At 70.8% G+C, this 57671-nt stretch carries 43 protein-coding genes, 2 tRNA genes and 3 pseudogenes; 29 read left to right on the forward strand and 19 right to left on the reverse strand.

Translation table 11 applies throughout. The features are described 5' to 3' along the window. Positions 1–369 precede the first annotated feature (369 nt). A pseudogene (locus IEY75_RS21565) lies at positions 370–1342 on the forward strand (IS30 family transposase). 235 nt (positions 1343–1577) lie between these two features. Here IEY75_RS21565 and IEY75_RS18720 read toward each other — a convergent pair. The 6 genes and pseudogenes from IEY75_RS18720 to IEY75_RS18745 all read right to left on the reverse strand — a co-directional run bounded on the left by IEY75_RS18720 (position 1578) and on the right by IEY75_RS18745 (position 11893). Further along, positions 1578–1997, reverse strand: coding sequence for a hypothetical protein (locus IEY75_RS18720; protein ID WP_189115698.1), 420 nt, complete (start codon positions 1995–1997; stop codon positions 1578–1580). A gap of 61 nt (positions 1998–2058) precedes the next feature. Beyond that, positions 2059–6246, reverse strand: coding sequence for a golvesin C-terminal-like domain-containing protein (locus tag IEY75_RS18725; RefSeq protein ID WP_229789890.1), 4188 nt, complete (start codon positions 6244–6246; stop codon positions 2059–2061). A gap of 1089 nt (positions 6247–7335) precedes the next feature. Further along, entirely contained in the window at positions 7336–7638 is a 303-nt protein-coding gene (locus tag IEY75_RS18730; protein ID WP_189115700.1) for a hypothetical protein, read from the reverse strand. A gap of 693 nt (positions 7639–8331) precedes the next feature. Further along, positions 8332–8661: pseudogene (locus IEY75_RS18735) on the reverse strand (transposase); the annotation flags it as partial. Positions 8662–8690: 29 nt separating this feature from the next. Beyond that, the gene (locus IEY75_RS18740; RefSeq protein WP_189115701.1) at positions 8691–11396 is read right to left on the reverse strand and encodes a transglycosylase domain-containing protein; all 2706 of its coding nucleotides are present in this window, start codon (positions 11394–11396) and stop codon (positions 8691–8693) included. Beyond that, on the reverse strand, positions 11393–11893 hold the full coding sequence (locus IEY75_RS18745) for a DUF5318 family protein (protein WP_189115702.1): 501 nt from the start codon (positions 11891–11893) through the stop codon (positions 11393–11395). The genes IEY75_RS18740 and IEY75_RS18745 overlap by 4 nt, the downstream gene beginning before the upstream one ends. A gap of 232 nt (positions 11894–12125) precedes the next feature. Here IEY75_RS18745 and IEY75_RS18750 point away from each other — a divergent pair, with 232 nt between their 5' ends. Together IEY75_RS18750 and IEY75_RS18755 are read left to right on the forward strand one after the other, a co-directional pair. After that, positions 12126–12683 carry a PadR family transcriptional regulator gene (locus tag IEY75_RS18750; RefSeq protein ID WP_373290302.1) on the forward strand — a complete coding sequence of 186 codons (558 nt, stop codon included), beginning with the start codon at positions 12126–12128 and terminating at the stop codon, positions 12681–12683. A gap of 47 nt (positions 12684–12730) precedes the next feature. Further along, entirely contained in the window at positions 12731–13810 is a 1080-nt protein-coding gene (locus tag IEY75_RS18755; RefSeq protein ID WP_189115704.1) for an inositol-3-phosphate synthase, read from the forward strand. Positions 13811–14003: 193 nt separating this feature from the next. Here the strand turns inward: IEY75_RS18755 and IEY75_RS18760 are convergent, their stop codons facing one another. Then, positions 14004–14615 carry a DUF4360 domain-containing protein gene (locus IEY75_RS18760; RefSeq protein ID WP_189115705.1) on the reverse strand — a complete coding sequence of 204 codons (612 nt, stop codon included), beginning with the start codon at positions 14613–14615 and terminating at the stop codon, positions 14004–14006. Between the two features lie 143 nt (positions 14616–14758). On the opposite strand from IEY75_RS18760, the gene IEY75_RS18765 reads away from it, so the two are divergent. The 4 genes from IEY75_RS18765 to IEY75_RS18780 all read left to right on the forward strand — a co-directional run bounded on the left by IEY75_RS18765 (position 14759) and on the right by IEY75_RS18780 (position 18854). Beyond that, the gene (locus IEY75_RS18765; protein ID WP_189115706.1) at positions 14759–15727 is read left to right on the forward strand and encodes a threonine ammonia-lyase; all 969 of its coding nucleotides are present in this window, start codon (positions 14759–14761) and stop codon (positions 15725–15727) included. 146 nt (positions 15728–15873) lie between these two features. Further along, positions 15874–16935 carry a WD40/YVTN/BNR-like repeat-containing protein gene (locus tag IEY75_RS18770; protein ID WP_189115707.1) on the forward strand — a complete coding sequence of 354 codons (1062 nt, stop codon included), beginning with the start codon at positions 15874–15876 and terminating at the stop codon, positions 16933–16935. A gap of 84 nt (positions 16936–17019) precedes the next feature. Continuing rightward, positions 17020–18150, forward strand: coding sequence for a beta propeller repeat protein (locus IEY75_RS18775; protein ID WP_229789891.1), 1131 nt, complete (start codon positions 17020–17022; stop codon positions 18148–18150). A gap of 248 nt (positions 18151–18398) precedes the next feature. Continuing rightward, positions 18399–18854 carry a lamin tail domain-containing protein gene (locus IEY75_RS18780; protein WP_229789892.1) on the forward strand — a complete coding sequence of 152 codons (456 nt, stop codon included), beginning with the start codon at positions 18399–18401 and terminating at the stop codon, positions 18852–18854. A 9-nt stretch (positions 18855–18863) separates the two neighbouring features. On the opposite strand, the gene IEY75_RS18785 is transcribed toward IEY75_RS18780, so the two are convergent. Next, complete coding sequence (locus IEY75_RS18785; RefSeq protein ID WP_189115708.1) at positions 18864–20321, reverse strand: CCA tRNA nucleotidyltransferase; 1458 nt, start codon at positions 20319–20321, stop codon at positions 18864–18866. A gap of 71 nt (positions 20322–20392) precedes the next feature. Between IEY75_RS18785 and murJ the strand changes: the two genes are divergently transcribed. From murJ to IEY75_RS18820, 7 genes are all read left to right on the forward strand, one after another. Beyond that, positions 20393–22075 (forward strand): murein biosynthesis integral membrane protein MurJ, encoded by a 1683-nt coding sequence (gene murJ / locus IEY75_RS18790; protein ID WP_229789893.1) that lies wholly within the window; start codon positions 20393–20395, stop codon positions 22073–22075. Between the two features lie 143 nt (positions 22076–22218). Next, positions 22219–23736, forward strand: coding sequence for a protein kinase family protein (locus IEY75_RS18795; RefSeq protein ID WP_189115710.1), 1518 nt, complete (start codon positions 22219–22221; stop codon positions 23734–23736). Beyond that, a complete protein-coding gene (sigM, locus tag IEY75_RS18800; protein ID WP_189115711.1) occupies positions 23733–24329 on the forward strand; it encodes an RNA polymerase sigma factor SigM in 597 nt (198 codons plus the stop codon). The genes IEY75_RS18795 and sigM overlap by 4 nt, the downstream gene beginning before the upstream one ends. Positions 24330–24407: 78 nt before the next feature. Next, the gene (locus IEY75_RS18805) at positions 24408–25289 is read left to right on the forward strand and encodes an RsmA family anti-sigma factor (protein ID WP_505848265.1); all 882 of its coding nucleotides are present in this window, start codon (positions 24408–24410) and stop codon (positions 25287–25289) included. Positions 25290–25445: 156 nt separating this feature from the next. Continuing rightward, complete coding sequence (gene trxB, locus IEY75_RS18810) at positions 25446–26375, forward strand: thioredoxin-disulfide reductase (RefSeq protein WP_189115713.1); 930 nt, start codon at positions 25446–25448, stop codon at positions 26373–26375. 54 nt (positions 26376–26429) lie between these two features. Beyond that, on the forward strand, positions 26430–26753 hold the full coding sequence (trxA, locus tag IEY75_RS18815; protein ID WP_189115714.1) for a thioredoxin: 324 nt from the start codon (positions 26430–26432) through the stop codon (positions 26751–26753). A gap of 156 nt (positions 26754–26909) precedes the next feature. Next, positions 26910–28052: an N-acetylmuramoyl-L-alanine amidase gene (locus tag IEY75_RS18820; RefSeq protein ID WP_189115715.1), complete on the forward strand. Its 1143-nt coding sequence runs from the start codon at positions 26910–26912 to the stop codon at positions 28050–28052. Between the two features lie 73 nt (positions 28053–28125). Here IEY75_RS18820 and IEY75_RS18825 read toward each other — a convergent pair whose 3' ends face one another. After that, positions 28126–28797: a GNAT family N-acetyltransferase gene (locus IEY75_RS18825; RefSeq protein ID WP_189115716.1), complete on the reverse strand. Its 672-nt coding sequence runs from the start codon at positions 28795–28797 to the stop codon at positions 28126–28128. Between the two features lie 558 nt (positions 28798–29355). On the opposite strand from IEY75_RS18825, the gene IEY75_RS18830 reads away from it, so the two are divergent. Both IEY75_RS18830 and IEY75_RS18835 read left to right on the forward strand, forming a co-directional pair. Next, positions 29356–30672, forward strand: coding sequence for an aminotransferase-like domain-containing protein (locus IEY75_RS18830; RefSeq protein WP_189115717.1), 1317 nt, complete (start codon positions 29356–29358; stop codon positions 30670–30672). 7 nt (positions 30673–30679) lie between these two features. Further along, complete coding sequence (locus tag IEY75_RS18835) at positions 30680–31633, forward strand: D-alanine--D-alanine ligase family protein (RefSeq protein WP_189115718.1); 954 nt, start codon at positions 30680–30682, stop codon at positions 31631–31633. Between the two features lie 2406 nt (positions 31634–34039). Here IEY75_RS18835 and IEY75_RS21095 read toward each other — a convergent pair. The 8 genes from IEY75_RS21095 to rpmH form a co-directional block, all read right to left on the reverse strand. After that, entirely contained in the window at positions 34040–34963 is a 924-nt protein-coding gene (locus tag IEY75_RS21095; RefSeq protein ID WP_229789899.1) for a ParB/RepB/Spo0J family partition protein, read from the reverse strand. Between the two features lie 528 nt (positions 34964–35491). Further along, positions 35492–36601 carry a ParA family protein gene (locus tag IEY75_RS18845; protein WP_308425720.1) on the reverse strand — a complete coding sequence of 370 codons (1110 nt, stop codon included), beginning with the start codon at positions 36599–36601 and terminating at the stop codon, positions 35492–35494. 175 nt (positions 36602–36776) lie between these two features. Beyond that, a complete protein-coding gene (gene rsmG / locus IEY75_RS18850) occupies positions 36777–37562 on the reverse strand; it encodes a 16S rRNA (guanine(527)-N(7))-methyltransferase RsmG (RefSeq protein ID WP_229789901.1) in 786 nt (261 codons plus the stop codon). Between the two features lie 68 nt (positions 37563–37630). Then, on the reverse strand, positions 37631–38353 hold the full coding sequence (locus IEY75_RS18855) for a Jag family protein (protein ID WP_189115720.1): 723 nt from the start codon (positions 38351–38353) through the stop codon (positions 37631–37633). Between the two features lie 164 nt (positions 38354–38517). Further along, entirely contained in the window at positions 38518–39429 is a 912-nt protein-coding gene (gene yidC, locus IEY75_RS18860; RefSeq protein WP_189115721.1) for a membrane protein insertase YidC, read from the reverse strand. Further along, positions 39426–39674: a membrane protein insertion efficiency factor YidD gene (yidD, locus tag IEY75_RS18865; protein WP_189115742.1), complete on the reverse strand. Its 249-nt coding sequence runs from the start codon at positions 39672–39674 to the stop codon at positions 39426–39428. The genes yidC and yidD overlap by 4 nt, the downstream gene beginning before the upstream one ends. Positions 39675–39700: 26 nt before the next feature. Further along, positions 39701–40093, reverse strand: a complete 393-nt coding sequence (gene rnpA, locus IEY75_RS18870; RefSeq protein WP_189115722.1) for a ribonuclease P protein component — start codon at positions 40091–40093, stop codon at positions 39701–39703. 26 nt (positions 40094–40119) lie between these two features. Next, complete coding sequence (gene rpmH / locus IEY75_RS18875) at positions 40120–40257, reverse strand: 50S ribosomal protein L34 (protein WP_189115723.1); 138 nt, start codon at positions 40255–40257, stop codon at positions 40120–40122. A 577-nt stretch (positions 40258–40834) separates the two neighbouring features. On the opposite strand from rpmH, the gene dnaA reads away from it, so the two are divergent. The 6 genes from dnaA to IEY75_RS18905 all read left to right on the forward strand — a co-directional run bounded on the left by dnaA (position 40835) and on the right by IEY75_RS18905 (position 48569). Next, complete coding sequence (gene dnaA, locus IEY75_RS18880) at positions 40835–42982, forward strand: chromosomal replication initiator protein DnaA (protein ID WP_189115724.1); 2148 nt, start codon at positions 40835–40837, stop codon at positions 42980–42982. A 962-nt stretch (positions 42983–43944) separates the two neighbouring features. Next, positions 43945–45078: a DNA polymerase III subunit beta gene (gene dnaN, locus IEY75_RS18885; RefSeq protein WP_189115725.1), complete on the forward strand. Its 1134-nt coding sequence runs from the start codon at positions 43945–43947 to the stop codon at positions 45076–45078. Between the two features lie 106 nt (positions 45079–45184). Continuing rightward, entirely contained in the window at positions 45185–46054 is an 870-nt protein-coding gene (gnd, locus tag IEY75_RS18890) for a phosphogluconate dehydrogenase (NAD(+)-dependent, decarboxylating) (protein WP_189115726.1), read from the forward strand. Beyond that, positions 46055–47200, forward strand: a complete 1146-nt coding sequence (recF, locus tag IEY75_RS18895) for a DNA replication/repair protein RecF (protein ID WP_189115727.1) — start codon at positions 46055–46057, stop codon at positions 47198–47200. A gap of 61 nt (positions 47201–47261) precedes the next feature. Beyond that, the gene (locus tag IEY75_RS18900; protein ID WP_189115743.1) at positions 47262–47819 is read left to right on the forward strand and encodes a DciA family protein; all 558 of its coding nucleotides are present in this window, start codon (positions 47262–47264) and stop codon (positions 47817–47819) included. Between the two features lie 147 nt (positions 47820–47966). After that, positions 47967–48569: a DUF4360 domain-containing protein gene (locus tag IEY75_RS18905; RefSeq protein WP_189115728.1), complete on the forward strand. Its 603-nt coding sequence runs from the start codon at positions 47967–47969 to the stop codon at positions 48567–48569. Between the two features lie 37 nt (positions 48570–48606). Here IEY75_RS18905 and IEY75_RS18910 read toward each other — a convergent pair whose 3' ends face one another. Continuing rightward, complete coding sequence (locus IEY75_RS18910) at positions 48607–49164, reverse strand: hypothetical protein (RefSeq protein WP_189115729.1); 558 nt, start codon at positions 49162–49164, stop codon at positions 48607–48609. A 459-nt stretch (positions 49165–49623) separates the two neighbouring features. On the opposite strand from IEY75_RS18910, the gene gyrB reads away from it, so the two are divergent. The 7 genes from gyrB (at position 49624) to IEY75_RS18940 (ending at position 56543) form a co-directional block, all read left to right on the forward strand. Next, positions 49624–51564: a DNA topoisomerase (ATP-hydrolyzing) subunit B gene (gene gyrB, locus IEY75_RS18915; protein WP_189115730.1), complete on the forward strand. Its 1941-nt coding sequence runs from the start codon at positions 49624–49626 to the stop codon at positions 51562–51564. A gap of 120 nt (positions 51565–51684) precedes the next feature. Next, the gene (gene gyrA / locus IEY75_RS18920) at positions 51685–54198 is read left to right on the forward strand and encodes a DNA gyrase subunit A (protein WP_373290300.1); all 2514 of its coding nucleotides are present in this window, start codon (positions 51685–51687) and stop codon (positions 54196–54198) included. Between the two features lie 498 nt (positions 54199–54696). Beyond that, a complete protein-coding gene (locus tag IEY75_RS21570; RefSeq protein WP_444544009.1) occupies positions 54697–55479 on the forward strand; it encodes a DUF3566 domain-containing protein in 783 nt (260 codons plus the stop codon). Positions 55480–55642: 163 nt separating this feature from the next. Next, a tRNA-Ile gene (locus IEY75_RS18930) sits at positions 55643–55716 on the forward strand. Positions 55717–55763: 47 nt separating this feature from the next. Continuing rightward, positions 55764–55892, forward strand: coding sequence for a DLW-39 family protein (locus IEY75_RS21100; RefSeq protein WP_229789895.1), 129 nt, complete (start codon positions 55764–55766; stop codon positions 55890–55892). Between the two features lie 25 nt (positions 55893–55917). Next, positions 55918–55990: transfer RNA gene (locus IEY75_RS18935), tRNA-Ala, on the forward strand. A gap of 280 nt (positions 55991–56270) precedes the next feature. After that, the gene (locus tag IEY75_RS18940; RefSeq protein WP_189115731.1) at positions 56271–56543 is read left to right on the forward strand and encodes a hypothetical protein; all 273 of its coding nucleotides are present in this window, start codon (positions 56271–56273) and stop codon (positions 56541–56543) included. An 18-nt stretch (positions 56544–56561) separates the two neighbouring features. On the opposite strand, the pseudogene IEY75_RS21515 reads toward IEY75_RS18940, so the two are convergent. After that, positions 56562–57590 (reverse strand): annotated as a pseudogene (locus tag IEY75_RS21515) (recombinase family protein); the annotation flags it as partial. Positions 57591–57671 lie beyond the last annotated feature (81 nt).

A 57671-nucleotide genomic window follows, 5' to 3' on the forward strand; every position in this document is an offset into this window, starting at 1 on the left:
AGACCGATCTTGTCGCAAAGACCTGTCTATCGATGGCTCCACGTCCGTTTCGAGCACCGTCCGGAATGACCCGTTCGCCCGTGTCGTACCGAATCAGCAATGAATACTTGCTGAGATCACTTCAGTGAGCACCGAACGGGATGGCTTGCCTCCACCCTGAGATCACGTTGATGGAATTCCAAGCCCACCGGCGGTCGCCACAGATTCTATTGCGGTTGCCATACCCGATCGACCTATCCAGCCACGAGCCATCCACCACCAGCATTCTGCGTTCATTACCTGAATTTGAGCGGACAACACCTTGGGCTCGGTCGGTCGTAGCATTTCATCTTGGTGGTTTGGTGGGACAGGATGCCCGCCGTGCGTGTGATGTTGACGTTGGTCGATCGTGAAGAGATCTCCCGTGGTTTGGCCGAGGGTCTGGAGTTGAAGCAGATCGCGAAGGTGATCGGTCGTGACCCGTCGGTGGTGTCGCGGGAGGTGGCCCGCCATGGTGGCCGGCAGTCGTACCGGGCGGCGGCCGCCGACGAGGAGGCTCGGGCGGGTCGGCGGCGGCCGAAGCTGCTGGCGGTGGACCGGTCGCTGCGGTTGCGGGCGGTGGTGTCGGATCTGCTGCGGCGGGGTTGGTCGCCCGCGTCGATCGCGGGCCGGCTGCCGGTCGATTGCCCGGACGATCATGCTTGTCGGGTGTCTCATGAGGCGATCTACCAGTGGGTGTACGCGCAGCCGGTGTCGACCCCTGGCCCGGGAGTTGATCAGCTTGCGGACCGGGCGTGCCGCCCGCCGTGGGGGTCGACGCCCGGATCCGGCCCCGCGGATCAGCGAGCCCCGCTACATCGACCAACGCCCCGCCGAGGTTGAAGGCCGGGCCGTACCGGGGCATTGGGAAGGTGACCTGGTCATCGGCAAGGCCGGCAAGACCGCCGTGGCTACCCTGGTCGAGCGAACCTCGCGGATGCTGATCCTCGTGCCGCTGACCGGCCGAGATTCGTTGACCGTCGGCGACGCGGTCATCGCCGCCGTCAAAGACCTACCCGCCCAGGCCCGCAAGACGCTGACCTGGGACTGCGGGTCAGAGATGGCCCGCCACAAGCAGATCACAGCCACCGCGATGCCGGTCTACTTCGCCCGACCACACTCCCCCTGGCAGCGCGGCAGCAACGAGAACCTCAACCGGATCGTCCGCGAATACTTCCCCAAAGGCATCGACATCACCTCCAACCCCGACTACCTCGCCACAGTCGCCGCAGAAATCAACGACCGGCCACGTAAAATCCTCGGCTGGAAGAAACCCTCCGAAGTATTCACCGAGCTGATCAGCTCAGATGCTTCCACCGACTGAACCTGCCCAGTCTTCGCTTTGCCTGAGTCGCTCTCAGTCGCCCAGAGACGGCATCAGCGGCCCTGACGGGCCAGTGTTTCACGTCACACTCGGCGGGCATGACAGCCTGTCAGTCGTCTATTTCCGATCATGACCAGAGGCACGCCCACCCCGAGGCTTGAATCGATTTAGGGCACGGGAGTCACACACCCATATCTGGCAGCTCTGTCAGCGCCCGATCGAACAATTCCGATCGCTAGGGCTTACGCATGACGGGCCGGCGGTAACCTGAGAAGAGCGCTCGGACAATGGCCCCGAGCGCCAGGAATGTTGGTAGAGCGAGGTAGAAAAGGACCTCAGGTAACGCCTCGGCCACGATGACGAAGATGGCGCAAACCATCAGCACCGTGCCCGGCACGGCGAGACTGGCCCACCACCGTCGCCAAGGCAGCGCCGGCGCCACTGTGAGCACCGCGTAGGGCACGCCGATGGTGGACAGCCAGCCCAAGTTCTCGAACAGCGGAACTCCGAGTACGGCGGCCAGGGTGATCAGTGGCGCCGCCAAGACCAAGGCGACTTGCCACGGCCGCGGTGGCCAGACGGCAACCGCAGCCACGACCAGCACCGGCACCACAGCCAACACGTAAATGAAAATAAAATTCAACAGGGCAATCACCCACCGCTCATCATCGACCAATCTACCCGGGGGGCGACCTAAGGTCGCCCCCCGGGTAGATTTAGCTGCTCCACGGATCGTCCGTGGGCAGCTTCTTGTCAAGACAGAAATGCCCGCTGGGGTTTTCGTTAGCATTTTGCGTTGGGTCGGCGGCCGAGAGGTCCCAAGGATTGCCGGACCGATCGGTGGCTGCTCCGCAGGGACCGAACGGGTTCGGCTTCAAGGGAAAGTCGTTGTTCGGTTCCGGGGCGGCGCTAAACTTTTGAAAGTCGCCTAGCAGCACCGGAGCCGGCGAGGCGGTCGCCGTACCGTCAATGGTCACCGCCGCTCCGTTGACGTAGAAGTACTGGTCTGGCATGTGGCTGGCCCGCAGCAACGGACGACCAGACACCTTCTTGATAGTTCCGTCAGCGCAGAAGTTGAGGCTAAGCTCCTGCCAGATCGGCGGCGCGAAGTTGAACGCTGAATCCATAACCGGATTTCTACCTGGGTCGAGGAAGGTGTTTTTGAAGTCCCGCATCGCATCGACCAGCACCTGGGGCGCCTTGGGGTTAGCGTCCAACTGGTTCACCCAGGTGTTGTACCGATCAGCGGGTACGCCGTCTTGGGCGCCGAGGAAGGGCCGGTAACCGATCGACCCGCCCGCTGTGTACAACGTCGCCACACAGGAGGCGTTGGTAGCCGACGGAATGCCGTCGGCGTCAACGGGCGTGGGCTTCTTGCCCATAAAGGCGTAAGCCCGTCCGGGCAGCACTCCGGAAGATATCGGGTCCCAGGTCGTGGTTTGACCGTAATGCGTGTTCAGGTCACGAGTAGTGAAAGTAAGGTTCGGCGGTGCCAGCCCATAGTCGGCCGAGGCTGCCGAGATCAGGTTGCGCCAAAACTCAGGCAGGTGGGTGTTTCCCGTGCGGTTCGAATACTCGACCCATTCGCTGCCATCGACAATTTTATTATTGGCGTCAACGACATAAGACGCTGTCGCGCTAGTCTTAATTTTGTACCGACCGTCGTCATCGAACCATGCGGGCCGAGTCGTTGTGGGCGGACGATCGGTGTACTTCTGAGCAAAACCTATCCAGGTACCGATACTCGTGCCATCAGGATGGACGGTGGGATTCGTCCCAGCTGCGGTCACCTGCGACCGCCACGTGGCTGAGGCGTTCTTGAGAGCGGCGCCGACGCAGTTCGTGGTCTGGGTGGCGCTGCATGCGGCGGCGTTCATGATACCGGTGGACTTGCTCAGTCCCCAGTCGTAGAGCTCCTGGCGACTCGATAGGAAACCGGCAAGCCAAGATGAAGGCGCGGCCGTGTCGATATCTTCGTCCTCATCGAACTGCGCAACCGCCTCGACCGATTGTTCCTTATACGTGCCTGTAATGGGTAGAAAAGCAACCGCGTCGAAGGCGATGTCCTTTTCTCCTGTGCCATCACTAGTGATCGAGGAAAGCTGCACCTCTGGGTAGCCGTTAAACATGAAGGCACCGATTGAGAGCCAGCGGTTGCCGCCGCTGGGCTGGACTACGATGCGCCTGCGGTCACCCTGCGCGGTCTTAACGACATAAGTCGCCTGCCGGGTTTGCGCGCCATGGTCGGGTAGAGCGATAAGCACGCGCATTGGTCCATTATGGATGGTATTCAGCTTCCAGGATGCGTTAACGCTCACTGGACCACCGGTCCGCGTGTGAGTGAACCAGAAGTGACCACCAAAGCCGCCGCCGATCTGGTGGGTGTCCACCTTGCCGGGGTAGTTGCTCTGCTCGTTGGCGGGATAGGTGAGCGTAAACGTGCCCGCATTGGTCCACGACCGCGGACAGTTAGGTCTGATCGACGGTGTGCCGTCCGGAACGTCATCGATAATTCGCGCTCCGGTCACCGGCCCGTTCCCGCACATAGGCGAGTATGAGGTGGCATCGTCTTGGTAAGGGTAACCTGGTTCGAACCGCAACAATTCATTGCCGCAGCTATAATTACAGTCCGCTTTCCACGTGGTTGGCGCATGGTACCAGCACTTCAGGTCATACTGCCCAGCAGCATTCTTGTGCGCGCATGGGCCGGCCCGCTCACCGACCACGTCCGGCGCGTTTGGTTTGTACTCTTTCCCGGGGATACAGTTGTTGGTGCTATCGCAAAACTGGTTCACCGGCGGTTTGACCGCGGCTCGGTTCGCCGGACCGCTAACGAGGTCGCCGTTCCACCAAGCCGGACGGTAACCGGAGACCAATGTGTTCGGTGCCTCTAGCGTTTCGACCGGATGGCCGGCCCACCCCAACACTTTCTCTGGGTACGGCCAGTCCTGTGGGTGAGCCGCGTCAGCGTAGCTGACGTCCAGGAACGGCGTCCGGTTGGCCGGGTAGCGCGGATTCGCAGGGTTATTGAGCCAGCCCACACCCCAGGCGCCGTCATTCGAGCCGGCCGCAGACTGGGGGTAGAAACCGGAGTTGTAGGCCCAGATTGCGAAAAACCAGTTCTCGATCTTCGACGCGTCGCCATTGTTGACGGACAAGCCCGCGCCGCGGGTCTGGTTCCATTTGTCCTGCAGGATGCGGAGGCCAGCCGCGATATTGGCGGCGAAGTCGAGCGCTACCGCCCGCTGGTGCTGGTACGGCATCGCTGTCTCGCCCGGCCGTTCCTTACCGGCCAGTCGCATGCCGTCGGTGACCTGCGAGACGCCGTAGCCGCAGTCCGCGTCGGCCCAGTTGATAGTCCAGTCGTTGGCGGTGTTGCCATCGTAGTAGTTGATGCCATAATAGTTACCAACAATCGGGTTGGCCGTCACCCCCGGCAGCGCGTGACGGGCCGCCTGCCATAAGTTGGATTCCTGCGCAAGGATGCCGAGGAACACTTGCGCAGGCACGTTGCCACCGCCGGTGAGTGCGTGTGGTGGGAAGAGCGCCTGCGGGGTGTATGCGGGCATCCCCAGATCCTTCCAGTTCGCCGGACGAGAGGTAGTCAGCACTCCGCGCACCGCCTGGTCGACCGCCCACTCAACCTGCCGAGGCTTCGGCTGCATCGCCTGGTTGCGCGGGTCATTGCGCGGCACTGAGCAGTACCGTTCGGATTCCACCAACTCGGTGGGTGAGCCGGCTGCCGCCGCAGAGCGACTCGAGGTCCGGTGCGGGATTGCGCCGGAACCGCCAGCCGCCGGATCGATGCCGTCGTTTGTCTCTGGAGTTGATGGAATGGCGGAGAAGACCACTTCTTCGTCGCTGAATACCAGATGGCCAGTGATCGCCACCGGAGTGTCCACACCCGCCCGACCCGCCGCCAGGCCCAGAGTCCGGCTCTGGGGGGTTTGAATAGCCAAAGCGCCGGTGACGGACGTTCGGGAAGAGATACCGGCCTTGACCACCCGTAGGCCGGACGGCAAGGAACCTGAGATGGTTGCGTCACCCAGGATATTCACTGGCCCCTTGACCGACGGAGCCAAGCCGAGGCCAGTAAGCGGGCCCCGGGCTACCACCTTCGGCGCCTCGGTACGCCGGCCCGCGGCGACCTGCGCCTGGGGCAGCACCCGCACCTGCGCGGCGGTGACACCACTACGTTCGAGATAGGCTACTGAGCCGTCGCGCCCGACCGTGAGTCCGTAAGCCACTCCAGCCGTCGGGGCTAGAACCCTACGAGTGCCGTCCTGTGCCACCTTCACCAGTGCCCCTGAATCAGCGGCCACGATGCCGGTGGGAGTGGGAACGGCCGAGGTCAACTCGCCGGGCACCTCGATTGGGGCCGCTACCCGGTGGGTCCGGGTGTCGATAGCCAGGATTCGAGTTGCGTCGTACTTGTCGCCGCCCTCCTGCGTCACCAGGGCCGTCGAGCCGGAACCGCAGGACGGCGAGAAGTAGGCGAGGCTGCTGCGTACCGGCAGCTTGGACACCCTGCCTGTGCGCAGGTCCACCGTGGCGGTGAATGCCCCGCGCTCGTTCAGGTCGGCGCGGTTGGTGAAAGTCCGGGGAGCATAAACTACGGTTAAGGTTCGCGCGTCGCCGGCCAGACAAGCGTTGCCGATCCATGCGTCGGCTTCGAAGCCGGGCTCGGACAGCGTGGTGGCGGTGCGCCACGCGTATCCTTCGTCAGAGTCGGCTACTAGGACGTGCAGTCCGGCCGCGTCGCCGCTGGTGGTCCATGCCCGGTCGGAGGACCGCTCCCAGCCCTTACCCTGTAGTCGGTCCCGCTGGTCACGTGGGACTGCAGGGACACCGGTAAGGGGTAGTTTGGGGCGGGCGGCCGTACCCGGCCCGGTCTTGTCATCCACGCCTACGCGGTCGCTCGCCTGACTCATAGTCGTATCGAGTGCGGGTGCCGGTTGCGGCTCGCGGAACGGTAACGCTGAACCTTCTGCGCTACCGGCCGCTGCGCCGGACACGACCGCGGCCATAGCCGTGACTGCGACAAAAGTTCGCCGGAGTAAGAGATATCTCATTATCAGATCCGTCCTCGAAACTGTTCTCCGAATACGACCAACTGCCACACGCGTTCAGATGATCGGCCGTACCCGCGAATTCCGCATTCGAGAGGGTCTCTTCTCGAATGCGGAATTCAGGCATACGTCTGGTCGGTGGACCAAAAATTAATTAGCTTTGACATGAGGTAAGGTTGAACCGCCGCTATTAAATCGGTAATTCGTTCCATCATGTCAGCTTCAAATTGATGCAGAGCGGGCTCTGTAAATTCGTGACGCCTTGACACACTAGTATCCGGGCAACAGAACGAGTTTCAATTTCAACCTTGTATTTGAACTGCAATGTTGGTGGTCACTTAGAATGCTAGTTCATCAAACGGATTTGGACACATTGGCGTTCGGTGAGGCCATGGCGCCGTGACACTAATATGTCCGACCCAGACATCACCGCATGCGTTCAGATCAAGAGTTTCGCCAGGGCGGCCCTCCGTGCCACTGGACCATGCAGCTCTACCGCCGAAATATACTACAAAATTTCCATCTTGTTGGTAGACTGCCTTCCCGTTCGCACCGATCGTCCCCGTGTTCCAATACGCTTGCTCCGCACTTCCTCCGTACGAGTGGTAGAGGACGAGATTGCCATCACTTTGCATCACCAACCTACGCCGATATACGTGGTCGTGTGCGGGTTGATCTTCTCTGTATACATAGTCATTTGCCTTTAGCGAGTTTCCTTTCGGCATTGATACTTTATATATGTTGCCCGATACCGCCCGTGCAGTCTCTGTATAGACAAAAGGCGCCAAGCAAATTGCGAATATTGAAACAACTAACGAATAGGCGCGCCTCGTCGAACAAACTTTCATACGTTGCTCCACTTCAATCTGCGCATAAATCGGTTCAGGCTAAAGCACTGCACATATTTGCGACACCTCGATACCGTTACCAAACGCAATTTTCCACAAGGCGCATGAAGCCCACATTTAGATCCACACTCGGGCCATATCCATCCAGACTGACAGATGCACCCGGCTTTCCAGCTGTGTTGGAAGACCAAACTGCATGGACACCGACGTAAATAACAAAATTGCCGTCGTTCTGATACGTCGCCCGAGCGCCTGCTCCGCGAGTTCCTGACTCCCAGCACACCTTTTTCTCAGTGCTACCGTGGTATTTATATGCGTAAAGAACAAGGTTGCCGTCAGATTGCATCGTAAAATATTTTTGCCCGAAATCGGGCTTCACCCAATAGAGGCTATGTCTCACGTAGAGCGACTCACCCCGCGGCATCTCGAATGCCCAGTCATTACTTGCTACGTCTGATTTCGTAGCCGCGGTTACCGGAGTCGTAAAAAGTCCAACTCCTATAATACTTAGTGCCCCCATGAAAGCTGTCGCGTTCCACCTCGCCATTGATTCCAACTCCATATCAATAATTGCCAAACAAAATATACCCCTACCACTATTGTCTTCGTCATCAATGACTAGGCCAAAGTAGTAATTTTAATGCGTATATGTGCGTTATGCATCGCACATATATGCCTCCGGACAGACTACTGGCCATGGACGTTTGCATCATCGAGGTGTCAGATATCTGACAATCAGATAATGATGTCAGTTAATAAAGTTATAAACTATCAAATAATAAAATTGTTATATATGCCATGATTAGGCTAACAGTATGCCGCAAGGTACTAAAAGTTCCTATCCCGATCTCTGGTTGGTCCAGTTGATCAAGCGGCGCCAGCAGATGAGGTGCAGGCGAGGCTAACGAACCCGTCGTGGAAGTCGAGGCGTCGTTCCAACGCACGGCGAGTCTGCGGAACTGGTGCAGCAGCGCGAAGGACTGTTTGACGACGTAGCGCAGCTTGCCCAGAGCCTTGATCCCGGTGGTCTTACGTCTCGGGATGATCGGCTCGGTGCCCCACTGGCGGCAGGCTAGGGAGTGTCTCGAAGTGCGCGTAGCCATTCGATGATCGCGGTGACGTGCACCATCGCCTGGTAGCGGACGGCCAACTTGTCATACCGGGTGGCCACGCCCCGGTGGCGTTTGAGGCGGTTGATGCCGCACTCCACGGCGTGACGCTGCCGGTAGATGACCGGGTCAAACGAGGGCGGCCGGCCACCGCGGGAGCCTCTGGCCCGGCGATGGGCATCCTGGTCACTCTTACTCGGGATACACGCCTTGATCCCCCGCCGGCGCAGATAGCCACGATTCGCCTGGCAGGTGTAGGCCCAGTCAGCCAGCACCCGGTCCGGGCGGCAACGCGACGCGACACTAGCCGCTATAAACTTGTTTAGCCGACAGTACCACCGGTGTCCGGAATTGCCCCGCCGGTGTCGCCATCGGTGCCACCATCAGAATTCCCGCCGCCCGTGCCGTCGTCGGGGCGGGTCGGAATGCCTGGCCGAGTTGGAAACGGAAAATTCCCGCCGCTGGGGAAATCGTCATCGCCATCGTTGTTGTTGCCGCCGTTGCCGCAGAACGGCGGGAACACGCACGGGCTCGGGTAGTTGCCGTCGCCCTTCTTGTCCGGGTTGCCGACGTTGGCCGGGGGCAGGAACTCCCGCCGCTCCTTGCCCTGCATGGCGGCGTTCATGAACTGCTTCCAGATCTTCGCTGGGGTGCCCGCGCCGAAGACGTTGCCGCCGAACCGGTCCTTGATGGCGGTGCGCTTCTTCTCGTCGCTGCCGACCCACACCGCTGCGGCGACCTGCGGCGTATAGCCGACCATCCAGGCGTCGCCGTTCTGGTCGGACTGGTTCTCGTTCAGTTCCCAGGTGCCGGTCTTGCCGGCCGACGGGTAGTTGAACAGCGTGTTGCCATCGCGGCGCGGCACTCCCTGGAGAATGCTCGTGACGTCGTCGGCGACCCCTTGGTCGATGCGCTGCTCAGGCGTCGCCCGCGCGCCGCCGACGGTCTCGAACTTCCCGGTCTGGGGGTTCTTCCGCTCGACTTTCTGGACGAAGTACGCCTTGTTGTAGACACCGCGGGCGGCGAAGGTGGCCATGCCGTTGGCGTGGTCCAGCACCGTGATCGGGTACTTGCCGAAGCCGATGTGGTTGTCGAACATCGACCGTCCTTTGTACTGGGACGGCTCCATGTTTGCAATCTCTTGAACCCGGAATCCATCCTCTTCCTGCGATGCCATGGCCCGGATGCCGGCCTTCTTGGCCATGTCGACGACCTTGTCCGGGCCGATCCGCTCGGCCACCCCGTAGAACGGGACGTTGTACGACTCGGTGGTCGAGAAGCGCAGGGTGCAGGAGTCGCCGCAGGAGGCGGCGCGGCCGGCGTTGTTGATGACCCGGCCGTCGGTGTCGCGGCGGTCGCGGCCCTTCCAGCGGGAGTCGGCGCGGTAGCCCGCCTCTAGCGCGGCGGCCAGTGTGTAGACCTTGAAGCTGGAGCCTGGCACCTGGGCTCCAAACAGCTTGCCGTCCCGGGTGTTCAGCTTGCCGTCCGCTGTATATAGCGGTTGGTTGTCGCGGGTGTTCAGGCCGGCGTAGTCGGTGGCGGCGGTGTTGTCGTTCGGGCCGCCGTAGTACGCCAGCACCTGGCCCGTCTCCGGGCTGACCGCGGCCATCGCCGCGCGCAGGTTCTTCGGCTCGTTGCGCAGGATGTCGCCCGGCTTGCTGCCCCAGCCGGCGGCCGCCTCGGCGGCGGCCTGCATCTTCGGGTTCAGCGTGGTGGTGATGCGGAAGCCCCCGCTGGCGAGCGCGTCGCGGCACTGGCCGAACGTGCAGAGCGCCTTGCCGGTCTTCGGGTCCTTCATCTGGGACAGCTCGCGGGTGATGTACGGCAGGATGATGCCCGCCGGCTTGCTCAGCCCGCACTCGACGCCGCAGGCCCGGCTGTCGATCTTCTTGGTGACCGGGTACTTGGCGACCGCCGTGCTGTACTCCTCCGGCGAGATCCAGTTGTTCTCCCGCATCCCGGCCAGCACGTACCGCCACCGGTCCTGCGCGGCCTCGGGGTTGAGGCCCGGGTCGAAGCCCTTGTGCGTCTCCGAGGGCACCGGCTGCTTGATCACCCCGGCGAGCACGGCCGACTCGGCGATGCTGAGCTTGCCGACGCTCTTGCCGAAGTACGCCTGGGCGGCGGTCTCGATGCTGTACGCGCCGCGCCCGAAGTAGATGGTGTTGAGGTAGAACTCCATGATCTCCGGCTTGCTGAACTTGTCGTTCAGCTTCGAGGCCAGGATCGCCTCCTTGACCTTGCGGGCGTACCCGTCGGCCTGGAGGTCCATCGCGTTGCGCGCGTACTGCTGGGTGATCGTCGAGGCGCCCTGCTGGTCGCCGCCGGTGATGTTGTTCCAGGCGGCCCGGCCGATGCCGACGTAGTCGATGCCGGCGTGGCTGAAGAACTTGCGGTCCTCGGCCGAGGCCACCGCCCGCTGCACCTGCGGGGGGATCTGGTCGATCTTGGTGTAGACGCGGTTCTCCGAACCGATCTTGGCGATCTCGCTGCCGTCGCCGTAGTGCAGCGTCGAGGTCAGGGCCAGTTTGTTGAAGTCGCTGGGCAGCGCGACGGTCGTGGAGTAGTACGTCAGGCCCACGACGCTGGCGCCGAGCAGCACGCCCAGGATCGAGACCGCGCCGACGATGATGTTGATCCGCCGTCGCTTCCGGGCGCGCGGATCGTTGGACGATCCTCCGAGCTGCTCGATGAACCGGCTGATCGACCCGGTGTGCGGGCCGCCCGGCCCGCCGGGGCCGCCGTACCCGCCGCCGACCGGCCGGCGGCCGCCGCCGACGCTGACCCGTGCGGTCGCCCGGCCCGACGCCGCACCGGGCGGGGCGGCCTGGGACGCGCCGGGCACGCGCGCGGAGGCGCGCGCGCCGCCGACCGTGGCCCGGCCGGCCGGCGCGACCGGCACCGAGGCCGCCATGGTCGACGTACTGACCGAGGCGCGCGCGGAAGCGCGGCCGCCCGTACCGAGCCAGTCGTCGCCGCCGGACGACGGGTCGCCCAGGTCGGCGTTCACGTCACCGTAGGAGTTCATTCGTCACACCCTGCTGTAGCAATGACGCCGTCACGCCCCACCTTGCTGGTGGTAGTACGGACGCGTCGGTCAGGCCGTTCACCACGACGGCGGCCGATGTCGGCCGATGTCGGCACCCCCTCGTCCCCGGTGTCCGGGTTCTTCCCGCGGGGGTAGTGCTCACGTAGATGATTCCAGCCGCAGCCCCGGCAGACCTCGACCACGTAGACCAGAAACTCGTCGACGGTCGCGGCCAGCTCGGCCAACTCGGCGAGGCGGCGTGCCTGCCCGGCCGACTGCCGGAGCGCCTCACCGTACGCGAAGTGGACCAGCGTCAGGTGCGCGCGCCGACAGACCGGGCAGCGCTGGTCGGTCGGTTCCCCGTGGAACCGCGCGGCGCTGCGCAGATAGGGCGATGCGTCGCAGATCTCCCCCGTCGCCACCAGCCCGCGGCCGTGGTCGCGCAGCACCGCCCGCTTCCTCAGCGAGTAGTCGACGACCTGGTGCTGCGCGGACATGGCTGAAGGGTACGCGGAACACCCCAGCTAGGCGACCTTCGCCGAGGACGGCCGAGGCGAGAATCACCTTCGCCGATGTTCGGCACCCCCGGTTGCGGCCCGCGGAGCCAGGATCTAACGTGACGATGTATCGGCGCGATACATCGCGTGATACGTCGCGCAATACATTCGGTGATCGGGGAGGGGCGCAGTGCTGGAACTCGCCATCCTCGGCCTGCTCTGCGAGACGCCGATGCACGGGTACGAGCTGCGCAAGGAGCTGACCACCAAGCTCGGCGCGTTCCGGGCGGCGATCAGCTACGGCACGCTGTACCCGACCCTGCGGCGGCTGCGCCTGGCCGGCCTCATCAGCGAGCTGGCCGACGACGACAGCGCCGCGGGCGCGCCCCCGCTCACCAGCCGCCGCGGCCGGGTCGTCTACAAGATCACCGCCGAGGGCAAGGAGCGGCTCACCGCCCTGCTCGCCTGCACCGGCCCGGAGACGTACGACGACGAGGGCTTCGGGGTGCACTTCGCCTTCTTCGCCCGCACCGACCGGGCCACCCGGCTGCGCATCCTGGAGGGCCGGCGGCGCCGGATCGAGGAGCGCCGCGAGGGCCTGCGCGACGTCCTCGGCCGCGCCGCCGAGCGCCTGGACACCTACACGCTCGCCCTCCAGCGGCACGGGCTGGACGCCTGCGAGCGCGAGGTGCGCTGGCTGGAGGAGCTGATCGCGCACGAGCGGTCCGGCCTGCCCCAGCCCACCGACCACACCCCGCCCGGGGACAGCCGGAGCGGTCGCCAACCATGAGAGCCGGCGGCCGCCGTCCGCGGCCGCCAACGAGAAGGAGGCACACGATGGGCTCCGTCCGCGTCGCCATCGTCGGAGTCGGGAACTGCGCGTCTTCCCTGGTGCAGGGAGTGCAGTACTACCGCGACGCCGACCCGCACCAGCGCGTCCCGGGTCTGATGCACGTCCAGTTCGGCGACTACCACGTCCGGGACGTGGAGTTCGTCGCCGCCTTCGACGTGGACGCCAAGAAGGTCGGCCGCGACGTGGCCGAGGCGATCGTCGCCAGCGAGAACAACACGATCAAGCTGTGCGACGTACCGCCGACCGGCGTCACCGTGCAGCGCGGCCCGACCCACGACGGCCTGGGCCTGTACTACCGCGAGATCATCGAGGAGTCCGACGAGCAGCCGGTCGACGTGGTCGCCGCGCTGCGCGAGGCACGCGCCGACGTGGTCGTCGCCTACCTGCCGGTCGGCTCCGAGGACGCGGCGAAGTTCTACGCCCAGGCGGCCATCGACGCGGGCTGCGCGTTCGTCAACGCCCTGCCGGTGTTCATCGCCTCCGACCCGGTCTGGGCGCAGAAGTTCACCGACGCCGGGCTGCCGATCGTCGGCGACGACATCAAGTCCCAGGTCGGGGCGACGATCGTGCACCGGGCGCTGGCGAAGCTGTTCGAGGACCGGGGGGTGGAGCTGCTGCGCACGTACCAGCTCAACTTCGGCGGGAACATGGACTTCATGAACATGCTGGAGCGCAACCGCCTGCTGTCGAAGAAGATCTCCAAGACGCAGTCGGTGACCTCGCAGATCCCGCACGAGATGACCAAGGGCGACGTCCACATCGGGCCGAGCGACCACGTGCCGTGGCTGGACGACCGCAAGTGGGCGTACATCCGGCTGGAGGGCCGCTCGTTCGGCGACGTGCCGCTGAACGCCGAGCTGAAGCTGGAGGTGTGGGACTCGCCGAACTCGGCGGGCGTCATCATCGACGCGGTCCGCGCCGCGAAGATCGCCCTGGACCGCAAGGTCGGCGGGCCGATCCTGTCGGCGTCGAGCTACTTCATGAAGTCGCCGCCGGAGCAGTACGCCGACCACGACGCCCACCAGGCGGTCGAGGCGTTCATCCAGGGCGACGTCACCCACTGAGGCGGGAACGCGAAGCGGGCGGTCCCCCACAGGACCGCCCGCTTCAGGGACGGGTTCGGGTACCGACTCCACCGACGGACGCGCTCACCCGCGTCCCACCCGCCCCGGTGCGCCCGGGCGCACATCTTGAGTGCGCTACGCGCACTCGACCCACTCCCGGCGCGCTACGCGCACGTGACCCGATGCAGGCGCGCTACGCGCACGTGACCCACTGCAGGCCCAGCGCGACGCTCGGGGTCTCCGGCGCCTCGCTGTACGTGGAGACGCTGACGAGCTGGGTGTTCTTGCCCATGAAGTGGCGCAGCGCGTTGTCCACGAGGAACGGCTTCACCGGGGCGGCGCCGCAGCCGCGGACCGGCTCGACGATCGCCAGCGACGTCGTGGCGACCTCCTTGTGCGGCCCGTCGAGGCTGTCCGAGTCGAGCAGGCCGGCCTCGCCGTCGGTGCGGTAGTGGAAGGTGTTGCTGGAGTAGGTGCCCTTCTCGACCTGGTAGTCGACCGTCTGGGTGCCCGCGCCGAGCTGGTAGCCGTAGCCGGCCGCCGGGGTGATCGCCAGGCTCAGGGCGCACTGGGAGACGGCCGCCTTCGGCAGGTTCAGGCCCGCCTTGGCCTGGTGGCCGCGGTACCGGATCTCCAGCTTGCCGTCCTTCTCCGCGGCGGTGACGGTGTCCGGGGCGCAGCCGCTGCCGCTGGCGGCGGTGACGGCGACGGAGCCGGAGACCGCGGCGGCGGCGGGCGCGGCGGACAGTGTGGCGGCGATCAGGCCGGCGACACCGGCGGCGAGACCGAGGGTACGGACAGACATGGCAACTCTCCTGGATGGCGAGGGGACTGGAACGGAGGGAAGGCTAACCTTACTAAGAGGTCGACCGACGCGAATGTGACCGACACCGCATGGGCCGCGCGGGCCGCGGGCCGCCGGTGGTGCCCCGGTGCCACGCTGGTCCCATGCGACTGATCGAGATCGACGACGTCCGGGACGCGGCCCAGGTGATCGAGGGCGAGGTGGTCCGCACCCCGCTGCTGCGCGCCGACGAATCCCTCTGGCTCAAGCCCGAGAACCTCCAGCCGACCGGCGCGTTCAAGCTGCGCGGCGCCACGTACGCGCTCAGCCGGCTCTCCGCACAGGCCCGCCGCGCGGGCGTCGTGACCCACTCCTCCGGCAACCACGCCTACGCGCTCGCGCACGCCGCCGCCCGGTACGGCACGCCGATGGTCGCGGTGATGCCGGAGGTCACCACCGCCGTCAAGCGCGAGGCCGTACGCGCCCGCGGCGCGCAGATCGTCCTGGTCCCCGCCGCCGAGCGGGAGTCGCGGACGGCCGCGCTGGCCGCCGCGCGCGGCCTGACGGTCGTCCCGCCCTACGACCACCCCGACGTCATCGCCGGCCAGGGGACCGTCGGCCTGGAGATCGTCGCGGACCTGCCCGACGTGGACGTCGTGCTGGTGCCCGTCGGCGGCGGCGGGCTGTCGGCCGGGGTCGCCACCGCCGTCGCCGCGCTGCGCCCGTCGGCGAAGGTGATCGGCGTGGAGCCCGCGCTCGCCGCCGACGCCGCCGAGAGCCTGCGTACCGGCACGCTGTGCGAGTGGCCGGTCGCGCAGCGCGCCCGCACCAGCGCCGAGGGCCTGCGCGGCTCCCTCTCGGCGCTGACGCTCGCGCACCTGCGCGCCCGGCTCGACCGCATCGTCACAGTCACCGAGGACGAGATCGCCGCGGCCGTACCGTGGCTGGCCGCGCGCGGCCGGGTGGTCGCCGAGCCCAGCGGCGCCGTGGCCACCGCGGCGTACCTCCACCACCGGTCGGCGCTGCCCCCGGGCCGGACCGTCGCCGTCGTCTCGGGGGGCAACGTGGATCCGGCGGCGTTCGCCGCGGCGCTGCGGGGTGGCGAAATCAGGGATGGTGCGCAGCGCGACTAATCGGATCGCCCGCCGCAATCCGCGCGCGAACACGGCAACGACCAGGCGCGGATGCGGAGGGTGACGGGCGCCGAGGAGGCCGGCGGCGTCGGCACCGGAGAAGTGGGCGGTGCGGCGGGTCGGCGGCGTCGGTAGGTTCCGTCGACATGAGACGTGCCCTCGCCACCCTCGCCACCGCCCTGACCCCCGCGCTCGCCCTGGCCGCCGCGGCAGCGCCGGCCCAGGCCGCCGCCGGCCTGGACTGGAAGCCCTCGACCACCGGCGTCGAGAGCCCGCTGTTCGGCCTGTCGGCGGTCAGCGACCGGGTCGCCTGGGCCGGCGGCTCCGGCGGCGTCCTGCTGCGGACCGCCGACGGCGGCGGCGCCTGGCAGAACGTCAGCCCGCCGAACAGCGCCGACGCCGACTTCCGCGACATCGAGGCGATCTCCGACCGGGAGGCGGTGGCGCTGTCCGCCGGCGCCGGCGGGCTCGGGCGCGTGTACCGGACCGACGACGGCGGCGCCACCTGGACGGAGACGTTCCGCAGCGTCGAGGAGAAGTCCTTCTACAACTGCGTCGCCTTCTTCGACGCCCAGCGCGGCATCGCGATGTCCGACCCCGTCGGCGGGAAGTTCCGCATCATCACGACCGCCGACGGGGGCCGGAGCTGGTCCGTGGTACCGGACGCCGGGATGCCGGCCTCCCCCGAGGGCGAGTACGGCTTCTCCGGGTCCGGCTCGTGCCTGGTCACGCCGCCCGGCGCCCCGACCGGCACCGCGGTCTTCGCCAGCGGCGGCAGCGTCACGTCGCGGTACTTCCATACGACCGACTACGGCGTGACCTGGACCGCCGCCCCGACCGGCTTCCCGGCCGCCGAGTACGGCGGCGTGCACAGCCTCGCCTTCCGCGGCGGCAGGGGCGTCGCCGTGGGCGGCGACAGCCAGGCCGCGCCCGGCGCCTCCGGCGGCGCGGCGGTCAGCGGGGACAACGGCTTCACCTGGGCGATGGCCGCCGCCCGGCCGGCGGACTTCCGCGGCGCGGCCGCGTGGGTGTCGGACAGCACGGTCGTGGCGGTCGGCCCCACGGGCAGCGACGCCAGCACCGACGGCGGCAACACCTGGGCGCCGTTCTCCAACGCGGCCCTGACCAACGTCGCCTGCGCCGCCTCGGGCGGCTGCTTCGCGGTCGGCCCCAAGGGCGCCGCGGCGACCCTGGTCGGCACCCGCTGACTCCGCCCGTTCCCGAGCGGCCCGCGGTTTCCCGCGGGCCGCTCGCCCGTGTACGCCATCGACGAACGACGGTAGGTTTCCGCCATGCGACGTGCCCTCACCTTCGCCACTGTCCTCTCCCTCGCCACTGTCCTGACCCTCGCCACCCCGCCGGCCCTCGCCGCCGCGCCCGCGCTCGCCGCGCCGCTCGCCGACGCGACCGCCCCCGGCTCCGCGGTGCCGGCCGCGACCCGCCAGGCCGGCGCGGCGCCGGCCTGGAACCCGCGGCCGACCGGCGTGGACAGTCGCCTGCGCGGGCTGGCGCCCGTGGACGACGCGGTCGCCTGGGCGGCCGGCAGCAAGGGCGCGGTCCTGCGGACCACCGACGGCGGCGCCCACTGGGTGCTCCTCCCCATCCCCGGCGCCGAGGCGATGGACTTCCGCGACGTGGTGGCCTGGGACGCCCAGCGGGCGCTCGTGCTGTCCGTCGGCGACGGCGGGTCCTCCCGGATCTACCGCACCCGCGACGGCGGCCGCACCTGGACCGAGGGCTTCCGCAACGCCGACCCCAAGGCGTTCTACGACTGCATGTCCTTCTTCGACACCCGCCACGGCCTGGCGCTCTCCGACGCCGTCGACGGGCGGTTCCGGATCATCGCCACCGACAACGGCGGCGATAGCTGGCAGGTCCTGCCCACCGACGGGATGCCGGCGGCCCAGGACGGCGAGAGCGCCTTCGCGGCCAGCGGCACCTGCCTGGTCGCCCAGCGGGGCGGGCAGGCGGCGTGGTTCGCCACCACGGGCAAGCCGTTCTCCCGGGTGTTCCGCACCGCCGACCGGGGCCTGACCTGGTCGGTGACCGACAGCCCGGTACCGGGCGGCGGCACGAGCGGGATCTACACGCTGGCGATGCGCGACTGGTGGCGCGGGGTGGCGCTGGGCGGCGACTACACCCGGCCGACCGAGGCGCCGCAGCACGCCGCGCTCACCGGCGACTCCGGCCGCGGCTGGCAGCCGGCCGGCCGGGCGCCGGGCGAGTACCGCTCCGGCGCCGCCTGGGTCGGCCGCTCCGAGACGGTCCTGGCCGTCGGCCCGACGGGAAGCGACGTCAGCGCCGACGGCGGCCGGACCTGGACCCGCTTCGACACCGGCAGCTACGACGCGGTGGAGTGCACCGCCGCGGGCGCGTGCTGGGCCACCGGCGAGCAGGGCCGCGCCGCGACCCTGGCCCGCTGACCCGGGGGCCTGGCGAGCAGGGCCGCGCCGCGACCCTGGCTCGCTCACCCGGGGACCTGGCCCGCTGACCCGGGGCCGACAGGCTGCCCCGGGGCCGATGGCCGGGAGCGGCCCGGGGCGCAGGACCCCGGATGACGGCCAACCGGCCACCATCCGGGGCTTTCGCCCGGCCGGGCCGGCGGGTCGCGGGACCATCGGCGGTGTCGCCCGTTGTACCGGGCGCAACCGCACGAGACGAGGTGGCCCCGATGCCCGCAGTGACCCGCGCGCTCGTCGCGCTCCTGGCCGGCGCCGCCGGCTCCCTGGTGGCGGCGCCGGCCGGCGCCGCCACCCCGCCGATCATGATCACGAAGATCTACTACGACCCGCCCGGCGCGGACACCCCGCGCACCAACGCGCGGCTCAACCGGGAGTACATCCAGCTCAGGAGCAACCGGTCGGTGCCGACGAACCTGTACCGCTGGTGGCTCAGGGACGCCCAGGGGCACCGGTACACGTTCGCCGGCCCGTCGGTCCTGGGCGCCGGCCGGACGGTGGTCCTGCGCACCGGCACGGGCACCAACACGAGCACGACCCGGTACTGGGGCCTGGGCAACTACGTCTGGAACAACACCGGGACCGACTCCGCGCGGCTGTACAACCCGGTGAACGCGCTCGTCGACTCCTGCTCGTACCGCGGCGGCGGGACGTACGCCGCCTGCTGACCGGCCCCGCTAGCCGTCCCGGCCGGCGGCCCAGGCGCGCAGCGCCTCCTCGGCCTCGTCCCGGGTCAGCGGCCCGCGCTCCAGCCGCAGCTCCTTCAAATACCGCCACGCCTGCCCGACCACCGGCCCCGGCGGCACCCCGAGCAGCTCCATGATCGCGTTGCCGTCGAGGTCGGGCCGGACCCGGGCCAGGTCCTCCTCGGCGGCGATCCGGGCGATCCGCTCCTCCAGCGCGTCGTAGTCGGCGGCCAGCGCCGCCGCCTTGCGCCGGTTCCGGGTGGTGCAGTCCGACCGGGTGAGCAGGTGCAGCCGGGAGAGCAGCGGGCCGGCGTCGGTGACGTACCGGCGCACCGCCGAGTCGGTCCACTCGCCCCGGCCGTACCCGTAGAAGCGCAGGTGCAGCGCCACCAGCCCGGTCACGTCGGCGATGACGTCCTTGGGGTACCGCATCGCCTTCATCCGCAGCCGGGTCATCCGGGCGCCGACCACCTCGTGGTGGTGGAAGCTGACCCGCCCGTCCCCGGCGACGGCCTTGGTCGCCGGCTTGCCGACGTCGTGCATGAGCGCGGCCATCCGCAGGACGAAGTCCGGCCCGGTCCCGGCCTCCAGCCGGACCGCGTTGGCCACCACGGTGAGGGTGTGCTCGTAGACGTCCTTGTGCTGGGCGTGCTCGTCGATCTCCAGCTTCAGCCCGGACAGCTCCGGCAGGAAGCGGTCGGCCAGGCCGGTGTCGGCCAGCAGCCGCAGGCCGGTCACCGGGTCGGCGCCGCGCATCAGCTTGGTGAACTCGTCGCGGATCCGCTCGGCGGTGATCCGGTCCAGGTCGGCGGCCATCGCCGCCATCGCCGCGCGCACGGCCGGGTCGACCGCGAACCGGAGCTGTGCCGCGAACCGGGCCGCGCGCAGCATCCGCAGCGGGTCGTCGCCGAACGACGACTCCGGGGTACCGGGCGTGCGCAGCACGCGGGCGGCGAGGTCGGCCAGGCCGCCGTGCGGGTCGGTGAACTCCCGGCCGGGCACGCTGACGGCCATCGCGTTGACCGTGAAGTCCCGGCGGGCCAGGTCGTCGCGGAGGTTGTCGCCGTAGGCCACCACCGGGTTGCGGGTCACCCCGTCGTACGCCTCCGCGCGGTACGTGGTGATCTCCAGTCGCAGGCCGCGCCGGGCAACGCCGATGGTGCCGAAGTCGCGGCCCGTCTCCCAGATCGCGTCGGCCCAGCCCTGGACGATCCGCAGGGTGTCCTCGGGCCGCGCGTCGGTGCAGAAGTCGAGGTCGTCGCCGAGCCGGTCCAGCAGCGCGTCCCGGACGGATCCCCCGACCAGGTGGAGCGCGAAGCCGGCGTCGGCGAACCGCCGGCCGAGTTCGTCGGCGACGGGCGAGACCCGCAGCAGTTCGGCTACGGCGCGGTGCTGCGCCGCGGTCAGCGCGGCGGCACCGGTGGGGGTGGGTGGGTTCGCGGAGGACATGGGTCATGCAGCCTAACGGCTCCCGGCGCGCCGTCACTAAGGTGGGCGGGACGCCCACAAGGAGGTCCCGTGTGACTGGCCGCGTGTACCGCAGTTCCCGCTCCGGCGGCGGCGACCAGCCCGACCCGCCGGCGCCCCCGGCCGGGGCCGGCGTGGCCGGGCACAGCGCGACCATGGCCGTCCTCAGCCTGGTCTCGCGCGGCACGGGCTTCCTGCGGACCGCGGCCGTGGTGGCGGCCGTCGGCGCGCTCACCGTCGGCGACGCGTACGGCACCGCCCAGTTCTTCCCCGCGATGATCTACGAGTTCCTGCTCGGCGGCATCCTGTCCAGCGTGCTGGTGCCGGTGCTGGTCCGGCGGCGCCGGGCCGACGCGGACGGCGGGCAGGAGTACGCCCAGCGGCTGCTGTCGCTCGCGGTGCTCGCGCTGGGCGCGGCGACGGTGCTGGCGGTGGTGGCCGCGCCGCTGCTGACGGCGGTGTTCGCGGGCGCGGGCAGCGGCGAGCAGTTCCGCCGCGTGGTGACGCTGCTGTCGTACCTGATGCTGCCGATGATGTTCTTCTCCGGGCTGTCGGCGCTGTTCACGGCGATCCTCAACACCCGCGGCCACTTCGCCGCCCCGACGTGGGCGCCGATCCTCAACAACCTGGTCGTGATCGTGACGGCCGGCCTGTTCTACGCCGCGTACGGGCCCGGGCGGCCGGAGCTGACCGACATGTCGGCCGGCCCGGTGCTGCTGCTCGGCGGCGGCACGCTGCTGGGCGTCGCCGTGCAGGCCGCCGGCATGTGGCCGGCGCTGCGCCGGGTGGGCTTCGGCTGGCGGTGGCGGGGCGAGTTCCGCAAGCTGGAGCTGTCCGAGCTGGGGCGGCTCGGCGCCTGGATGTTCTGCTACGTCGCGGTGAGCCAGGTCGGGGTGCTGGTCCTGCTGCGGCTGCTCAACAGCGCGGCCAGCGAGCCGGGCGGCGCGGCCGGCGTGATGATCTACAACAACGCCTACCTGCTGATGATGATGGCCCACGGCATCGTGGCGGTCTCGCTCATCACGGCGCTGCTGCCGCGGATGAGCGCCGCGGCGGCGGACTTCCGCCTCACCGACCTCGCCGCCGACCTGTCCCGCGGCGTCCGCACCGCGACCGCCGTGCTCGCCCCGGTCGTGGTCGTCTTCGGCGTGCTCGCGCTGCCGATCGCGGTGACCCTGTTCGAGCACGGCGCGGTCGAGGCGGCGGAGTCGCGCCGGCTCGCCGACGTCCTAGTGGTCGCCGCGGTGGCGCTGATCCCGTTCGCGCTGAGCCAGTTGTTCACCTTCGCCTTCTACGCGCTGCCCGACACCCGCACGCCCGCGCTGGTCAACATTCCGGTCGTCGCGCTGCGGGTGCTCGTCCAGGTGGCGCTGTTCTACGCGCTGGGCAGCGCGCTGACGGCGGTCGGCGTGATGGTCGGCAACGCCGTGTCCTACGTCGCCGCGGCGGTGGTCTCGGCGACCCTCCTGCGCGGACGGATCGGTCGGATCGGACTGCGCGGCATCGTCACGACCTTTGCCAAGATCACGGTCGCCGCGGGCGGGGCGGGGCTCGCCGGCTGGCTCGTCACCGGCCTGCTCCCGGGTGGGGAGAATCTCAGCGGCGGCCAGGCGGTGAGCCATTTGGCGCTCGGCGGCGTGGTAATAGGTGGCGCGTACCTGGGGCTGGCCCGGTTGCTGCGGCTGCGGGAGATCGACGAAGTGCTCGGTCTGGTGGTCCGAAAGCTGCGACGATAGGGTCCAGCCGCCCCGACGACATGTCGGAGGTCTACCCCTGACGGGTATCGTGCGGTGCATGGCGTCGGGTGGACCGGCGACACGGGCGGGAGTGGCCACGCCGGCGGCCGGAGCCGGCGACACGACGGCCCCGAGGAGGACGGGTGACGCAGGTCGAGCAGGACCGCGGTGCCGACGAGGTGCTGGCGGACGCCCCGGCGCAGGACGCGCCCCGGGTGGGCGACCTGCTCGCCGACCGCTACGAACTGGCCGCCCACATCAGCGAGGACGCCGTCGGCCGCCAGGTGTGGCGCGGCATCGACGTCATCCTGCGCCGCCCCGTGGCGGTGGTGCTGCGGTACCCCGGCGGTGCGCTGGCGGCCGAGATGCTCAAGGCCGCCGTCGCCGCGAGCCGCGTCGTGCACCCCAACCTCGTCGGCGTGTACGACGCCGTGGACGAGGCAGCCCGGGCGTTCGTCGTCCGGGAGTGGGTCGAGGGCGCGTCGCTGCGCGAGACCCTGGCGGCCGAGGGTCCACTGGACCCGGCCCGGGCCACGACCATCGCGCACGCCGTCGCCGCGGCGGTGGCGGCGGTGCACGCCACCGGCATGCTGCATGGCAACATCCACCCCGGCACGGTCCTCATCGCGCAGGACGGCCGGGTGGTCCTCGCCGACGCGCGCGCCGACCGCGACACGACCGCGGGGACCGACGTCCGCTGCGTCGGCGCGGTGCTGTACTTCGCGCTGACCGGCCACTGGCCCGCCGCCGAGGTCCCGGCCGCGCCGGGGGTGCCCGACGCGGTCCGCGACTCCGCCGGCCACGCGGTGGCCCCGCGGCAGATGCGGGCCGGGGTGCCCGACCACCTCGACGCGTTCGCCGCCGACCTGATCGACCCGCGCCACGAGCCGCCGCCGGCCGACCTGGTGGCGGGCGACCTGGCCCACTTCGACAGCGCGGCGACCGACGCCTTCCTCGACGAGCCGAGCCCGGTCCGGTTCGGCGACGAGGCGCTCGGCCTGCGGCGGCGGGGCGGGCGGACCCCGTTCGCCAAGCTCGCCGTGGGCATCGCGGCGCTGCTGGTACTCGCCGTGGCCGGCACCTACATCGGGGTCCGGCTGATGGCCGGCGGCACACCCGGCGACGCCGCGTCCGGCGGCCCCGCGGGCGGCCCGGCGCCGTCGGCGTCGGCCGGGGCGGCCCTCGACCCCCGGCCGATCCCGCTCAGCGGCGCCCAGGTCCGCATCGTCGACCCCGGCGGCACCCGCAGCGAACTGGAGGACGCCGACCGCACCGTGGACGGCCGGTCCAGCACGGCGTGGGAGACCGAGCGGTACACCTCGCCGCTGACCGCCGTGAAGCCCGGGATGGGCATCCTCATCGACCTCGGCGGCCCGCGCCGGGTCAGCTCGGTGCGCGCCGAGTTCGCCACGGCCGGCGCGGCGGTCAGCCTGCGCCACGGCGAGCGCGACCCGGGGCCCGGCGTGTCCGGCGACCGCGAGGTCCTGGCGTCGTACCGGAACCTCACCCGGGCAGTCACCACCAGCGGGACCTGGGCATACGGCGGATTCGACCCCAACGCGACGTACCGTTACCTCATGCTCTGGTTCACCGCGCTGCCCGCCGACGGCACGGGCGGCTACCAGCTCGCCGTACAGGAGATCACGGTCGAGGGCCCGTGACCGCGCCGGACACCAGCGACCTCGATCTGCTGCGCGCCCACGTGGCGGGCGACCCGTACGCGTTCGCCACCCTGTTCCACCGCCACCGGGACCGGCTCTGGGCGGCGGCGATCCGCACCCTGCGCGACCGGGACGAGGCCGAGGACGCCCTCCAGGACGCGCTGCTGTCCGCCCACCGGGCCGCCCCGCGGTTCCGCGGCGACTCGGCGGTCACCACCTGGCTCCACCGCATCGTGGTCAACGCCTGCCTCGACCGCATCAGGCGCCGCAAGGCCCACCCGACGGTGGCGCTCGGCGACGGCAGCCACGACGACGACGCACCCAGCGCGCCGGAGCCGGTGGCGCCGGCCCCGGACCACGACACCCGGCTCGTCATCTGGCAGGCGCTGGGCCAGCTCCCGCCCGAGCAGCGGGCCGCGCTCGTCATGGTGGACGTGCACGGGTACGCCGTCGCCGAGACCGCGACGATGCTCGGCATCGCCGAGGGGACCGTCAAGAGCCGCTGCGCGCGGGGGCGCGCGAGGCTCGCCGTGATTCTGGGCCACCTCCGCCAAGAATCCACACCGATCGATGGGAACCCAGGCCGTACCTGAGGCGTCGGACCCAGTACAGGAGCGGAGGGCGGCGGTCATCGCCGCACGATTCGCGGACCAGGAGGGCACGTGACCGGGATGTTCGACGCAGGTGGCACGCGGGACGCGGGTGCCGAGCTGACACCTGCCCAGCGAGATCTGCTCGCCGACTATGTCGGCGGCGCGCTGGCGGACACCCCGGTCGAGGCCGACGTCGCGCAGTGGGTGGCTGCCGACCCGGCATGGCGACGGGCGCACGACGCGCTCGTCGTCGCCTCCTCGGCCGTGAGCGCGGATCTGCGCTCCTGGGCACAGGCGCCGGTGCCGATGCCCGACGACGTCGCCGCGCGGTTGGCAACCGTGCTGCGCATCGAGGGCATCGGCCCGGCGCCTATCGACCTGGCCCCCGGCACGCCGGCCACCGCCGTCCCCACGGTGGCCGCGGCCGGGGCGCACCGCTCGCCGCCGCGCCGCTGGCTGCCGCGCTTCGCGCTCGCCGCGGGGGTGCTCGCCGTCGCCGGCATCGGCGTGACGGTCGCCTCCGACCTCGGCGGTACGCCGCCGGAGGACACGCGGACGACCGCCGGGACGCCGCTGTCCACGACCACCGCCGAGACCTTCAACCGGTCCGGCGAGACGATGCCGCCGGTGCGGGTCAGCGGCGTGGCCTACGAGGGCGGGACCCTCGGCACGGCGGCGGGGGTCACCCTCGACTCGACCGCGGCCGACCTGACGCGCGCCCCCGCGGGGCTGGGCCGGCTGACCGGGGCGGCGGCCCTGACCGCGTGCCTGGAGGCGCTGCGCAGCGCCCAGCCGGAGATCGCCCGGATCACGCTGGTCGACTACGCGACGTTCGAGCGGACCCCCGCGCTGGTGGTGCTGAGCGACAACCGCGGCGGCGGCCGGTCGGTGACGGCGGTCGGGGCCGACTGCGGCCGGGTGGCCGGTGCGCAGGTGCTCCGGCGGGTCGCCGCGCGCTGACGCGCCGATACCGACCGTGACGTCGCCCACCAGGCGAATCGCCGGGAATGCGGATCCGTACCATGTCGTTGGTCCATACGCGCCGGTCTCGTCACGCCCTCCCCGGCGGCCCCCGGCGCGGTCGCGTACCCACCACAGACCCCAGGGGAGTCGGCGTTGTCCGAGATTCGTGAACTGATCATTGTGGGCTCCGGCCCGGCGGGATACACCGCGGCGGTCTACGCCGCCCGCGCCAACCTCCGGCCCCTGGTGATCGAGGGTGTCCAGTCCGGCGGCGCCCTGATGACCACCACCGAGGTGGAGAACTTCCCCGGCTTCCCCGACGGGATCATGGGCCCCGACCTGATGGAGGCCCAGCGCCGGCAGGCCGAGCGCTTCGGTGCCGAGTACGTCACCGACGACGCGACGGCCGTCGACCTGGCCGGCGACGTCAAGACCGTGACCGTCGGCGACGACGTGTACCGCGCCCGCGCCGTCATCCTGGCCACCGGCTCGGCGTGGCGCCCGATGGGCGTACCGGGCGAGCAGGAGCTGCTCGGGCACGGCGTCTCCTCCTGCGCCACCTGCGACGGCTTCTTCTTCCGCGACCAGCACATCGCGGTCGTCGGCGGCGGCGACTCGGCGATGGAGGAGGCGACCTTCCTGACGAAGTTCGCCGCCACCGTGACGATCGTGCACCGCCGCGACGAGTTCCGCGCCAGCAAGATCATGGCCGAGCGGGCGCTGAAGAACGACAAGATCACCGTCGCCTGGAACAGCGTCGTCGAGGAGGTGCTCGGCGCCGACGGCAAGGTCGTCGGCGCCCGCCTGCGCGACACCACCACGGGCGCCACCCGCGTCCTGGACGTCACCGGCGTGTTCGTGGCGATCGGCCACGTCCCGCGCAGCGAGCTGTTCCGCGGCCAGGTGGAGATGGACGCCGAGGGGTACGTCCAGGTGGCCGCCCCGAGCACCCGGACCAACGTCACCGGCGTCTTCGCGGCCGGCGACGTGGTCGACCACACGTACCGCCAGGCGATCACCGCCGCGGGCACCGGCTGCGCCGCCGCCCTGGACGCCGAGCGCTACCTGGCCACCCTGGGCTGAGCCCGCACCCGAAAAACCGTGGGGCGACACCGCCCCGCACGAGGAGGTAGTTCCGTGGGATCTATGAAGGCGGTCACCGACGCCACGTTCGTCGCCGACGTCCTCCAGGCCGACACGCCGGTGCTGGTCGACTTCTGGGCGGACTGGTGCGCGCCGTGCAAGAAGGTCGCCCCGGTACTCGACGAGATCGCCGGCGAGATGGGGGACCGGGTCCGCATCGTCAAGCTGAACATCGACGAGAACCCGGAGACCGCCCGCGCCTACCGGATCATGTCGGTGCCGACGCTGACCGTCTTCAAGGGCGGCTCGCCGGTCCAGTCCGTGGCGGGCGCGAAGCCGAAGGGCGACCTGATCAAGCTCATCGAGTCCGCGCTCTGACCCGTACCCCGACCGCGTCCGTCAGCCGCGGTGGCCCCGGTTCCCGGTGGTCACCGCGGCTGACGTCGTTCGCGGTAGTCCCGGCTCTCCAGAGGTACGCTTCGGACATAGCGGAGGACAAGGACGTAACCCGTCCGTACAGGAGGTGACGCCCCCGTGCAGCCCATTCGGTACGGCGACGCCGGACCCGCGGTCGTCGAGATCAGCGCGATCCTCCACGAGCTGCGCCTGCTCGACGACGCCCGGCGGGCCACCTTCGACGCGGACGTCGCCGACGCCGTGCGCCGGTTCCAGCAGGACCGCGGCCTGAGCGCCGACGGCGCCGTCGGTCCCGAGACCTGGCGCGCCCTGGACGCCGCCCGCTGGCGCCTGGGCTCCCGCACCCTGCACCACGCCGTCTCCGCGCCCCTGGCCGGCGAGGACGTCCGCGAACTCCAGGAGCGGCTGCTGGAGATCGGCTACGACCCGCGCCGGCCCGACGGCGTGTACGGCGCCGCCACCGCCCGGGCGGTCGCCCAGTTCCAGCGCGAGGTCGGCCTGCCGCCCGACGGCTCCTGCGGCCCGCAGACGATGGCCGCCCTCCACCGGCTGGGCCGCAAGGTCGTCGGCGGACGCCCGCAGTGGCTGCGCGAGTCCGAGCGCCTCCGCCACGCCGGGCCCAACCTCGTCGGCAGGACCATCGTCATCGACCCCGGCCACGGCGGGCCCGACACCGGCGTCACCGCGGCCGGGCACCGCGAGGCGGACCTCGTCTTCGACCTCGCCAGCCGGCTCCAGGGCCGCCTCGCCGCCGTCGGGATGCGCGTCCACCTCACCCGCGGCCCGCACCCCGCCGGCGCCGTCGAGGACCTGGCCCGCGCGACGCTGGCCAACACCCTCGACGCCGACCTGCTCATCGCGCTGCACCTGGACGGGCACCGCAACCCGGCCGCCGACGGCGTGGCCACGTACCACTTCGGCGCCACCAGCGGCGCCACCTCGACCGTCGGCGAGCACCTCGCCGGCCTGGTTCAGCGCGAGATCGTCACCCGGACCGGGATGCGCGACTGCGGCGTGCACGGCAAGACCTGGGACCTGCTGCGGCTGACCCGGATGCCGGCGGTCCGTGTCGACGTCGGGTACCTCACCTCGCCGCACGACGCCGCCCGGATCACCGACGCCCGCACCCGCGACCTGATCATCGACGCGGTCGTGGCGGCGGTGCAGCGGATGTACATCCCGACGGAGCACGACGTGCCGACCGGCTCGATCGACGTGCGCGCGCTGCGCGCGGCGCTGGCCCGCGCGCCCGGCTCCTGACGGACCGGTTCGCGCCGCCGGCTCCTCTCTCCCGCCGGCCGTGCGGGTCGGTGGGGCGTCGACCGGCGCGGGGTCAGACCGGCGCGGGGTTGGAGGGCGTACGGGCCACCGGGCGGACCGGGCGCAGCAGCGTCTCCGGGCTCATCGAGCCGAGCAGCTTCTCCAGCGCGTACTCCACGTCGGACTTCCAGGACAGCGCCGTCCGCAGCTCCAGGCGCAGCCGCGGGTAGCGCGGATGCGGCCGGACCGTCTTGAACCCGACCGAGAGGAAGAAGTCCGCCGGCGCGACGCAGGGGTTCTCCCCCTCCTCGGCCTCCCCGAACTTCGCGTCGCCGAACGCCTCGATCGCCCGGACGCCGCGCTTGGTCAGGTCCCGCGCCACGCCCTGCAGCAGCATCCGCCCGAGCCCCCCGCCCGCGAACGCCCGCACCACGTGCGCGGTGGTCAGCAGCACCGAGTCGGCCGAGACCGGCGAGGTCGGGAACGCCATGCTCCGCGGTACGTAGGCCGGCGGCGCGTACATGATGAAGCCGGCCGGCATCCCGTCGACGTAGGCCAGCTTCCCGCACGACCCCCACTCCAGGAGCGTCTGCGACACCCACGCCTCCTTTTCCAGCCCGGGGTCGCCGGTCTGGCAGGCGCGCTCGGCCGTGACCGGGTCCAGCTCCCAGTACACGCACTGCCGGCAGCTTCGCGGCAGGTCCTCCAGGGTGTCGAGGGTCAGCGAGACGAGTCGGCGCGACATGTCCACGTCCTCGTGATCCGGGAGGGTGGAATGACCGGGTGATCCGGCACTGGCGCCTCCTCTGACAGTCCGGCCGCGCGGCGGCCGCTTACCGCGACCGGCTTCCGCGACCGGTTGCGTCGGGGTGGCCCCGGAGGAGCCGACACCGGCGTGCCTCGCTCCGGCGGCAGCCGCACCGGTCCCGTCCTACGGTTCCGACCCTGGGTTGCGGGTCGGCTTGCGGTCCCGTCCGGCGCGGCAGTGCGCGGTCGTCCGGGTGCGGCCTCCGATGGCGGTGGCCCTAGCGGTGGCCCGGGGCCGATGACCCGGGACGACCGCCATACCCGGCCGTCCCTACCCGATCGCTCGTGCCCGATCGTCCGGTGCGATCGTGCGGTGCGGTGGTCCGGGTTTCCCCTGGTCGATGGTACGCCCGAATACCGCCTCCGGGGGAGAGCTCGGGCATCCTCATCCGCCGACGTCCATCCTGCGTGGTACGGGTGGATGGCGCCCGGCGCAGACGCCCGGGTGCGGCGGCCGCCTAGGATCGACAGCGTCAACCCCGGCGGAGGGACGCGCGTGTCCGGTACCACCCACGACGACTACACCGACCGGTACGCGCGGCGGGTCCGCGGGATGACCGCCTCCGAGATCCGCGCCCTCTTCGCCGTCGCCAGCCGGCCCGAGGTCGTCTCCCTGGCCGGCGGCGCGCCGTACGTCTCGGCGCTGCCGCTGGACGCCGTCGGCGAGATGCTCGCCGGCCTGGCCGCCCAGCACGGCGCCACCACCCTCCAGTACGGGATCGGCCAGGGCGCCCCGGCGCTGCGCGAGGGCATCTGCGAGGTCATGGCCGAGTCCGGCATCGACGTCGGCGTGGGCGCCTCGCCGGACGACGTCGTCGTCACCGTCGGCGGACAGCAGGCGCTCGACCTCATCGGTCGGCTGTTCCTCGACCCCGGCGACATCGTCCTCGCCGAGGGCCCCACGTACGTCGGCGCACTCGGCGTCTTCCAGGCCGCGCAGGCCCAGGTCCGCCACGTCCCGATGGACGCCGACGGCGTGGTCCCCGCGGCGCTCGCCCAGGCCCTGGCCGACGCCGGCCGGCGCGGCGAGCGGGTCAAGTTCTTCTACACCATCCCCACCTACCAGAACCCGGCCGGCGTGACGCTCACCAACGCCCGCCGCGACGAGGTACTGGAGATCTGCGCCCGGGCCGGCGTCCTCGTGGTCGAGGACGACCCGTACGGCCAGCTCGGCTTCGACGGGCCGGCACCGCTGCCGCTGCGCGCGCGGCGACGCGACGGCATCGTCTACCTCAGCACCTTCTCCAAGACCTTCGCGCCCGGACTGCGGGTCGGCTGGATTCTCGCCCCGCACGCGGTCCGGGAGAAGCTGGTGATCGCCAGCGAGGCGCAGATCCTGTGCCCCAGCGCGTTCGCGCAGGCCGCGGTCACCGGGTACCTGGCCACGATGCCCTGGCGGGAGCAGCTCAAGACGTACCGCGAGATCTACCGCGAACGCCGGGACGCGCTCGTCACCGCGCTCGCCGACCTCATGCCCGCGGGGCTGACCTGGACGACGCCCGCCGGGGGCCTGTTCGTCTGGGCGGCGCTGCCGGCGGGCCTGGACTCCAAGGCGATGATGCCGCGCGCGATCGCCGCGCGCGTGGCCTACGTCCCCGGGACGGGCTTCTACGCCGACGGCGGCGGCAGCGGCCACCTCCGGCTGAACTTCTCCTTCCCGCCGCCCGAGCGGATCCGCGAGGGGGTACGCCGGCTCGCTGGCGTGGTCGAGCAGGAGCTCGCCACCCGCTCGGTCTTCGGCGGGCCGCCGCCGGAGGGCGCCCACCGTCGCGTCCGGCCGGGGTCGGATTCGCCCGGCCCCGACTTGGCATGATGCGGTCATGACCGAAGCCCGAGCTCTGCGCGTCCTCGTCCTCGCCGGTGGCCTGTCGTACGAGCGCGAGGTGTCCCTGCGCTCCGGCCGGCGGGCGGTCGACGCGCTGCGCGGGGCCGGCGTCGACGCGACCCTCCGCGACGCCGACGCGGCGCTCCTGCCGGCACTCGACGCGGACCCGCCGGACGCCGTCCTCGTCGCGCTGCACGGGGCCTCTGGCGAGGACGGCTCCCTGCGCGCGGTACTCGACCTCGTCGGGCTGCCCTACCTGGGCGCGGACGCCCGGGCGGCACGGCTGGCCTGGGACAAGCCGTCCGCGAAGTCGGTCCTGCGGACAGCCGGGGTACCGACGCCGGACTGGGTGACGCTGCCCCAGGAGCGGTTCACCGAACTGGGCGGGGAGGCGGTCCTCCAGCGGGTCACCGCCGGACTCGGGTTGCCGCTGATCGTCAAGCCCGCCCAGGGCGGTTCGGGGCTGGGGGTCTCCCGGGTGTCGTCGGCGGTCGACCTGCCCGCAGCGATGGTGACGGCGTGCGGGTACTACCCGACCGCGCTGGTCGAGCGGTACGCCGTCGGGGCCGACGTCGCCGTGTCCGTCATCGACGACGGCGGCGGGCCGCGGGCGCTCACGCCGGTGGAGATCGCGCCCCACGCCGGGGTGTACGACTACGCGGCGAGGTACACCGCGGGACTCACGACATGGCACGCGCCCGCGCGGCTCGCCGACGAGGTCCTGGACTCCGTTCGGGCCCTGGCAGTTCGGGCGCACACGACGTTGGGCCTGCGGGACCTGTCCCGGGTGGATCTGATCGTGTCGCCGGACGGGGCGGCCCAGGTACTGGACGTGAATGTCGCGCCGGGGTTGACCGAGACGTCACTGCTACCGATGGCGGCGCACGCGGAGGGCCTCGACCTCGGGAAGCTCCTCGCCGCGCTACTCCGTCACCGCATCGCCGCCTGACCGCGCTCGCAGCGCTGACTCTCCCTACCGTCCAGGTTTCACGTGAAACGGCCGAGCCTCTACTGGCTCGGTTTCACGTGAAACAAGCCAGACCTGGTCCACACGCGCACATGAAGCGCCGCGGATGGACTAGGGGCGCGTGCAGCGAGGACGGAGGAGCAGCGAAGGACGGAGGAAGGGCAGGAACGGCAAGCCGTCTTGCCGGATGCAAGTTCCAGCCACTCACTCCAGGCCCTGCCTCCGCAGTAGGCGAGTCCGCCAACGCCAGCGAGGGTAGTCGCAGCTATGCAGTCGCCGCCCCCAACCATCGGCCGCATCCCCTGGGCAAGCTGGTCCGACTTGTTCGTTTCCGGTCGGGGTGGGCGTTGGACTCGGCCAGCACGTCCAGTAGACAGTTTCACGTGAAACAGCCACGCCAGGTGCTCGCTCTCCGCCAAGCTCGATGGATCAGTCGGATCCACTAGTTTCACGTGCATTTTCGAGGCCCAAGCAACGGATCGCGTCACTGAAGCCTGAGTCGGGTCCTGGTTGAACCCTGTTTCACGTGAAACGTAAACTTCTGCATGCGAGACTGAATTATGCTAAATCTACGTAAATAGTCATCGAATTGCCTCTGCGAGCAGATGTCCCAGCGAGCAGAGGCTGCCCATGTATGCGTTTCACGTGAAACGCTCATCCGCTCCGCCCGGAGGAGATCAACGCGGTCGGATCGCTGCACCCGCAGCCGCCGGCCCATTGGCGACCTGGTGCGCTACCCGCAGTTGGACCACGACCTCGTATACAGATGTTGGACGTCCGAAGGACCGGCAGGCGGCGGCCGGCCCTGGTGACCTCATGCGGTGCCGAATGACGGAGGGGGTGGCGCATCTACCCAGTCGAGACAAACGGGGCTTGCCCCTTGTGGCGTGGATCATAGCGAGCGGTCGGATGGCTGTTTCACGTGAAACAGCCCAGACTAAGCGTCGCTACGCCAAGACACCGCTACCTCCACCGACTACCGACTACCGACTACCACGGACCACGCGTCCGACGCGCCGGTGGTGGCCGAAACCGCAGCCGCACGTCCCTTGCCAGTGCGTCAGTGGATCTCCTGTGCCCCTGCACATTCTCCTGCCGACCAGCGTTGCCCGGGACGATCGGCCGGCAATGCGAGAGGCCACCGATTTCCTATCCGCGATCGCACTACTCAACAAAGGGGTGCCGTGATGGGCGGGGGCCGCATCTGTAGCGGGGAATCTCAGCGCGTAGGCCAAGTAGCCCGGCGGCCCCTCGCCGACAGTGTCGACAAGGAAGCTGCCACCGAAGTTTCACGTGAAACAGGCCATCGAGCCTCTGCGAGGTCTAGTGCTTCACCTTCAACGACTGTCGCCCGGCTACCACTCTGCGGCTCACCGACGCGAACACGGAAGACGCTGCCACTCTTGATCTTGACCATCTGTGCCGAGTTCGCCACCAGTCCGCTCCGCGCTTCCACGCCTCAGGTCGCAAGTCGTAAGTCGTCAGTCGCACGTCGGACTGGCCTCAGGCCCCCACATACCCCAGCGCCAACGGTGCTGAGGGAGGCCATCTACTTCCCGCGCCACGTACCAGAGCCCATACTCGCTCCATCACCAGGGCATCCTGAGGCAGTCGCGCAGCGTTACAGCGAGCTGGGACCTCCGTTGTCGCCCGCGCGCTGAGAACGGAGCGGCAACGCGGTGCCTCACCAGTCAGTTTCACGTGAAACCGGTCCCACCGCCGTACCGACTTCCCCCGCGCTGTGGATAACTCGGGCAGTCCTCGGTCCGTTGTCCCCAGCTTGTGCCGCTGTTGTCCACAGGCAAACACGCTAGCAAGGGAGTTATCCACAGGGGTTATCCACAGCTTGGCCGGAAAGCCTGTGGATAACTCAGCTGACTTGTGGACAACAGTCCGCGCGACCCCAAGATGTGCCGCCGCGGCGAAGGTCACCCCGAACGTCATCGACGTACGCGGCGATCCACAAGCCGCATCAGCCGCAGCGGATGACCCTGAGTAACGAATCACCTCAACTTGGCTGTACGCGACACGACCCAAGCGGGAAGCACGGCACGCCGCCCTCGCAACCTCACGCCGGCGTTGGGCGAATCGACTGTCGGCCACGGCGTTCAACCCGCGGCAGTACCACGACGCCCTCTCGACCAAGGCCAGCACGTCGCCGGACCGGTACGGATCAGAGGTCTTCGAGGCCCCGTCGGCCCGAGCCTCCGGCCGGAAAGCCGGCTCGCACCGTGCATCCACTGGGACGACCACCAGGCGCCCGCCCGTACCCGGCAGACGACGGCTCCAGCCCTAGCGATGAACCAAGCGGTTGAGGCGGCGGTCCGCGAGCAACGTCCGACAACGCGCTCCGCGGCGACGCAATCTCGTCATCGGAGCGTCCGTTCGTCAGTCGGGTGTCTGCTCGGAGGCGTCCATGATCTGCGCGATGCGCTCAAGGTCCGACACGGAGGCGAACTCGATCACGATCTTGCCCTTGCTCCGGCCCAGCTCGACCTTGACCCGGGTGTCGAAGCGCTCCGACAACCGGTCCGCCCACTCGGACAACGCGGGAGCGGTCGGTTTGGAACGGCGCCGGCCGGCCGACGACTTCGGGCCGTCCGCCGCGGCGAGCGCGACCAACTCCTCGGTGGCCCGGACCGACAGCCCCTCGCCGACGATCCGCTGCGCCAACTCCTCCTGCGCCTCGGCACCGTCGAGGCTGAGCAGCGCCCGGGCGTGGCCCGCCGACAGCACCCCGGCGGCCACCCGTCGCTGGACGCGCGCGGGCAGGTTCATGAGCCGGATGGTGTTGGTGATCTGGGGTCGGCTCCGGCCGATCCGCCGCGCCAGCTCCTCGTGCGTCGCGCCGAACTCCTCCAGGAGCTGCTGGTACGCCGCCGCCTCTTCCAGGGGGTTGAGCTGGGCGCGGTGGATGTTCTCCAGCAGGGCGTCGCGCAGCATGTCGTCGTCGCGCGTCTGCCGGATGATCGCCGGAATCGCGGTCTTGCCGATGGCCTGGGCGGCGCGCCAGCGCCGCTCACCCATGATCAGTTCATAGCGGTCGTCGCCGAGTTCGCGGACGACGATCGGCTGGAGGAAGCCGACCTCCTGGATCGAGGTCTTGAGCTCCTCCAGGAGTTCGTCGTCGAAGACGTGCCGCGGTTGTTTGGCGTTCGGGACGATCGAGGTGACGGGCAGCTCGGCGAACGTCGCGCCCGGTACCGGCGCCAGCTCCACCCCGCTCGGGCTGACCGGCCCGGGCGCCACCGCATCCGCGGGCACCGCCCGCGCGTCGGCAGCCGCGGCGGCGCGCGCCACCGGCGCGGGCATCGGCACCGCGGGCACGCCGGCGACAGTCGCCGACCCGCCGGCCCGCTGCCGGCCGGCCGCGCCGCCGCCGGCCCCACCGGAGTACGCCGGCACGTCGACCGGTTCAGCCGCGCCCGCCGACTCGTACCCCTGACCACCGGCCACCGCGGTCGCGGACCCGCGCGCCGCCGGCTCCTGCGCCCGCACCGGTTCCGCCGCGGGCGCCGACGCCTCCTGCTCGACCGCTGCCGGCTCTGGCGCACCCCGCTCGACCGCCGCCGGCGCCTCCTCCTCGGCGGCCGGTTCCGGCGCCTCCGGCTCGGGCGCCTGAACCGGCGCCGCCGGTCCGCCAGTCGCCTCGGCCGGGGCCCCCGCGCGCGCGGGCGGCCCGGCGTCCTCGGGCGGCGGGGGCATCTGCGACGGCGGCGTCGGCGACGTGACCGCCGAGCTGCGCGCGGGCCCGGTGGGGATCAGCGCACCCAGCCCGCGGCCGAGGCCCCCGCGTGGACGATTCTTCATGTCCTGCCTCCCGCTGCCCGCCCGGTCCGGCTACGCATCGCCGTCATGCCGCCCGACGCCACGCTCGGCGAGCTCCCGCGCGGCCTCGAAGTAACTGGTCGCGCCGCGCGAGCCGGGGTCGTACGTCATCACGGACTGGCCGTAGCTCGGCGCCTCGGAGACCCGCACGTTGCGCGGGATCACCGACTTCAACACCTTGTCGCCGAAGTGGTTGCGCACATCCTGCTCCACGGCGTCGGCCAGCCGCGTCCGCCGGTCGTACATGGTCAACAGGATCGTCGACACGTCCAGGTCGGGGTTCAGGTGGGCCTTGACCAGGTTGATGTTGCTCAGTAACTGGTTGAGCCCTTCGAGGGCGTAGTACTCGGTCTGGATGGGGATGAGCACCTCGCGCGCGGCCACGAGCGCGTTGACGGTGAGCAGGCCCAGGGAGGGGGGGCAGTCGATGAGGACGTAGTCGAACTCCTCGGGGTACGCCCCGATCGCCCGGTGCAGGCGGGTCTCGCGGGCCACGACCGAGACGAGTTCGATCTCCGCGCCGGCCAGGTCGATGGTGGCGGGTACGCAGCGCAGGTTGGGGATGCCCTCGACCGGCTGGGCCACGTCGATCAGCGGGACGTTCTCGATCAGCACCGAGTAGATGTCGGGGACGTCGGCGTGGTGCGGGACGTTGAGGCCGGTCGAGGCGTTGCCCTGCGGGTCCAGGTCGATGACGATCACGCGGTTGCCGCCGAGGGCGAGCGCCACGGCCATGTTGACGGTCGTGGTGGTCTTGCCGACGCCGCCCTTCTGGTTGGCGATGCACATGACCCGAGGGTGGTCCGGGCGCGGCATCCGGGCGGTACCGGTGGGGTTGAGCACCTGGACGGCGCGCTGCGCCTCCATCGCCAGCGGGGGCTCCTCCACCGCCGCCGGGGCCACCGTGCCGGACCCGGTCGGGGCGTCGTCGTCCTCGTCGTCGGCCGCGCGCCCGTCGGCGCCGATGCCGCGCCCGACGCGGGGCTGGGGCACCGCGTAGTCCGCGGCGCCCTCCCACTTCTGCGCGGGATCGCGCGGGGCGCCGTCCCACTCCTCGGTCACCGCGGGAGCGTCCGCCTGTCCGCCGGTGCTCTGCTTGTCGTAGCTCTCCGTGTCATGCACCGTGTCATCCCTGCCCGGTTTGGATGGATCGGCTCCGTCGGAGCGTCTCGGACGCCAGCGGAGGAAGGACACACCGGCGGCAGCCGGTCGGCCCCACCGGTGACGTCGCTCGGCGCGGCTGACCATCAGCGCGCGGCCAGCCTACGGCGGTCCGCGTGTTCCGGCCACACCGCCATCAGCTTCTCCGCCCTCCGCGCCGACGCCCCTCGCGCCGGTCACCGCCTCGCTCGTCGGGACGGCCGCCGCGCCGGGCCGCCGACCGCCGTTCCGACCCGCGCGCGGGTCGCTCCGCACCTGCCACCACTCGTTCCCGCACTGTCACCACCACCGTCGCCGGCGGGTCGATCACACCCACCCCGCACCGCCGTACCGACGGCGCCGCGCCGCCGAGCGCCCGCACGGCGTCCGCGTGCGCGGCGACCTCCTCGTCGGCTGCCGCCCCCTTCAGGGCGAGCACCCGGCCGCCGACCGCGGCCAGCGGCAGGCACCAGCCGGCGAGCCGGTCCAGCGACGCGACCGCGCGGGAGGTGACGACGTCGGCCGGCAGGCCGATGCCCGGCACGTCGACCACGTCCTCCGCGCGTCCGCGGACGACCCGGACCTGCTCCGACAGCCCCAGTTCCGTAACCGTCTCCGCGAGGAATTCGGTACGGCGCAGCAGCGGCTCGACCAGCGTTATCCGCAGGTCGGGTCGTGCCACTGCCAGGACGATACCGGGCAAACCAGCGCCGGTACCGATATCGACAACATACGCCTCATTAGGGATTAATTCGCCCAGAACGGCGCAGTTCAGTAGGTGCCGTTCCCAGATCCGCGGCGCCTCCCGAGGCCCGACCAGGCCGCGGACCACCCCGTCGCCGGACAGCTTGCGGGCGTAGGAGACGGCCAGCGGCAAGCGGTCGCCGAACAGCGAACCGGCGGCCGCCGACCAGCGCCCGGGGTCCCCGGGGTCCGTCGGCAGGCCGGCGTCGTCCCCGGCGTCGACCGGCGGACCCGGCGTCCCGAGTTCCCCGGGCGTGGCCGACACCGTCAGGCCGGGTGGACGACGATGCGCCGGTTGGGCTCCACGCCCTCCGACTCGCTCTGCACACCGTCCGCCGCGTTCACGACATCGTGCACGCACTTGCGCTCGAACGCCGACATCGGCTCCAGCCGCAGCGCCTCGCCGGACTCGCGGACCTTCTCGACCGCGGTCCGGGCGACCCCGGCCAGCTCCTTGCGGCGCCCCGCGCGGAAACCGCCGACGTCCAGCAGGAGCCGACTCGGCGCGCCGGTCTGCCGGTACACGGCCAGGCGGGTCAGCTCCTGGAGCGCCTCCAGGGTCGCGCCGCGCTGGCCGACGAGGTTCTGGAGGCGGCCGCCGACGACCTCCACGACCGGCCGGCCGCTGGAGACCAGCTCGTCGATGTCGCCGTCCATGTCGAGGATGTCGAGCAGGCCCTCGATGTAGTCGGCGGCGATCTCGCTCTGTGCGAACAGCTCGGTGTCGCTCGGGCCGCGGCGGCCCCCCTCGGCGTCGCCGTCCTCCGCCTTGTCCTCGCCGTCGTCGTCGCCCTCGTCCTCGGCGTCGTCGCCGTCCTCGTCCTCGTCGCCCTCGTCCTCGGCGTCGGTGTCGGCCTGGTGGGCGGCGGTCGCGCGCGGCGCGGCGCCCTCGTCGCCGTCGGCCGGGTCGCCGGTGGGCGCCGCGGCGCGGGTGTCGGTGTCGTCGGCGGGCGCGTCGGGCTCGGTGTGGGGAGCACTCGTCTCGGTCACGTTGTCATCTCCGTTGTCCGCGGTACGCGTGCACGTCCCGCTCATCGGCGTCCTCCGGGTCGGGCGGCTGGCCGCCGTCGCCGGTCCGTCTGCTGGCCGTCGCGACGGCCCTCGCCCACCGCAGGCCGGGCGCCGGATCCGGCCGCACCTCGCCTGTGGCGGACCTAGCCCTTGCGCTTGCCCGCGTTCTTCTTCGGGTTGGCCGGCCGCGCGCCGGGCTTGGGGGCCAGCGCCTTGGCCGCCTCGCTGGGCGGGGCCTTGGCCGCGGCGACGACCTCGCCCTGCTTGTTCAGGTTCAGCGGGGGGTACTTCTTGAGCACCCACTGCTGCTGCCCGAGCGAGAAGAGGTTGTTCACCACCCAGTAGATGATCACACCTAATGGGAAGATTGCGCCGGAGATGAGCAGGGACGCCGGAAAGCCGTAGAGCATCAACTTCTGGATCATCCGCTGCTGCGGCTCGGCCGCCCAGCCGGTCTTGAGGATCATCTGCTTGGTGGTCAGGTAGGTGGTGGCCACCATCACCAGCGCCAGTGCCCCGACGACGATCTGGACCGTCATCGAGCTGGCGTTCATCAACGCCAGATCCTCGGCGCTGGACCGGAACTTCGCCGCGATCGGCGCGCCGAACAGCCGCGCGTCCACCGCGCCCTCGAACTGGGGGAGCGACCAGCCGTACAGGACCTTGTACTTCACGTCGGTCTTCGACGCGTTCAGGAAGTTCAGCACGTGGTACAGCGAAATGAACACCGGCGCCTGGATCAGCATCGGCAGGCAGCCGCCCAGCGGGTTCGCCTTCTCCTTGCGGTAGAGGGCCATCACCTCGCGCTGGAGGGTCTCCGGGTCGCTCTTGTGCTTCGCCCGCAGCTCGGTGATCTGCGGCGCCAGCGCCTGCATCGCGCGCTGGCTCTTGATCGACTTCATGAACAGCGGGAACAGCACGATCCGCAGCGTCACGACGACGAAGATGATCGCGAGGATCCACGACCAGTTGGCCCCTGTACCGGCGGCGTCCCACACGCCGTGCCAGCTCAGCAAAATCCACGAGATGGCCGTATAGAGCCAGTCGAGACTCAATGCACTGCTCCCGTCAGCTCCCGGTGTACAGCGTCGTCCCGGGGCGGGGGCACCGGGTCGTACCCGCCGGGGTGGTAGGGGTGGCACCGCAGCAGGCGCCAGGCAGCGAGGGCACTGCCGCGGAGGGCGCCGTGCCGCGCCACCGCCTCCTGGGCGTACGCGCTGCACGACGGGTAGAACCGGCACCGCGCGGGCAGGGCCGGACTCACCCAACGACGGTACGCGACGAGTGCCAGGCCGATCATGCGGGCGGCGGGTGTCGCGCGGCGGGTCACTGCCGGCCCCGCGGGCGGCGCGGCCGGGCCGCCGCCGCGAGCGCGGCGTCGAGGTCGGCACCCAGCGCCGGGTAGGCCGCCGCGGCCGCCGACGGGAGCGCCCGCACGACGACGTCGGTCCCCCCGGGCAGCGCGCCCAGGCGGTCGGCGGCCAGGTGCCGCAGCCGGCGCCGGACCCGGTTGCGGACCACGGCCCCACCGACGGCCTTGGACACGACAAAGCCGACGCGTACCGGCAGCTCAGGGCTACCCGGACGCGTCGGCTCCGGTGGCGTCTGCGCGACGGCCGCCAGGTGGACGACGAGCGTCCCCCGACCGGCCCGCCGGCCGAGGCGGATCACCGCAGCGAAGTCGGCACTGTGCCGCAGTCGGCACGCCGCGGGAACCACGCCTACATCCCGGCGTCGACCTGGCGTCAGGCCGAGAGGCGGGCGCGGCCCTTGGACCGGCGCGTCGAGATGATCGACCGGCCGGCCCGGGTGCGCATACGCAGCCGGAAGCCGTGGGTCTTCGCGCGCCGACGGTTGTTCGGCTGGTACGTCCGCTTGCTCACGTCAGGCTCTCCGTCATCCTCGCTCCTGGCCGTGCCGGCCACGAGCTGGTCCGTGGTGCCCGCTGTCGCCCTCCGACACCGGACCCGCGGGTCCGCGCGCCGCCGGACGCGCCGCCGAGACGGCACCGCCAGGTGGCACCGCCGGACGGATCACCACGGCCGCAGGGTCGCGGCCGGATTCACCGGGTCGGGTCCACCGTGTCAAGGAACAGCAAGCAAGTGGCCACGATAGCAAAGCCGTCCCGGTGCCCGGCGCCCGGCTCCCACCCGCGGTCCGCGACCTGTGGATAACCGACGGTGGTCGGCGTCCGCCGCCGCGCGCCGGACGCCGAATCTCCGGCGTGACCTGCCAGGTCTGTCCGAATCCCCACTCACTGAACTGGACGAACTACCGTTAAACCGGACAGAACTACGGCCGGCTGCGTTGTCCACAGCCGCCCCCCACCGTGCCGCGCGTGGCCGACCGCCCTGTGGATAACCTGTGGACAAGACCGGCGTCCGCGCTGGCCACCCCGCGGCGTCGCCGGTGGGCGGGGCGCGACCGGTACGGCGGCGAACGGGAGGGGGTGGCAACCGCGTGGCGGATCCGACGGACCTCGGCGCGGTGTGGGACGCCGCCACCGACACCCTCGCCGACGAGATCATCTCCAGGCAGCAGCGGGCGTACCTGCGGCTGACCCGGCTGCGCGCGATCGTCGAGGACACGGCGCTGCTGTCGGTCCCCGACTCGTTCACCCGGGACGTCATCGAGTCCCGGCTCCGCCCGGCGATCACCGAGGCGCTCTCCCGGCTACTGGGTCGGCCGATCCAGGTGGCAGTCACCGTCCGCAACCCGGACGGTCCCGCGGCCGCCGCGCCGACCGAAACCGCACCTATATATTCCCCGCCGACATCCCCGCCCGCGCCGCCACCGTACGTACCGACGCCGCACGGCGCCGTACCGGAGCGCGCGCCCGCCGGCCCGGCCTTCCCCGGGCCCACCGGCTCGGCCCAGATCCCGTACCGCGACCCCGCCGCGCCCCCCCGCGCCGACGCCCCGGCGCCGTACCCGACGCGCGACCCGCGCCACCGCGACGCCCTGCCCGGCGCCCACGACGGATCGGCCCGCCACGACGGCCCCGCGGGCGAGGACCACGCGCCCCGGCCGACCGCCGGGCCCCCGGCCCGCCCGGACCAGCGACCGGGCGACGCGGCGGCGCCCGGCGCCCGCCCGTACCGCGGCGACCCCACGGCCTCCTACCGGGACGCCGCGCCGCCCGACGACGCGCCCACCGGCTCCGCGCAGGTCCCGTACCGCGCCCCCGGCTACCCCGACGCACCGCCGCAGTTCGACCAGGCGCCCCCCTTCGACCCGGCGGCGCCGTTCGACTCAGCGCCCCCCTTCGACCCGGCCACCCGGTTCGACCCCGCCGCCCAGTTCGACCGCCGGGCGCCCTTCGACTCCGGGCCGACCTTCGGCGGCAGCTCCCACGGCGGCGGGGCGCGCGTCGTCACGCCGCCCGGGGGTACCACCGCCGCGGCCGCGGCCCGCATCCCGGCGGGACGGCTCGCGCCGGACCCGCTGTTCGCGCCGCACCACGACGACACCCCACCGGACAACGGCCCGGGCCGGGCCGGCGCCCGCGACGGCCGCGACGCCGCCATGCGGGACCTGCGCCGCTCACCCGCCGGCCCCGAGGCGGGCGGCAACCGGCTCAACCCGAAGTACACCTTCGAGACGTTCGTCATCGGCTCGTCGAACCGGTTCGCGCACGCCGCGGCCGTCGCCGTCGCCGAGTCGCCGGCCAAGGCGTACAACCCGCTGTTCATCTACGGCAGCTCCGGCCTCGGCAAGACCCACCTGCTGCACGCGATCGGGCACTACGCGACGACGCTGGGCAACGCGCGCTCGGTGCGGTACGTCAGCACCGAGGAGTTCACCAACGACTTCATCAACTCGCTGCGCGACGACAAGACCAGCGCGTTCCAGCGCCGGTACCGCGACGTCGACATCCTGCTGATCGACGACATCCAGTTCCTGGAGACCCGCGAGCGGACCCAGGAGGAGTTCTTCCACACGTTCAACACGCTGCACAACGCCAACAAGCAGATCGTGATCACCTCGGACCGCGGCCCCAAGCAGCTCGCCACCCTGGAGGACCGGCTGCGCACCCGGTTCGAGTGGGGCCTGCTCGCCGACATCCAGCCCCCGGACCTGGAGACGCGGATCGCGATCCTCCAGAAGAAGGCGGCGCAGGAGCGGCTCTCGGCGCCGCCGGACGTCCTGGAGTTCATCGCCTCGCGGATGTCCTCGTCGATCCGGGAGCTGGAGGGCGCGCTGATCCGGGTCACCGCGTTCGCCAGCCTGACCCGGTCGCCGGTACAGATGTCGGTGGCGGAGGAGGTCCTGCGGGACTTCATCCCGGCCGAGGACGGCGAGGCGCCGGAGATGAGCGCCGACCAGATCATGGCGCAGACGGCGGACTACTTCGGCGTCACGCTGGAGGACCTGCGCGGCCACTCGCGGTCGCGGGTGCTGGTGAACGCCCGCCAGGTGGCCATGTACCTGTGCCGCGAACTGACCGATCTCTCCCTGCCCCGGATCGGCCAGGCGTTCGGCGGGCGCGACCACACGACGGTGATGCACGCCGATCGCAAGATCCGTCAGCAGATGGCGGAGCGGCGCTCGCTGTACAACCAGATCGCGGAACTGACCAACCGGATCAAGCAGATCGAGACCCGCTGACCCTCCGGTCGCCGTGCATTCGTCCCGCGTCGGGTCTCCGGTCCCGGCGTGTCCGCCCGCTGTCGATCCCGACGGGCCGGCGCGCATTGGTCCGGGGCGACCCCGGCCCCGCGGGTTTCCGGTGATGCGGGTTCGCCGCGCCGAGCCGGTTGCTGTCCGCCGAGGATGATGCCATCGACCCGCAAGCGCCGGGGCACAGACGGGAGCTTCCCGCACCCGCAGGAGCCATGTTCCTTGCCTTCCCCGGGCCGGCGTGACGCCCGCCTCCGCCACCCGCATGGGGGATTCGCGTGCGCCCGGTGACGTGGTTCGCCCGCATTCGCGGCATCAGCTACTTCCCGCCGCGCCCCGTACGCCGTCCACCGCCCGGCCGCCCGCCGGCTCCGAGACCTGTGGACGGCGGACTTATCCACAGGTCCTGGGGATAAGTCTGGGGATAACCTGTGGATATCTTGTGGACGGCGTGTGGATAACTTTCGGCCGTCCACACATGTGGATCTTCCTGTGGATTCAATGTGGATAAACCTGTGGACAAACCGGCTGGTAATTGCCACGTCAAAGATCAAGCCTGGGGATAACCCTGGGGATAACCTGTGGATATCTTGTGGACAACTGCCGTCTGCCTGTGGACAGCCTGTGGACAAAAAATCGGCCTGTGGACAAGTCGCCGGGTTATCCCCAGGCTGTCCACAGGCCGTCCACAGGGCCGAAACTCGTTGACCAGGGGAAACGGCGGTTATCCACAGTATCCACAGGACCTACTATTACGACTAACCAGATTTCTATAGGGAAGAAAGATCAAAATCGGGCGAAGAAAGATCCACAACTCGCGGTCCGCGGGCCGAATGCCGATCACCGAGAAGCGGGGGGCGGGTGTGCGGCCGCCGGTCCGGCGCCCTAAGGTGCCTGGGTACACCGCACCACCGACGATCCCGACCGGGGCCTGAGGCCGGAGGCAGCGCATGAAGTTCCGAGTCGAGCGCGACGCACTCGCCGACGCCGTGGCATGGACGGCCAAGAGCCTGCCCAGCCGCCCGTCCGTCCCCGTCCTCGCCGGGGTCATGCTGCGCGTCGCCGACGGGGTGCTGGACGTCTCCGGCTTCGACTACGAGGTCTCCAGCCAGGTCACCGTCGAGGTCCAGCCCGACGCCGACGGCGCTGCCCTGGTCTCCGGCCGGCTGCTCGCCGAGATCACCAAGGCGCTGCCGGCCAAGCCCGTCGACATCGCCGCCGTCGGCACCCACCTCGAACTCGTCTGCGGCAGCGCCCGCTTCACGCTGCCGACGATGCCCGTCGAGGACTACCCCAGCCTCCCGGCGATGCCCGACAGCGCCGGTACCGTCGAGGCCGCCACGCTCGCGGCCGCCGTCGCGCAGGTGGCCATCGCCGCCGGGCGCGACGAGACGCTGCCGATGATGACCGGCGTCCGGGTGGAGCTGAAGGGCAGCACCCTGACTCTCCTGGCCACGGACCGGTACCGGCTGGCGCTGCGCGAGATCCCCTGGTCGCCGGGCGACCCCGACGTCGACCTGCACGCCCTGGTACCCGCCCGCACCCTCGCCGACACCGCCAAGACCCTCGGGCCGCTCGGCGGCGACGTCACCCTCGCCCTGGCCCAGGGCGGCGCGGGCGAGGGCATGATCGGCTGGTCCGGCGGCACCCGGCGGACCACCAGCCGGCTGCTCGACGGCGCGAACTACCCGCCGGTGCGCTCCCTGTTCCCGGACGGCCACGCCAGCCAGGCCAGGGTCGGCGTGGCCGCGCTGACCGAGGTCGTCCGCCGGGTGGCGCTGGTCGCCGAGCGGACCACGCCGGTCCGCCTCAGCTTCGGCGAGGACGGGCTCGTCGTGGAGGCCGGCGGCACCGAGGACGCCCGCGCCAGCGAGGCGATGGACGCCGAGTTCACCGGCGAGGCGCTGACGATCGCGTTCAACCCGCAGTACCTGCTGGACGGGCTCGGCGCACTGGGCAGCCCCACCGCCGTGCTGTCGTTCGTCGACGCCTTCAAGCCAGCGGTGATCTCGCCCGCAGCCGAGGACGGCGAGATCGTTTCGGGCTACCGTTACCTGATCATGCCGATCCGGGTCGCCCGCTGATCCGTACCGGCACCGGGCTCCGGTCCGACCGGAGCCGCCGCGACGGCCGGCACCCGAGTGACCAGGGACGATGCCCGGTCGGACAACGACAAGGGGAGACCGAACGATGCAGCTCGGACTGGTGGGCCTCGGCAAGATGGGCGGCAACATGCGCGACCGCCTGCGGGCGGCGGGGCATGAGGTTGTCGGGTACGACCGCAACGCGGAGGTCTCGGACGTCGGCAGCCTCGCCGACCTCGTCGGCCGGCTGGAGTCGCCGCGCGCCCTGTGGGTGATGGTGCCCGCGGGCGTCACCGAGGCCACCATCAACGAACTCGCCGGCCTGCTGGACGAGGGCGACATCGTCATCGACGGCGGCAACTCCCGCTTCTCCGACGACGGCCCCCGCGCCGAGCGCCTGGCCGCGAAGGGCGTCGGCTACCTCGACTGCGGCGTCTCCGGCGGCGTCTGGGGCCGCGAGGAGGGCTACGCCCTCATGGTCGGCGGCGACGCCGGCCTGGTGAAGCACCTCATGCCGATCTTCGAGTCGCTCAAGCCGAGCGGCCGGTACGGCTTCGTGCACGCGGGCGGGGTCGGCGCCGGCCACTACGCCAAGATGGTCCACAACGGCGTCGAGTACGGCCTGATGCACGCGTACGCCGAGGGCTTCGAGCTGCTCAGCAAGTCCGAGGTCGTCACCGACGTACCGGCCGTCATCAAGTCCTGGCGCGAGGGCTCGGTCGTCAAGTCCTGGCTGCTGGACCTGCTCGACCGGGCGCTCGACGACGACCCGGAGCTGGCCGGGCTGCGCGGGTACGCCGACGACACCGGCGAGGGCCGCTGGACCGTCGAGGAGGCGATCCGGCTGGCCGTCCCGATGCACGTGATCGCGGCCTCGCTGTTCGCGCGCTTCGAGTCCCGGCAGGACGACTCCCCCGCGATGAAGGCCGTCGCCGCGCTGCGCCAGCAGTTCGGCGGGCACGCCGTGAAGCGCTAGATGCACGTCCGGCACCTGGAACTGGTCGACTTCCGCTCGTACCCGCGGGTGGCGGTCGACCTCGTTCCGGGGCCGAACGTCCTCGTCGGCGCCAACGGCGTCGGCAAGACCAACCTCGTCGAGGCCCTCGGCTTCGTCGCCACCCTCGCCAGCCACCGCGTCGCCGCCGACGCGCCGCTGGTGCGGGCCGGCGCCGAGACCGGGATCGTCCGCTGCGCGATCGCCCACGAGGGCCGCGAGCTGCTGGTCGAGCTGGAGATCGTCCCGGGCCGGGCCAACCGGGCCCGGCTCGGCCGGGCGCCCGCGCGCCGGGCGCGGGACGTCCTGGGCGCGCTGCGGCTGGTCCTGTTCGCGCCGGAGGACCTGGAGCTGGTCCGCGGCGACCCGGGCGAGCGCCGCCGGTACCTCGACGACCTGCTCGTCGCCCGGCAGCCGCGGTTCGCCGCCGTCCGCGCCGACTACGACCGCGTCGTCAAGCAGCGCAACGCCCTGCTGCGGACCGCCTACCTGGCCCGCCGCGCGGGCGGCCGCACCGGCGACCTGTCGACCCTCGACGTCTGGGACGTCCACCTGGCCACGCACGGCGCCGAGCTGCTCGCCGCCCGCCTCGACCTGGTGGAGGCGCTGCGCCCGCACCTGGCCAAGGCGTACGACGCGGTCGCCGACGGGCAGGGCGACGCGACGGTGGCGTACCGCGGCACCCTCGGCGACCGGCCCGCGCACCCGCCGGCCGGCGCCGCCGACCGCGCGCTGCTGGCCACGGCGCTGCGCGAGGCGCTGGCCGACGCCCGCGGCGCCGAGGTCGAGCGCGGCACCACCCTGGTCGGCCCGCACCGCGACGACCTCGTGCTGCACCTGGGCACGCTGCCCGCCAAGGGGTACGCCAGCCACGGCGAGACCTGGTCGTACGCCCTCGCGCTGCGCCTGGCCGCGTACGAGCTGCTGCGCGCCGAGGGCGTCGAGCCGGTACTGGCCCTGGACGACGTCTTCGCCGAGCTGGACACCGGCCGGCGGACCCGGCTGGCGGAGCTGATCGGGGGCAGCGGCCAGGTGATCATCACGTGCGCCGTACCGGAGGACGTCCCCCCGGTCCTGCGCGGCGCGCGGTTCGACGTCCGCGCGGGCGCGGTGACCCGTGTCGACTGACCCCGGGCGCGCGCGGACCAGGCGGCAGCCCGGCGCCGTACCGCCGGACGGCGCGACCCGCCTGCCGCCGGTACCCCCGACCGGTGCCGCCCCTGCCCCGGCCGCCGACGGCGGGGCCGGGCCGCCTGCCGCCGGGCCGGAGCTGGCGCGCGCCGTCCTCGACGCGGCGAAGGCCCGGCGCCAGGCGGCCCGGACCGCGCGCCGCCCCCGCGCCGACGGCGAGCCGCGCCGCCGCCGGGGGTACACCGGCCCGGGACCGGACCCGCGCGACCCGCAGCTCTTCGGCAGCGTGCTGCAGCGCCTCCTCAAGGCCCGGGGCTGGCAGCAGCCCGCCGCGGCGGCGACGGTCCTCGGCGCGTGGGAGAAGGTGGTGGGCGCGGAGATCGCCCAGCACAGCCGGCCGGTCAAGCTGGCCGACGGGGAGCTGACGGTCGAGGCGGAGTCGACGGCGTGGGCCACGCAGTTGCGGCTGCTCCAGTCGACCCTGCTGCGCAACATCGCGGGCGAGGTCGGGCACGGGGTGGTCCTGCGGCTGCGGATCCACGGGCCGGCCGCGCCGTCCTGGAGCCGGGGGCCGCTGCGGGTGCGCGGCCGCGGACCGGGCGACACCTACGGCTGAGGACCGCGGGCGGTCGCGCGTCGGCGTCAGATTTCCGACACTCGCGTTCCGGCACCACTGTGGATTCCCTACGCTCCGGCTGGCGTCGGACGACGCCGTCGCCCGGGGCGGTCGCGGGCGGCGCACGGCTTCCACGGAGGAGAGAGAATGCGTAGTCGCACACGGGGGATTCTCGGCACGGCGCTGGTGGGCATAGGTGTGGGCGCCCTGGGCCTGCACGCCGCACCGGCGACGGCGGGCGCGGCGGCGCCGCTGCTGACCTACGTCGGGGCGTCGGGCACCGGCTGCCCGGAGGGCAGCGTCGCGGCGACACCCACGCCGGACGGCGCGGGCGCCACGGTGATCTACAGCAAGTTCGACGTCCGCAGCACGGGGCCGGTGGTGGTGCAGCACTGCGCGCTGCGGTTCACGGTCGCGGCGGCGCCGGGTACGCGGGCCACGACGCTGGCCGTGCAGCACCGCGGCGGGGCTGTCGTGCCGGCAGGCGGCCACGCGGGCGTCACCACGTCCTACGAGTGGGGCGGCGGGGACGGCGGCTTCCAGAACTCGTGGACCAAGGAGGGCGCCTACAGCGGTCCCTGGCAGCTCGACGACACGCTGCCGGCCGACGGCGCCGCCCGCTGCGGCGGCACCACGGAGCTGGTCCTGCGGGTCTTCGCGCACGTGCGCGGCGCCGACGGCCTCGTCCAGCCCGAGACGGCCGACGGCCGCCTGACCGGCGCCCTGCGCGCCGGGGCGCAGCGCTGCTGATCCGCGGGTAGTGCCCCGGAGGTCCCGGCCCGCCCGGTCAGTGGTGGGCGTACACCGCGAAGCCGTCGTCCGCGCAGACGCGGTAGAAGCGGGCCAGGACCGCCAGCTCCGTGCGGGCGAACGCCCAGGCCGGCGGCGCCCCGCCGTCGTCCCGGAGCGCCGCCAGCCGCGACTCCAGCCAGCGCAACTGCTGGTCGGCCAGGCGCGCCCCGCTCATCGCCGCCCGCATGACGCGGCCCACCGACGCGAAGTCGACCCGCTCGCCCTCGGCCGCGTGGCCGTCGACGAACCGCTCCAGGCCGCCCGCGACCCAGGCGCAGCCGTCGGGGTCGATCACCGGGTCCTCGTCCTCCGCCGCCGCCTCGGTGGCGTACAGCACGCCGTCGAGGCCGAGCAGGAGGTCGACTAGGCCGGTGTACGGGGTGGCGGGCACGGTCGCGCTCTTGGCCACCGTGGCCGCGAGCGCCGCCGCGGCCCCCGACGCGGGGGCGGTCCGTTCGGCGAGCGCGCCGAAGGCGGCGAAGCGCGCGGCGTCCACCGGCTGGTACTGCGGGCCCAGCCGGGGCCAGTGGACAGCGACGTTCTCCAGGCCCATAACGGGTCGCTCCCCTCCAAGTCGGTGACGCCGGGAGGTTACGGCACGCGCCGGTCCGGCGACAGGGGGTGTGCCCGGGGCGGGTGACGGCGGGTTGACCGGGGTCGCCCGCCCCGATCAGCCGGACCGTACCCGCACCCGCTGGCGCGTGGGGGGAGTTACGCCCAGTGGTATTCGGCCGCGTACGGCGCTCTCAGGTGCCTCGCCTCGGGTGCCGGAGACACATCTTGTCGGCCGTGCACAGTAGGATCGACGACGACGACAGGAACACGCGCCACGGACGGGTCGGTGATCGGCGGTCCCCTGACCGGCCTCACCGATCGACAGGTCACCGATCGCAGGTCACCGATCGGCGGGTCGGCAGGCCGTCTCCGTGCGCGCGTTCCACTGACCCGCACCCGCCGCCCCGGCGCCCGACCGGCCGGGGTGGGCGGCGACGGTGCGAGAAAGCGACCGAGGGTGGCAGCGAAGAAGCAGGAGTACGGCGCCGAGTCGATCCAGGTGCTGGAGGGCCTGGAGGCGGTCCGCAAGCGTCCGGGAATGTACATCGGCTCGACCGGCGAGCGCGGCCTGCACCACCTCGTGTGGGAGGTCGTCGACAACGCAGTGGACGAGGCCCTGGCCGGCCACTGCGACACGATCGACGTCATCCTGACCGCCGACGGCGGCGTCTCGGTGACCGACAACGGCCGCGGCTTCCCCGTCGACCTGCACCCCAAGCTGAAGAAGCCGGGCGTCGAGGTGGCGCTGACGGTCCTGCACGCGGGCGGCAAGTTCGACGGCAAGGCGTACGCGGTCTCCGGCGGCCTGCACGGCGTCGGCGTCTCGGTGGTCAACGCGCTGTCGACGAAGATGTTCATCGAGATCCACAAGGACGGCCACGTCTGGCGGCAGCACTACGCGGCCAGCAAGCCCTCGCCGCTGGAGAAGGGCGAGACGACCAGGCGGTCCGGCTCGCGGGTGGTGTTCTGGCCCGACCCGACGATCTTCGAGACGGTCGAGTTCACCTTCGAGACGATCTACCGCCGGCTCCAGGAGATGGCGTTCCTCAACCGCGGCCTGACGATCGTCCTGCGCGACGAGCGCAAGCCCGACGACGAGGGCGCCGCGCGCGAGGTGACCTTCTGTTACCAGGAGGGCATCGCCGACTTCGTCCGGCACCTCAACGGCACCAAGAGCCCGATCCACAAGTCGGTCGTGCAGTTCGACGCTGAGGGTGCGGACATGGCCCTCGAAGTGGCGATGCAGTGGAACGAGTCGTATGGCGAGTCGGTGTACACGTTCGCCAACACGATCAACACCCACGAGGGCGGCACCCACGAGGAGGGCTTCCGCTCGGCGCTGACCTCGATCGTCAACAAGTACGGCGCCGACAAGAAGATCCTCAAGGGCGACGAGAAGCTGACCGGCGAGGACATCCGGGAGGGCCTGGCGGCGATCATCTCGGTCAAGCTGGCGAACCCGCAGTTCGAGGGCCAGACCAAGACCAAGCTCGGCAACACCGAGGTCAAGTCGTTCGTCCAGAAGGCCTGCAACGAGTGGCTGGTGGACTGGTTCGAGCGCAACCCCGCCGAGGTGAAGACCATCATCACCAAGGCTTCGCAGGCGGCGCGGGCGCGGGTGGCCGCCCAGCAGGCGCGCAAGCTGGCCCGGCGCAAGTCGCTGCTGGAGTCCGGCTCGATGCCGGGCAAGCTGGCCGACTGCCAGTCGACCGACCCGCGCGAGTCGGAGCTGTTCATCGTCGAGGGCGACTCGGCGGGCGGCTCGGCCAAGCAGGGCCGGGACCCGCGGACGCAGGCGATCCTGCCGATCCGCGGGAAGATCCTCAACGTCGAGAAGGCCCGGATCGACCGGGTCCTGAAGAACAACGAGGTGCAGGCGCTGATCACCGCGCTGGGCACCGGCATCCACGACGAGTTCGACATCGAGAAGCTGCGGTACCACAAGATCGTGCTGATGGCGGACGCCGACGTGGACGGGCAGCACATCCGCACGCTGCTGCTGACGCTGCTGTTCCGGTTCATGCGGCCGCTGGTGGAGATGGGCCACGTGTACCTCGCCCAGCCGCCGCTGTACAAGGTCAAGTGGAACAAGCGCGGCGACGACGCGCAGTACGCGTACTCCGACCGCGAGCGCGACGGCCTGATCTCGCTGCGTCAGGAGACCAAGCCGAACGCCAGGCCGGACGACATCCAGCGGTTCAAGGGTCTGGGCGAGATGAACTACCCGGAGCTGTGGGACACGACGATGGACCCGGCGACCCGCACGCTCCTGCAGGTCTCGCTGGACGACGCGGCCACCGCCGACGAGCTGTTCAGCGTGCTGATGGGCGAGGACGTCGAGGCGCGGCGGACGTTCATCCAGCGCAACGCCAAGGATGTGCGTTTCCTCGACATCTGAGGAGTTGTCCACAGACGGAGAGTTATCCACAGGCGTTATCCACAGCCTTATGTGGTGGTACATAGGACTTTGTCCCGTTTGCCGGCGGGGCAGACGGTAAACGAACGATGAGGGTTGACTGTGACGGAGACACCTGACGGCGACGCGGCGGGCCTGCCCGGGGAGGGCGTGCCCAGCACCGGCCAGCGCCCCCGCGTCGAGCCGGTCGGTCTCGAAATCGAGATGCAGCGCTCGTACCTCGACTACGCCATGAGCGTCATCGTGGGCCGGGCCCTGCCGGACGTGCGCGACGGCCTGAAGCCGGTACACCGCAAGATCCTGTACGCGATGTTCGACTCGGGCTACCGCCCCGACCGCGGGTACGTGAAGTGCTCCCGGGTGGTCGGCGACGTCATGGGCCAGTTCCACCCGCACGGCGACTCCTCGATCTACGACGCCCTCGTGCGGATGGCGCAGCCCTGGTCGCTGCGCTACCCGCTGGTCGACGGCAACGGCAACTTCGGCTCGCCGGGCAACGACCCGCCGGCCGCGATGCGCTACACCGAGTGCAAGCTGGCGCCGCTGGCGATGGAGATGCTCAAGGACATCGACGAGGACACCGTCGACTTCCAGGACAACTACGACGGCCGGGCCAAGGAGCCCACCATCCTGCCGTCGCGGATCCCGAACCTGCTGGTCAACGGCTCCGAGGGCATCGCGGTCGGCATGGCCACGAAGATCCCCCCGCACAACCTGCGCGAGATCGGCGCCGCGGTGCAGTGGTGCCTGGACCACCCCGAGGCCGACGAGGAGGCCACCCTCGACGCGCTGCTCGGCATCGTCCAGGGGCCGGACTTCCCGACCGCCGGGCTGATCGTCGGCCGCCAGGCGATCCAGGACGCGTACCGCACCGGCCGCGGCTCCATCCGGATGCGCGCCGTCGTCGACGTCGAGGACGAGGGCCGCCGCACGTTCCTGGTGATCAGCCAGCTCCCGTACCAGGTGAACCCCGACAACCTCGCCGAGCGCATCGCCGACCTGATCAAGGACGGCAAGCTCGCCGGCATCGCCGACATCCGGGACGAGTCCTCGGGCCGCACCGGAATGCGGATCGTGATCGTGCTCAAGCGCGACGCGGTGGCCAAGGTCGTGCTGAACAACCTGTACAAGCACACCCAGTTGCAGGAGACCTTCGGCGCGAACATGCTCGCGCTGGTCGACGGCGTGCCGCGCACGCTCAACCTGGCGCAGTTCGTCCGGCACTACGTCCAGCACCAGGTCGAGGTCATCGTCCGGCGGACCCGGTACCGGCTGCGCAAGGCCGAGGAGCGCGCCCACATCCTGCGCGGCTACGTCAAGGCGCTCGACGCGCTCGACGACGTCATCGCGCTCATCCGGCGCTCGCCCACGGTCGAGGAGGCCCGCACCGGCCTGATCCGGCTGCTGGACATCGACGAGGTCCAGGCCACCGCGATCCTGGACATGCAGCTCCGCCGCCTCGCCGCGCTGGAGCGCCAGAAGATCATCGACAACCTGGCGGAGATCGAGCGGGAGATCGCCGACCTCCAGGACATCCTCGCCAAGCCGGAGCGGCAGCGGAAGATCATTTCCGACGAGCTGGCCGAGGTCGTCGGCAAGTACGGCGGGGAGCGCAAGACGCAGATCATCCCGTTCGACGGCGAGGTCTCGATGGAGGACCTCATCGCCCGCGAAGACGTGGTGGTCACCATCACCCGGACGGGGTACGCCAAACGGACGAAGGTCGACCTCTACCGGTCCCAGAAGCGCGGCGGCAAGGGCGTCAGCGGCGCCGGCCTGCGGGCGGACGACATCGTCAGCCACTTCTTCGTCTGCTCGACCCACAACTGGGTGCTGTTCTTCACGAACAAGGGCCGGGTGTACCGGGCCAAGGCCTATGAACTGCCCGAAGCCAACCGGACCGCCCGCGGCCAGCACGTGGCCAACCTGCTGGCCTTCCAGCCGGGCGAGCACATCGCGCAGGTCATCCAGATCGCGAACTACGAGGTGGCCCCGTACCTGGTGCTGGCCACCAAGGTCGGCCTGGTGAAGAAGACCCGCCTCGCGGACTTCGATTCGAACCGGACAGGCGGCATCATTGCCGTGAACCTCCGCGACGACGACGAGCTGGTGGGTGCCGCGTTGATCTCGCAGTCCAACGACCTGCTGCTGGTGTCCAAGTTCGCCCAGGCCATCCGGTTCAACGCGACCGACGAGGCGCTGCGGCCGATGGGCCGGGCCACCTCCGGGGTCATCGGGATGCGGTTCGGCGAGGAGGACGAACTGCTCGCCATGGAAGTCGTGCAGGACGGAACGGATGTCCTGGTGGCGACCGACGGAGGATATGCGAAACGTACTCCGATCGAGGAGTATCCAGTGCAGGGACGTGGTGGTAAGGGCGTCCTCACGGCCAAGATCACCCAGCGGCGCGGCGGCCTGGTCGGCGCGCTGGTGGTGGACCCGGACGACGAATTGTTCGCTATCACCAGTAATGGTGGAGTTATTCGGACTCCGGTGAAGCCAGTGCGCCGTACGCGAGATCGGAACACAATGGGAGTCAAGCTGATGGACCTCCCAGACGGCGTGAGCCTTGTGGCCATTGCTCGCAATGCCGACGAGCCGGACGAACAGGATTAGTTGATGACGGAGACACAGGCGAAGTCTGGTGCCACGGGGGCGCCGGCGGGCGGGGCGGACGACCCGGACGCCACCCGCGTCGTCACGCGCACCTCCGCGGCGGCGGACGCGACTGGCGCCAAGTCGGCCACCCCGGCCGGTATGTCGGCCCCTACCCGCGATTCGAAGGGCGCTCCGGCCCAGCAGCCGGAGAAGCCGGCCACCCCGGCATCCGGCCCGTCCACGCCGGCGGCCACCCCGGCACCCGCCACCCCCAGGGCCGCCACCTCCGGCGCCGCGCCGGCCCAGGCGGGCACGGCCGGCGCGGGCAAGACGTCGGCCGGCGCGCCGAAGGCCGCCCCGGCGCCGCCCGCCGGCGGCTCCACCGCGCCGGTGGGAGGCACCGCCACCCCCGGCCCTGCCGCGAGCGGCGCCAAGCCGGCGCCCGCCGCACCCGGGGTCAAGTCGACGTCGACCGCAAGCGGCGGCAGGCCGGCGGCCTCCGGCACCGGGACCGCCGTGGCGGCCGGGCCTCCCGGCGGTGGCACCGCGGCGGCGTCCGGCGGCGGCCGCGCGGCCACCGGGGCCGCCCCGACCGCGCCCGGGAGCGCGCGGCCCGGTGCGGCGGCCCCGTCGACCCGGCCCGCGGCCGCGCCGGCCCGACCCGCCGCGGCGACCTCCGCTCCGGCACCGGGCAAGCCCCAGCCGGGTACTACGCCCAACGGCACGGGCAAGCCGGCGCCCGCCGGATCGGCCCCCACGGCGCCGATCCGCATCGCGGCCGCTGCCCGCTCGGCAGCCACCACCATGCCCATCCCGACCGGTACCGGCGCCGGCAAGGCGCCCGCGCCCAGCGCGCCGGGCGTCAGCGGCGCGGCGCGCGTCGCCGAGGCCGTCCGCGCCGCCCGCGGCGCCGCGGGCGGTACCGCGCGGGGTCCGCGCCGGGCCCGCCTGAACCTCAAGCGGATCGACCCGTGGTCGGTCATGAAGCTGTCGTTCGCCCTATCCATCGTGCTGTTCATCGTGATCATCGTGGCGACGGCGGTCCTCTACCTGATCCTCGACGCCATGGGCGTGTTCGACAAGGTCAACACCACGCTGGTCGACCTGGTCAACGCCGGCGGCGGCGGCACCACCGGCAGCTTCATGATCACCGCCAAGGGCGTGATCGGCAGCGCGGCCCTGCTCGGCCTCGTCAACATCGTCCTGATGACCGCCCTGGCGACGCTGGCGGCGTTCATCTACAACGTCTGCGCCGACCTCGTCGGCGGCATCGAGCTGACCCTCGCCGAGCGCGACTGAGCGACCGTGCCGCGCGGGTCGGCGAGCCCGGCCCCGCGCGGCACGGTGGGCGCGCGGTACGGTAACGTTGCTCGGCGTGCGAGGTGCTCATCAACCTCGACTCCGCACCGCACCGCAACGCCCACTGCACCGTAATGCCCGCAGCACCGCAGTATCCGCCCGCGGGGCTATAGCTCAGTCGGTTAGAGCGCAGAGCTGATAACTCTGAGGTCGCTGGTTCGATTCCAGCTAGCCCCACCCTGTACCACCTGCCGGCAGCATCACACCGTTGAGGGGAACGCCTCATGTGGAAGAAGCTCCTGATCCTGGCTGGTGTCGTCAGCGCCGCGGCGCTGGTGGTGAAGAAGGCCAAGAGCGCCAGCGACGAGCGCGCACTGTGGCACGAGGCGACGGCAGCGCCCGACCTGCGCTGACCGGCTGCCCGCCGCCGCGGGCCGCGGGGCCATAGCTCAACTGGCAGAGCACTGCCTTTGCAAGGCAGGGGTTTGGGGTTCGAGTCCCCATGGCTCCACCGAAGGTTGCATTGCGCGAACCTGGGGTGGTTCGGTGTTTCCGCTGGTTGTCGCGGGTATGCCGGTGGGTTGGTTGGGGATCCGGAACACCGGGATCACTCCTTCGTCGGTGATCTTGATTTCGGCTACGAGTGCTTCGATGGTGGCCTTCCTCTCTGCCTGACTTCCGCTGCCGATGACCTCGGCGAGGTGTAGCCGGAGCCGCTCGATGGTGCCCGGCGGGGGTGCCGTCGGGACGTCCTTGAGGTGGTCCTCCAGGGCTCCGTGGCGGGCGCGTAGGTGTTCGATCTCGACGCGGAGTTGGCGGAGCCGTGCTCCGGCGGTGGTGTCGTCGAGGGTGCCGGTTTCGAAGGCGGTCAGGTACTTGTCGATGGCGGTGTTCTTGGCGCGGATCTGGGTGGTGAGGGCGTCGAGTTCCTGTCGTTGGTGGGCGGCGTCTTGGTGGTGTTGGTCGTGGGCGCGTTGGAGTGCGGCGGCCAGGAGGGTGTCGGCCTTGGCGTAGAAGTCAGCGAGGGCGTCGAGGACGAGTTGGTCGAGGATGTCGGCGGGTAGGCGTCGGGCTTGGCAGCCGTTGGTGCCGTAGCGGATGCGGTGGTAGCAGGTGTAGTAGCGGTAGCGACGCGTCTTGCCGGTGGCGGCGGTGCCGATGTAGCGGTTGCCGCAGGCCGGGCAGCGTATGAGGCCGGTGAGGTAGTAGTCGGAGTCGCTCATGGCGCGGTGGGTGGTCCTGTCTGTGCGGGCGTCGGCGATGGCCTGGGCCTTGGTGAAGGTGTCGCGGTCGATGAGGGCGGGGTGGGCGTCGGGGACGTAGACGTCGCGGTAGGCGATGTCGCCGGCGTAGGCGGGGTTGTCGAGGATGCGTCCGATGATGGCGCCGGACCAGGGCTTGCCGGCGCGGGTGGTCAGGCCGCGCTGGTTGAGTTCGTCGGCGACGGCGCGGGTCCCGAGCCGGCATTCGACGTAGAGACGGAACACTTCGCGCACCACAAACTCCTCGTCGGAGCAGGGGGTGAGTTTCTGGGTGTCGCGGTCGACGGTGTAGCCGTATGGGGTGCGTCCGCCGACCCAGCGGCCCTTGGCGGCCTTGGCGGCGGTGCCGGCCTTGACCCGGTCGATGATGGTGTTGCGTTCGAACTCGGCGAACATGCCCAGCATCTGGATGTTGAGCTTGCCGACGGAGCTGCTGGTGTCGATCGACTCGGTGGCTGACTCGAACGCCACCCCGACCTCGTCCAGATCGGCCAGGAGTTTGAGTAGGTCGCGTTGGCGGCGGGAGAGCCGGTCGAGGCGGTAGACGAGCAGGATGTCGAAGCGACCCGCTCGGGCCGCGCGGAGGGCGTTTTGTAGGCCGGGGCGGTTGAGGGTGGCGCCGGAGGCGTCGTCGGAGTACTCGGCGACGATGGTGGCGTCGTCGCGGGTGTCGACGTGGCGGTGCAGCCCGCCGCGTTGGGCGTCGATGGAGAACGGCTGGTTGTCCTCGTCGGTGGAGCGGCGGGTGTAGATGGCGACCCGCCGCATCCGTGTGCTGTCTGGTGCCGGGGCGGCGGCGGGGCTGGGTCGCCCGCGCCGCCGCGGTGGTGTTAAGGGTGGGCTGGTCATAAGTGCTCCTGCAAGGGGTCTGGGGGTTCTTTGTCGGTGGTCCAGAATCGTTGGATGAGGACGGCCAAAGCGTCAGCTGCC

The sequence above is a fragment of the Pilimelia terevasa genome (genome assembly GCF_014647915.1).
GTDB classification, from domain to species: Bacteria; Actinomycetota; Actinomycetes; order Mycobacteriales; family Micromonosporaceae; genus Pilimelia; species Pilimelia terevasa.

What these genes read in the sequence shown, in the direction of transcription:
- IEY75_RS18740 (WP_189115701.1), bottom strand. Translation starts at nt 11,396, where the DNA reads ATGAACTCCTACGGTGACGTGAACGCCGACCTGGGCGACCCGTCGTCC.
- IEY75_RS18745 (WP_189115702.1), bottom strand. Translation starts at nt 11,893, where the DNA reads ATGTCCGCGCAGCACCAGGTCGTCGACTACTCGCTGAGGAAGCGGGCG.
- IEY75_RS18750 (WP_373290302.1), top strand. Translation starts at nt 12,126, where the DNA reads ATGCACGGGTACGAGCTGCGCAAGGAGCTGACCACCAAGCTCGGCGCG.
- IEY75_RS18755 (WP_189115704.1), top strand. Translation starts at nt 12,731, where the DNA reads ATGGGCTCCGTCCGCGTCGCCATCGTCGGAGTCGGGAACTGCGCGTCT.
- IEY75_RS18760 (WP_189115705.1), bottom strand. Translation starts at nt 14,615, where the DNA reads ATGTCTGTCCGTACCCTCGGTCTCGCCGCCGGTGTCGCCGGCCTGATC.
- IEY75_RS18765 (WP_189115706.1), top strand. Translation starts at nt 14,759, where the DNA reads ATGCGACTGATCGAGATCGACGACGTCCGGGACGCGGCCCAGGTGATC.
- IEY75_RS18770 (WP_189115707.1), top strand. Translation starts at nt 15,874, where the DNA reads ATGAGACGTGCCCTCGCCACCCTCGCCACCGCCCTGACCCCCGCGCTC.
- IEY75_RS18775 (WP_229789891.1), top strand. Translation starts at nt 17,020, where the DNA reads ATGCGACGTGCCCTCACCTTCGCCACTGTCCTCTCCCTCGCCACTGTC.
- IEY75_RS18780 (WP_229789892.1), top strand. Translation starts at nt 18,399, where the DNA reads ATGCCCGCAGTGACCCGCGCGCTCGTCGCGCTCCTGGCCGGCGCCGCC.
- IEY75_RS18785 (WP_189115708.1), bottom strand. Translation starts at nt 20,321, where the DNA reads ATGTCCTCCGCGAACCCACCCACCCCCACCGGTGCCGCCGCGCTGACC.
- IEY75_RS18805 (WP_505848265.1), top strand. Translation starts at nt 24,408, where the DNA reads ATGTTCGACGCAGGTGGCACGCGGGACGCGGGTGCCGAGCTGACACCT.
- IEY75_RS18825 (WP_189115716.1), bottom strand. Translation starts at nt 28,797, where the DNA reads ATGTCGCGCCGACTCGTCTCGCTGACCCTCGACACCCTGGAGGACCTG.
- IEY75_RS18835 (WP_189115718.1), top strand. Translation starts at nt 30,680, where the DNA reads ATGACCGAAGCCCGAGCTCTGCGCGTCCTCGTCCTCGCCGGTGGCCTG.
- IEY75_RS21095 (WP_229789899.1), bottom strand. Translation starts at nt 34,963, where the DNA reads ATGCCCGCGCCGGTGGCGCGCGCCGCCGCGGCTGCCGACGCGCGGGCG.
- yidD (WP_189115742.1), bottom strand. Translation starts at nt 39,674, where the DNA reads ATGATCGGCCTGGCACTCGTCGCGTACCGTCGTTGGGTGAGTCCGGCC.
- dnaN (WP_189115725.1), top strand. Translation starts at nt 43,945, where the DNA reads ATGAAGTTCCGAGTCGAGCGCGACGCACTCGCCGACGCCGTGGCATGG.
- gnd (WP_189115726.1), top strand. Translation starts at nt 45,185, where the DNA reads ATGCAGCTCGGACTGGTGGGCCTCGGCAAGATGGGCGGCAACATGCGC.
- recF (WP_189115727.1), top strand. Translation starts at nt 46,055, where the DNA reads ATGCACGTCCGGCACCTGGAACTGGTCGACTTCCGCTCGTACCCGCGG.
- IEY75_RS18905 (WP_189115728.1), top strand. Translation starts at nt 47,967, where the DNA reads ATGCGTAGTCGCACACGGGGGATTCTCGGCACGGCGCTGGTGGGCATA.
- IEY75_RS18910 (WP_189115729.1), bottom strand. Translation starts at nt 49,164, where the DNA reads ATGGGCCTGGAGAACGTCGCTGTCCACTGGCCCCGGCTGGGCCCGCAG.
- IEY75_RS21100 (WP_229789895.1), top strand. Translation starts at nt 55,764, where the DNA reads ATGTGGAAGAAGCTCCTGATCCTGGCTGGTGTCGTCAGCGCCGCGGCG.